Genomic DNA, 55,762 nt, shown 5'->3' with positions numbered 1-55,762 from the left:
CGCCACCATGACCGCGGCCAAGGGCGCGATCTATCCCGTGTTCAGCCTGATGCGGGACATGAACGAGCCGTTCTCGCTCAATGACTACCTTCCTGCGGTCTCCGGCTACTACACCGATGCGGCCGGCAATCTCTTGTCATTCCCGTTCAATTCGTCGACGCCGATCCTCTATTACAACAAGACCATGTTCCGCGACGCAGGGCTCGATCCGGAGGCGCCGCCGAAGACCTGGCCGGAGCTTGGCGCTGCTGCAAAACGCCTGCGCGATCGCGGCGCGGTGTGCGGCTTCACCACATCCTGGCCGTCCTGGATCCATGTCGAGAACTTTTCGGCGTTCCACAACCTGCCGCTGGCGACGCGGACCAACGGCTTCGCCGCGCTCGATGCCGAGCTGACCATCAACAATCCGTCTCTCGTGCGTCATGTCTCCCAGCTCAGCGAGTGGCAGAAGACCAAGGTGTTCGACTATAGCGGCCGCGGCCAGTCGGCCGAGCCGCGCTTCCAGAACGGCGAATGCGGCATCTTCATCGGCTCCTCCGCGACGCGCGCCGACATCAAGGCGAATTCGAAGTTCGAGATCGGCTACGGCATGATGCCGTATTGGCCCGACGTGAAGGGCGCGCCGCAGAACTCGATCATCGGCGGCGCCACGCTATGGGTGCTGCGCGACCGTCCGCGCGAGGAATACAAGGGCGTGGCGCGGTTCTTCGCCTATCTGTCGCAGCCCGGCGTGCAGGCCGCCTGGCACCAGAACACCGGCTATCTGCCTGTGACCCGCGCCGCCTTCGAGCTGACGCGCGCGCAAGGTTTTTACGAGCGCAATTCCGGCTCGGCGATCTCGTTCGAGGAGATCACGCTGCACCCGCCGACGGAGAATTCGAAGGGCATCCGGCTCGGCTCCTTCGTGCTGATCCGCGGCGCCATCGAGGACGAGCTGGAGCAGGCCTTTGCCGGCCGCAAGAGCGCGCAAGCCGCGCTCGATGCCGCGGTCGAGCGCGGCAACAAGATCCTGCGCCAGTTCGAGCGCGCCAGCCCGGATAGGTAGAGTTCTCAGATTGGACCTCTCTTTAACCGCGAAGGAAGTGCGCTCCCTCTCCCGCTTGCGGGAGAGGGGTGGGGAGAGGGTGTCTCCGCAAAGGGATAATCCCCTAGAGGAGAGAACCCCCACCCGGCGCTTCGCGCCGACCTCCCCCGCAAGCGGGAGAGGTGCACCGTCTGCTTGGCTTGCATCGAATCAGCCAAAACCCGCTTGCCTGATCGGGCGTGCATGACCAGCGTTCCATCGCAAATCTTGCCAACTTTCACCGACGCTGCTGCCTTTCGCGCCTTTCGCTGCGACGCGTCGCGATGGCTGCCGATCGCGCTCGACATCGCGCGCAGCCACGGCCTCGATGTCAGCGCGCCGCACGTGTTTGCCACCGGCACCAATCTCGTGGTGGGGCTCGGCGATCACCTGATCCTGAAAATCTTCCCGCCGCTGCTCCGCGCGCAATTCGTTTCCGAGCGCGGCTCGCTGACGCAGCTTGCCGGCCGCCTTCATCTGCCGATTCCCGAGATCGTCGCCGAAGGCGAGCGCGATGGCTGGCCTTATCTCGTCGTCACACGCCTTGCCGGCGCGCTCGGTTCGGAGGTCTGGCCGCAATTGGCGGAAGCGCAGAAGGAGCGCGTGCTGCGCCAGATCGGCGAGACCATTGCGTCCGTGCAGCGCGCCCCGCTCGGCCCGCTCGCACAGATCGAGCCGCGCTGGGACGACTTCATGCGCGCCCAGATGCAGGGCTGCAAGGTGCGGCATACGCGCCTTGGCCTGGCGCCGAAATTCCTCAGAGGCCTCGACGACCTCCTGGTTGATGCGGCCGCGCTCATACCGATGGATGCGCCGCCGGTGATCCTGATCGGCGAGTACATTCCGGAGAACTTCCTGCTCACCTGCCATGACGATCAATGGTTGCTCGCCGGCCTGTTCGACTTCGGCGACGTGCTGGCAGGGTGGCGCGACTACGATCTGCTCGGCCCCAGCGCCTTCATGGCAGCGGGCCGGGCCGGCCGCGTGCGCAACCTGCTCGAAGGCTTTGGCTATGCGAAGCTCGACTTCGCGCTCAAGCGCCGCCTGATGGCACTGATGCTCCTGCATCGCGCCAGCGACCTCAACAGCCACGTCTGCATCGACGGCTGGCAGGACAAGGCCGACGATCTGGTCCAGCTTCAGGAGCTGATCTGGGCGGGATGAGTGCCGGTGATCCCCGCCGTCGTCCTGGACAAGCGAAGCGCAGATCCAGGACCCATTATCCCAGCGAGGGGTTTTGCGAAGACTCGTGGTCGCCAGCTTCGCGCCGCAGTTCGCCCTGGGGGAATGGGTCCTGGCTTTCGCCAGGACGACGGCGGTTCAATAAGCCGCCTGCCAAACAAGCGAGACTTAATTCAGCTTATTTTATGAGCAAATGCGCATCTTTGTATGCAATGCCCAAAGCTTGGCCTCGGATCGGCGGCCCGATCAATAGCTGCTTCCTTTAAATATTTCAGAGGCTTATGGCGCTTTAAACTCTCTTTAAGCCTTGGCACGAACCTTGCGAATCCAGTTCCAACCATAAAACTTGTGTTGGAGCCATTTCATGAAGCGCCGCGATTTCCTCAAGTCCGTTTCCGGATTGGCCGCTGGCGCGGCGCTTCCGGCCATGCCGCCCGTGATCTCGTCGGCCAAGGCCGATGCGCGCTCGGAGACGTTGCTGATCGTCTCGGAAGGCGGCCCCAACAATCTCGATATCCACGGCGTCGGCACCAATGTGCCCGGCTACGAGGTGTCCTGGAATTGCTACGACCGCCTGATCAGCCACGAGATGAAGGCCGGTCCCGGCGGCGTGCCCTATTACGACCGCGACAAGTTCAAGGGCGAACTCGCCGAGAGCTTCAAGATCGACGACATGTCGGTCACCTTCAAGCTGAAGAAGAACGCCAAATTCCACGACGGCGCGCCTGTCACCGCCAAGGATGTGAAGTGGTCGCTCGACCGCGCCGTCAGCGTCGGCGGCTTCCCCACCTTTCAGATGAGCGCGGGCTCGCTGACCAAGCCTGAGCAGTTCGTCGTGATCGACGACTACACGGTGCGCATCGACTTCCTGAAAAAGGACAAGCTGACGATCCCCGATCTCGCGGTGATCGTGCCCTGCATCGTCAACTCCGAGCTTGTGAAGAAAAATGCCAGCGAAAAAGATCCGTGGGGTCTTGAGTACACCAAGCAGCAGACCGCCGGCTCCGGCGCCTACAAGGTGACGAAGTGGACCGCCGGTACCGAAGTCGTGATGGAGCGCAACGACGATTGGGTCGGCGGCCCGCTGCCGAAGATCAAGCGCGTGATCTGGCGCATGGTGCCGCAGGCCGGCAATCGCCGCGCGCTGCTGGAGCGCGGCGACGCCGACATTTCCTATGAGCTGCCGTTCAAGGATTTCCAGGAGATGAAGGCGAGCGGCAAGCTCAACGTGGTGTCGCTGCCGTTCTCCAACGGCATCCAGTATATCGGCATGAACGTGACCAAGCCGCCGTTCGACAATCCCAAGGTCCGTCAGGCGGTCGCCTATGCGATTCCCTATCAGAAGATCATGGACGCGGTGATGTTCGGGCTGGCGAACCCGATGTTCGGCGCGGCCAAGGACAAGCCGACCGAAGTCGCCTGGCCGCAGCCGCACAAATACAACACCGACATGGAGAAGGCGAAGGCGCTGATGGCCGAGGCCGGCTATGCCAACGGCTTCGACACCACGATCTCGTTTGACCTGAATTTCGCCGGCGTCAACGAGCCGCTCTGCGTGCTGGTGCAGGAGAGCCTGGCCCAGATCGGCATCAAGACCACCATCAACAAGGTGCCCGGCGCCAACTGGCGCACCGAATTGAACAAGAAGGAGATGCCGCTCTTCACCAACGTGTTCTCGGGCTGGCTCGATTACCCCGAATACTTCTTCTACTGGTGCTATCACGGCAATAATTCCGTCTTCAACACCATGAGCTACAAGTCGGCGGCGATGGACAAGCTCATCGACGGCGCACGCGCAGCCGCCGCGACCGGCGACACCGCGACCTACGACACCGACGTGAAGGGCTTCGTCGACCTCGCCTACAGCGACATCCCCCGCATCCCGCTGTACCAGCCCTTCGTCAACGTCGCGATGCAGAAGAACATCAGCGGCTACCAATACTGGTTCCACCGGAGGCTGGATTATCGCGCGATGGCGAAGGGGTGAGGGGGGATGGCGGGCGCTGTCCTTCAGAGTGAGGTGGGCACGCTCTTCAGGCTCCCTCCCCCCTTGTGGGGGAGGGTTGGGGAGAGGGGTAGCCACAGGCTCAGATCTCTCCCGGAGCCACCCCCCTCCCTGCCCCTCCCCCACAAGGCGGGAGGGAACGCAGCGGCGCAAGCCGTTCAAGTTTGCTCCCAATTGCAAGGCAGAAGGAGAGCGCCCCCATGCTGACCATGATCGGCAAGCGCCTGATGTTCGCGATTCCCTCGCTGATCGGGGTCGTCATCGTCACCTTCCTGCTGACCCGCGCGCTGCCGGGCGATCCCGCCGCGTATTTCGCGGGACCCGCCGCAACGAAAGAAGCCGTCGAGCAGATCCGCAAGAAGCTTGGCCTCGACAAGCCGCTGATCGAGCAGTTCTTCCGCTACACCAACGATCTCGCCCATGGCGATTTCGGCAACTCGCTCACGACCGGCCAGCCGGTCGCGGCCGAGATCCGCAACCGCCTGCCGGCCTCCGCCGAGCTGACGCTGCTCGGCCTCATCGTCTCGATCGTGATCGCGATTCCGCTCGGCGTACTGGCGGCGACCCGGCCGGGATCGTGGGTCGATCATCTCTGTCGCGTCACGACGACGGCCGGCGTGTCGCTGCCGGTGTTCTTCACCGGTCTCGTGCTGGTCTATGTCTTCTATTTCCAGCTCGGCTGGTCGCCTGCGCCGCTTGGCCGGCTCGATGTGTTCTACAGCGCGCCGCCGACGGTGACAGGCTTCTATCTGATCGACACCCTGATCGCGCGCGACTTCGAGGCGTTCCGTTCGGCCTGCAGCCAGCTCATCCTGCCGGCGACGACGCTTGCGATCTTCTCGCTGGCGCCGATCGCGCGCATGACGCGGGCCTCGATGCTAGCGGTGCTGTCGTCCGAATTCGTGCGCACCGCGCGCGCCAGCGGCCTGTCGCCGGCGACCGTCATCGTCACTTACGCCTTCCGCAATGCGATGCTCCCGGTGATCACCACGCTGAGCATGGTGTTCTCCTTCTTGCTGGGCGCCAACGTGCTGGTCGAGAAAGTGTTCGCCTGGCCCGGCATCGGCTCCTATGCGGTCGAAGCGCTGATCTCGTCGGACTTCGCGCCGGTGCAGGGTTTCGTACTGACCATGGCGGTGATGTACGTGCTGCTCAATCTCGTGATCGACATTCTCTACGGCGTGATCGATCCACGCGTGCGGCTGGAAGGGTAGGGGATCACAATGAGCACCGTTGCGCCTGCTGTTGAACCCGTCGGTCCCGCGCGGACGTCAGGGTTCGTCGCGCTGCTCGACCAGACCCGCTACGTGCTCGGCGAGAACAAGGTCACCGGTTTTGCCTTCGCGCTGCTGGTCGTGATCCTCCTTGCCGCGATCTTCGGCCCCTATGTGGTGCCGTATGATCCGCTGGCGTCCGACACCGCGGCGTCGCTCAAGCCGCCATCGGCCGCGCACTGGTTCGGCACCGATCAATTGGGCCGCGACATCTTCAGCCGGGTCGTGGTGGCGACGCGGCTCGATACGTTCATCGCGGTCGCCTCCGTCGTGCTGGTGTTTTTGATGGGCGGGCTCGCCGGCATCGCCGCCGGCTATTTCGGCGGCTGGACCGATCGCATCGTCGGCCGCATCGCCGACACCATCATGGCGTTCCCGCTGTTCGTGCTGGCGATGGGCATCGTCGCTGCGCTCGGCAACACCGTGCAGAACATCATCCTGGCCACGGCCATCGTGAATTTCCCGCTCTATGCCCGCGTCGCGCGCGCCGAAGCCAACGTGCGCCGCAACGCCGGCTTCGTGCAGGCGGCGCGGCTGTCCGGCAACGGCGAATTCCGCATTCTCCTCGTGCATATCCTGCCGAACATCATGCCGATCATGATCGTGCAGATGTCGCTGACCATGGGCTACGCCATTCTCAATGCCGCAGGTCTGTCCTTCATCGGCCTCGGCGTCCGCCCGCCGACGGCGGAATGGGGCATCATGGTCGCCGAAGGCGCCGGCTTCATGGTGTCAGGCGAATGGTGGATCGCGCTATTCCCGGGCCTCGCTTTGATGATCGCCGTGTTCTGCTTCAACCTCCTCGGCGACGGCCTGCGCGACATCGTCGACCCCCAGCGGAGGACGTGATGGCTGGTTTATGCGCGAATTTCCGCTCAAAATTCTCCAATAAAATCAATCCCGTTCTACTGTGCATGGGGTTGTTTTCGATGTTTTTGTTTGGGAGGCATCCATGACCGCCCAGCCTCTGCTCGACGTCCAGGACCTCACCGTCGAATTCACCACCCGCCGCGGCATCGTGAAAGCGGTGCAGCACGTCAACATTTCCGTCGCCAAGGGCGAGACGCTCGCCATTGTCGGCGAGTCCGGCTCCGGCAAGTCGGTGACCTCCTATGCCGTGATGCGCATCCTCGACCGTGCCGGGCGGATCGCCGAGGGCTCGGTGATGTTCTCGGGCATCGACGTGAAGGCCGCGACCGAGGACCAGATGCGCGATTTGCGCGGTCGCGAAGTCTCGATGATCTTCCAGAACCCGCGCGCCGCGCTCAACCCGATCCGGAAGGTCGGCGACCAGATCGAAGACGTGCTGCGCACCCATGTCCAGCAGGCCATGGTTTCGGACCGCGGCGAGAAGGCGATCGAGGCGCTGGAACAGGTCAAGATCGCCCGCCCGCGCGAGCGCTATCACGCCTATCCGTTCGAATTGTCGGGCGGCATGTGCCAGCGCGTCGTCATCGCGCTCGCGCTCGCCTGCAATCCCCAGCTGCTGATCGCGGACGAGCCGACGACCGGATTGGACGTCACCACGCAGAAGGCGGTGATGGATCTGATCGTCGAGCTGACCAAGCGCAAGGCGATGTCCACCATCCTGATCACGCACGACCTCGGCTTGGCCGCCGCCTATTGCGACCGCGTCGTGGTGATGGAAAAGGGCCGGGTGGTCGAGACCGCGAAAGCCGCCGACATCTTCGCCAACCCGCAGCACCCCTACACGAAGAAGCTGATGCGCGCGACGCCCAGGCTCGGCGTGAGCCTGCGGGATCTGTTGCCGGAGGAGGAGGGCGCAGCTGTCGTGGCCGGGCCTGACCCGGCCATCCATCAGGCTTCGCAAGACGAGGCCAAGAAGAGCGGGCAGCCCCTTCTCCTCATCGACAAGCTGGTCAAGGAATATCCCCGCCAGGGTGCCACCGCCACGCTCGGCAAATTGTTCGGCCGCAAGCCGCCGGTGGAGCCGGACGTGTTCCGCGCGGTCGACGGCATCAGCTTCTCGGTCGGCCATGGCGAGAGCGTTGGCCTGGTCGGCGAGTCCGGCTGCGGCAAATCGACCACGTCGATGATGGTGATGCGGCTGCTGGACCAGACCTCGGGCCTGATCCAGTTCGACGGCGAGGACATCGGCGCCATCGCGCCCGCCGGCTTTGCCCGGCTGCCGCAGCGTAGCCGCATCCAGATGGTGTTCCAGGATCCCACCGACAGCCTCAACCCGCGCTTCACCGCCGTGCGCGCCATCGCCGATCCCATCATGCAGCTCGGCGACATCAGGGGGCGCGACGCGCTCCGCGCCCGCTGCGAGGAACTCGCCACCATGGTGGGCCTGCCGCACAATCTGCTGGATCGCTTCCCGCACCAATTGTCGGGCGGCCAGAAGGCCCGCGTCGGCATCGCCCGCGCCATTGCCCTGCACCCGAAACTCGTCATCCTGGACGAGCCGACCGCCGCGCTCGACGTCTCGGTCCAGGCGGTGGTCCTCAATCTGCTCCAGGACCTCAAGGCGCGGCTAGGTATGAGTTATCTGTTCGTCTCGCATGATTTGAACGTAGTGCGCTTGTTGTGCGATCGTGTCATTGTCATGCGGTCGGGTCGAATCGTCGAGGAAGGATCTTCCGAGAGGGTCTTGAGCGATCCGCAGGACGACTACACCAAGGAGCTGCTGACGGCGATCCCGCACCCGCCGCTGCAGACACTGGGTGCACATTGAGAGCTTGTTTGTGATGGCCGAACCGCTGGACGATTATATCGACGCTGTCACCAAAGCGCTGGCGTTGCCCGTCGAGGAAGCATGGAGGTCGTCCATCCGCGCCAATCTCGAGGTCTCGCTGCGGCTCGGCCGCCTCGTCGACGAATTCGCGCTGCCGGACGAGACCGAGCCGGCGCCCGTGTTCACGGTCTGACGCCGCCATGACGACCAAGCCAGAGATGACGGCCTCCGAGATCGCGAGCGCGGTTGCCGGCCGCAAGATGTCCGCGCTCGACGCGACCGAAGCAGCGCTTGCGCGCATCAAGCAGCACGACACCATCCTCAACGCCTTCACCGACATCACCGCCGATCGCGCCCGTGCCAAAGCGCGCGCGATCGATGCCGATATCGCCGCCGGCAAGGCCGTCGGTCCATTGGCCGGCGTGCCCTTCGCGGTGAAGAATTTGTTCGACGTCGCAGGCCTCGCCACGCGCGCCGGCTCGAAGATCAACCGCGATCGCGCACCCGCCACGCGCGATGCCACGCTGATCGAGCGCATGGAAGCGGCTGGCGCCGTGCTGGTCGGTGCGCTCAACATGGGCGAATACGCCTACGACTTCACCGGCGAGAACGTCCATGACGGTCCCTCGCGCAATCCGCACGACACCACGCGGATGAGCGGCGGCTCCTCCGGCGGTTCGGGCAGTGCCGTCGGTGGCGCGCTGGTGCCGATCGCGCTCGGCTCCGACACCAACGGTTCGATCCGCGTGCCGTCCTCGTTCTGCGGCATCTTCGGCCTGAAGCCCACCTATGGCCGGCTCTCGCGCGCGCGCTCTTTCCCGTTCGTCGCGAGCCTCGATCATCTCGGCCCGTTCGCGCGCTCCGCCACCGATCTCGCGCTGGCCTATGACGCGATGCAGGGACCGGACGCCGACGATGCCGCCTGCACCACCACACGTGGTCTGGAGCCGACGTTGCCGCTACTTGCCAATCCGGTTTCGGACCTGCGCATCGCGATCGCCGGCGGCTACTTCCAGCAGAATCTGTTTCCGGAAGCCGTCGAAGCCGTCAGCCGTGTCGCCAAGGCGCTGGGCGCAACGCGCGTGGTGGATGTGCCCGAAGCCGCGCGCGCCCGTGCGGCGGCCTATGTCATCACCACCACCGAGGGCGCCTCGCTGCATCTCGATCGGCTGCGCAAGCGGCCGAACGATTTCGATCCCGCCGTGCGCGACCGGCTGATCGCGGGCGCCATGGTGCCGGCGCCACTGGTCGACCGCGCGCAGAAATTCCGCCGCTGGTATCGCGCGCAGCTCGCGGAGATTTTCAAATCCGTCGACGTGCTGATCGCGCCCGCGACGCCATGCACGGCGCCAAAACTCGGCCAGGTCAATTTCAATCTTGGCGGCGTCGAGCTGCCGGTGCGCGCCAATATCGGCATCCACACCCAGCCGATCTCGTTCATCGGCTTGCCTGTGGTCGCCGTGCCGGTGCCGCTCGAGCCGCTGCCGATCGGCGTGCAGATCATCGCCGCGCCCTGGCGCGAGGACATCGCGCTGCGCATCGCGTACGCGTTGGAGAAGATGGGCGTCGCCGCCGCGCCCTGCCCAAAAGGATTTTGAGATGGAGATCGATCTCCCCGACGTGATCGCGGACGTCAAAGCCGCGTTCGAGCGCTATGAGCAGGCCCTGATCACCAACGACGTCGCGGTGCTCGGCGAGCTCTTTCGCAACGATCCCCGCACGCTGCGCTATGGCATCGGCGAGAACCTCTACGGCTATGAAGCGATCTCCGGCTTTCGCGCCGGGCGCTCGCCGGTCGGCCTCAACCGCCGCACTGCGAAAACCGTGATCACGAGCTATGGCCGCGACACCGCTGTCGCCTCCACCCTGTTCTATCGCGACACGATGCCGGGCAAGGTCGGCCGGCAGATGCAGACCTGGGTAAAATTCCCGGAGGGCTGGCGCGTCGTCGCCGCCCATGTCAGCATCATCGACGAGTCGAAAGAGACCTGACCGTATGACGCTTGACGATCTTCCGCCCGGAACGCTGCCGGCCGAACCGGCGGTGCCGCGTGTCGACCGGGCGTCGCCATCAGTGCACAAGGTCACGCGCGCCGAGGAATTGCGCCTGCAGCTCGCCGACGAGATCGTGCGCGGAGCTCTGCCGCCCGGCGCGCCGCTTGACGAGACCGACATCGCGCGCCGCTTCAGCGTTTCGCGCACGCCGGTGCGGGAAGCGTTGCGCCAACTCGTGGCAAGCGGCCTCGTCGAAGCGCGCGCCCATCGCGGCGCGGTCGTAGCGCAGCCTTCGTTCGAACGGCTGACGGGCATGTTCGAGGCGATGGCGGAACTGGAAGCACTGTGCGCGGGTCTTGCCGCTGAACGCATGTCGGCTGCCGAGCGCCACGGCCTGGAAGCCATCCACGAAGAGCTGCGGGTGCTGAGCTATGCCGGCAATCCCGACCGCTTCCACGAAGTCAATGAGCGCTTCCACAATGCGATCTATGCGGGATCGCAGAACGGTTACATCGCCGAGATCACGCTGGCGACGCGCGTACGCGTGCAGCCGTTTCGCCGCGCCCAGTTCCGCAACCTCGGCCGCCTCGCCAAGTCGCAAGCCGAGCACGACCGCGTCGTCGTCGCCATCATGCGCGGCGACAAGCAGGGCGCCGCCGCCGCGATGCGTGCGCATATCGAGCTGGTGCGCGGGGAGTACGAGATCTACGCGGTGTCGGTGTGAATCCCTCATCCTGAGAGGGTGAGAATCTTTCGTCTAAACGGGCATTTGCCGTAGCCGCTTTGCTATGATTCGATGACGGGGCGAAGCAGGGGCAGATGATGGCTGACGATCAATTGTTCGAAGACTTGCCCGAGCAGGATAAGCCACTACCCAAGGGACGCGGCGCGGTGCGGTTGCGAGAACCGGAACGCAGCCAGATGAGCATGCAGGTCGCGGCATTGGACGATCTGGTAGGGGATGATCATCCGGTCCGCGCGGTTTGGTCGTTTGTCGAGGGGCTGGATCTGTCGGCGCTGTACGACGTCATCAAGGCGCGGGAGGGCGAGCCCGGACATCCGCCGGCCTCGCCGAAGCTGATGCTGGCGCTTTGGCTCTGGGCCACGATCGATGGAGTGGGCAGCGCTCGCCAACTGGACCGGCTGTGCCGGGATCATCTGATCTATCGTTGGTTGTGCGGCGGAGTGTCGATGAACTATCACAGCCTGTCGAACTTCCGGATCGCCCATATGGCGGTTCTGGAACGGCTGCTGACACAGGGCGTCGCGTCGATGGTGGACGCTGGATTGGTGTCGCTCGACACCTTGGCGCAGGATGGTTTGCGGGTGCGCGCGGCGGCCGGAGCGGGCTCGTTCCGCCGGCGGCCACGGCTTGATGAGTTGAAGACGGCAGCGCAGACGCGGGTGGAGCGCCTGCGCTTTGAAGTCGAGACCGATCCTGCGGCCGATGATCGGCGTCGGCGTGCGGCAAAGGAGCGTGGCGCCCGCGAGCGTGCGGAGCGGATCGCGGCGGCGCAGGAACGCATGAAGGAGCTGGAAGCCGAGCGGGAGCGGCGAGAGAAAACCAACAAGAAAGAGGTGGCCAAGCAGAAGTCGCCGCGCGCTTCCACCACCGATGCCGACGCACGGGTGATGAAGATGGCCGATGGCGGATGGCGCCCGGCCTACAACACACAGATCGTATCGGCTCCGGAACACCAGGTGATCGTTGCGGTCGATATCGATACCAGCGGCTCGGATCGGGGCTTGGCCCAGCCGGGGATCGAGATGGTGCATGCCGAAGGCTACCAACCCTCCAACTATCTGGTCGATGGCGGCTTCACCAAAAACGAAGCCATTGAGTGGGCCCATGCCAACGGTATAAAAGTGTGGTGTCCGCCAGCGCAGACAAAACACGGCACCGACCCTTATGCCCCTAAGAAAGGTGACGGTGTTGGCGTCGCGGACTGGCGTGAACGCATGAAGAGCGACGATGGCAAGGCGTTCTACCGGCTGCGTTGCGAACACGAATGCATCAACGCCCATGCCCGACGCATGGGCCTGCGCCAGTTATCCCTGCGCGGCAAGATCAAGGCCCGCATCCACCTGTTGTGGTTCGCGGTCGCTCACAACATGATGCGCTTCTTCGCCTTACACGCCAAGGCGCAAGCGGCATAAATAGGCGAGCCCGCACCAATAGGCGCCAACAAAGCCCCCATCAGCGGGCCGGTTCAGCTGAAAACCTTGGGGTCACTGCTCTCCAGGCAATGCAAAGCTCTCTCGGCGGGAGCGAAACATTCTCAAGCTCTGAGGAGCGGCCGAAGGCCGCGTCTCAAAGGATGGAAGGCCGAGATGCAGCCGCGGGGGCCTTCATGGTTCGAGACGGCGCTTGCGCGCCTCCTCACCATGAGGAGATGCAGCTACGCCGGCGCGGCCTCCGCCATATACTTCCGCCATCCACCATACGCCGTGATGTCGCGCGCGTCGCTCAGCACTTCGGGCTCGACCAGAAATCCCTTCACGCTGCGGCCATCGGCGAGCCGCACCGTGCCGATCGCCATCGGCGCAGGAATCGCGTTGACGAACTCGCCGAAGGCGGACGACGACAGCGACCAGATCTCCAGCTCGATCGACGCGCCCTTGCCGGCTTCGACGCGCAGCATGCCCGGCTTCGGGGGCGTGGTCTTCAATGCGTAGAGCTTGTAGTCCGCCGCGGTCCTGGTCGCCTCGATCAGCTGGCCGTTCAGCGCTTTCAACTCGCCGTTCAGCGCCATGCCGGACAGATGCGCGCCGACCACGGCGATGGGAATGTCGTCGATGCCGCTTGCGGCAAGCGGCGCCAGCGCGGGTTGCGCCACGCCCTTTGCGCCAAGCGTTAGTTTGGTATCGGCGTGGAACACGCGGCCGATGCTCGCGAGCAGCGCGTCGTGGCCGGTGGGCGCAAGGAGCGTGATGCCGAACGGAATGCCGTCGGCGCGCATCGCCGCCGGTACCGCGAGACCGCAGAGGTCGAGCAGATTGACGAAGTTGGTATAGGTGCCGAGCCGGCTGTTGAGCTCGATCGGATTGGCCAGCACCTGCGCGGTCGTATAGGCCGTCGGCGCCGTCGGCAGCACCAGCGCGTCGATATTTGTGAAGGTGCGTTCGGCGATCTTGCGCAGGCCCTGCAAGCGATAGAGCGCGGAGAAGGTATCCGCCGCCGTCAGCCGCGCACCCGCTACGGTGATCTCGCGCGTCACGGGATGGATCGCATCCGGCGCGGACGCCAGCAGGTCGCGGATCACGAGATAGCGCTCGGCGACCCAGGGTCCTTCATAGAGCAGCCGCGCCGTCTCGTAGAACGGCTCGAGGTCGAATTCGACGAGTGTTGCGCCAATCGCGGTCCAGCGCTTCAAGGCATCGGCGTAAGCCGCTTCCGCCTTCTTGTCGCCGAAGAAGATCAGCTGTCCGCCGCGCGGCACGCCGAGGCGCAGGTTTGCCGGGAGCGGGGTGATCGCGCCAAGCGGCCGGTCGCGCGAGAACGGATCGGCCTGATCGGGACCTGCCATCACCGACAGTGCGAGCGCGGCGTCGTCGACCGTCAAAGCGAACACCGAGATACAGTCGAGCGTCCGGCAGGCCGGCACCAGGCCAGCGGTCGAGATCATGCCGAGGCTCGGCTTGAGACCAACGATGTTGTTGAGCATCGCCGGCACGCGGCCGCTGCCGGCGGTGTCGGTGCCGAGCGACAGCGGCACCAGCCCGGCGCCGACGGCGGTCGCCGATCCCGAGCTCGAGCCGCCGGGAATGAGATCCTCGCGGATCGCGTTTCTGGGGATGCCGTAGGGCGAGCGCACGCCAACAAGGCCGGTCGCGAATTGGTCGAGATTGGTCTTGCCGATGATGATGGCGCCGGCGGCACGCAGCCGCGCAACCGCGGTCGAATCATGTGTCGGGAGGTATGAGAAGGCCGGGCACGCCGCGGTGGTCGGAAATCCCAGCGCGTCGATATTGTCCTTCACCACGACCGGCACGCCGTAGAGCGGCAGGCTGGCTGCATCGGCACGCGTGGCGAGCTTCTCGGCCTCCGTGATCGCGTCCCTTTCGTCGCGCAGGCTGATGAAGACGGCGGGATCGCTGTGGCCGCGGATGCGCTGATAGGTGCGCGCGACCGTCTGCGCCGGTGTGAGCGTGCCCGCGCGATGCGCGGCCACGATCGCGGCGATCGTTTCAGGCTGCTCAGCCCCCATTTCAGCCCTCATGGCGACAAACTCCGGCTACGTCTCTTCACCCGGATCGAAGCAAGCGATGTGCCATTGTGTACAGAATCCGGGCAGGAGAAGTGCTCCGGATATTATCGAGAGATCAGTGGCTTGTGGGATAATTCGAGGATCAACCGGGCTGACACGTCCGCGCCCCGTCGGGGGCATTTGCACAAGTATTAGGCAGCCTGGATCAGGTGAAGTCAGCCAGGATTCGCAGCAGCCGCTCCCGGTTCTGCTTGCCGATCCTCTCCTCGACATGCCGCTCGTGCTCCGCGGCGAGGCGCTTGAATTTTGCCAGCGCCGTCTTGCCCAGCTGCGTGAGGTGAAGGGCGTGGGAGCGCCGGTCCGCCTTCGACTTGACGCGTTCGACCAGATCGCGCTGCTCGAGGCTGTCGAGCAGATGCACCAGCCGCGCGCGCTCGATGCCGAGGCGCTTGGCCACCGCCATCTGCGACAGGCCGGGATTGGCGCCGATCACCGTCAGCACCGAATATTGCGTCGGGCGGATCTCGACATCGCCGAGCGTTTTGACGAAGTCCTGGAAAATCCAGATCTGGAAGCGCCGCACCGCATAGCCGGCGTGCCCGACCAGGGCGTCGAGGCCGATCTCGTCCGCGTCGATCCGCCGCGCGGCGCCGTTGCCGGCGCGTTTGCGTCGAGAAGTCCGGGCTGCAGTGGCTGTCACGTCGCGTCTCCTGCGGGATCATTCTTGTAGCGTCTTCGCCGCGCCAGCGGAAGATTGTTGTTGACGACAACAATTGGCATGCCCAACATTATGGCCAACGCGGTCCGCGACGAGGCCGCGGCCGATCCCGGCTTCCGGGCGAGGAGGAAACCATGACAGCCGCCCCTCGCGGTGATGCTTCGAGCCTGTTCGCGACACCCAGAACCGTTGCCGAGCATCGCGCCGACGGCAGCATCGTGCTGCGCTCGCCCGAGCCCTTGCGCGATGGCGCGCGTTGCGTCGGCGACTGGCTGGAGCAATGGGCGCGGCAGAGGCCCGATGCGATTTTCCTCGCGGAGCGCGGCAGTGCCGAAGCGCCATGGACCACCGTCACCTATGCGCAGGCGCTGCGCCAGGTGCGCGCGGCAGCGTCCTGGATTCTGGCGCAAGGTCTCAGTCCGGAGCGCCCCCTCGCGATCCTCTCCGACAACAGCATCGATCATGCGCTGCTGGCACTTGCGGCCCAGCATGTCGGCGTGCCCTCGGCAGCGATCTCGCCGGCCTATTCGCTGATGTCAAAGGATTTCGACAAGCTCAAAAGCATGATCGCGCTGCTCAAGCCCGCCGCGATCTATGTCTCCGCGACGAGGCCGTTTGCGGCGGCGCTGGCCGCGATCAAGTCGCTGCATAACGCGCGGATCATCAGCGGCAATGCAGACGATGCCGATGCGCTGGCCTTTCGCACCATCGCGGCAACGCCGGAGAGCCCCGACGTCGCAAAGGCCTTCGCCGCGGTGACGCCCGCGACGATCGCAAAGCTCCTGTTCACTTCGGGCTCGACAGGCACGCCGAAAGCCGTGATCAATACCCAGCGCATGCTGACCTCGAGCCAGCAGGCCAAGGCGCAGACCTGGACGTTTCTCGAGCAGACTGGCCGCGATCTCGTCATTCTCGACTGGCTGCCCTGGAGCCACACGTTCGGCGCCAACCACAATTTCAATCTCGTGCTTCGCAATGGCGGCTCGCTCTATATCGACGGCGGCAAGCCGGCGCCCGGTCTGTTTGCGATGTCACTCGCCAATCTCAGAAGTGTGATGCCGACGGTCTATTTCAACGTGCCGCGCGGCTTCGACATGTTGATTGCGGCGTTGCGCGGCGACGAGGAACTGCGCCGCCGCTTCTTCAGCGGGGTGAAATTCGCGTTCTACGCCGGTGCAGCGCTGCCGCAGAATCTGTGGGACGCGCTCGAAGAGCTTTCCGTCAAGACCGTTGGCCGCGCGATGCCGATGGTCTCGGCGTGGGGCTCGACCGAGACGTCGCCGCTGGCCACCGACTGCCATTTCCTCGCGGAGCGCTCGGGCAATATCGGCGTGCCCATACCGGGCACCGAACTGAAGCTCGTCACCTCCGGCGACAAGCTGGAGGTGCGCGTGCGCGGCCCCAACGTCACGCCGGGCTACTGGAAGGCGCCGGAGCTGACCAGGCAGGCTTTTGACGACGAGGGCTTTTATCTCATCGGTGACGCCGTGAAATTCGCCGATGCGAAGCGGCCCGAGCGCGGCCTGTTCTTCGACGGCCGCGTCGCGGAGGATTTCAAGCTCAATTCCGGCACCTGGGTCAGTGTCGGTACGCTGCGCCTCGCCGGCATCGCCGCGCTGGCGCCGCTCGCGCAGGACATCGTCGTCACCGGCCATGGCGGCGACGAGGTGCGCTTTCTGGTGTTTCCGAACATCGCCGCGTGCCGCGCGCATGCCGGCCTGCCCGAGACGGTCGACGTGAATGCCGTGCTCGCGCATGACGATATCAGAGCCGCGATCGCGCAGGGGCTGGCGAAACTGAAGCAACAGGGCCCCAACTCCTCCGGCCATGCCACGCGCGCCCTGCTGCTTGCCGAGCCGCCGTCGGTGGACGGCGGCGAGATCACCGACAAGGGCTACATCAACCAGCGCGCCGTGCTGATGCGGCGGGCGGATGCCCTGGCGCGGTTGGATGACGATGTCTCGGGTGAGTGGATCGGTTGCGGCAGTTAGCACGTCCACGCCCGCGCTAGCTGCTCTCGCGCCCCGGACGTAGCGCAGCACGCAGTGATGCGCTGCAGGGCCGGGGCCCATCTCGCTTAATACGCGCGGTCGCATGGATCCCGGCTCTGCGCAGCAGCGTTTCACGCTGCAGCGCGTCCGGGACACGAGAGTTGGGCAAGCCTAAATACGCCAGCCAACCTGCCGCATTATGCTGCATGATTCTTTTGTTGCCTCGGCAACTAATTTATGCGAACCGTTCCAGACAAGGATGACGGCGGAAGGAACCGCCGCGTCGGATCGGAGGAAGCAATGCTCGGCAGAGAGGGCGCCGCGGGCGAATGCCGGCGCATGCCTGGAAATGACAGAGGTCGGCGCCCGCTGCGTGGCCCGTCAGGTCTCGGTGCTGCCGGTCACTGCGCCGAGATTCTCGTGCAGGCGGCGCAACAGGTCGATCAGCATCTCGCGCTCGTCCTTGTCCAGACAAGACAACAGGCGCCGTTCGCGCTCGAATGCCGCGACGATCACCTTGTCATGGATGGCGCGGCCCTTCGCCGTCAGCGAGATCGAATGTGTGCGCCCGTCGTTGGGATCGGTGCGGATCGAGATCATCGCCCGCTTTTCCAGGCCGGCCAGCGTCCGGCTCACCGGGCCCTTGTCGAAACCGATGACGTGGCAGATGCGCGAGGCGGGAATGCCGGGCTCGATCGCCAGCAGCGACATGATCCGCCATTCCGTGACGTTGACGCCGAACTGCCGCTGATAGAACGCGGTGGCGCTGTTCGAGAGCTTGTTGGCGATGAAGGTGATGAACGCGGGGACGTAGCGGTCGAGATCGAGGGTCGGTCCCGTCTCGGTGGACACGGGCTTTTGGCGGGCTCTGGTCGAAGACGGCGGCATGTCGGGATTCTGTCTCGCGGCGTGTCTGGAGACCTAAGAGTAAGCGCCGCCCTTTCACAAGATCAAAATGAGGGAGGACTTCAATGAACACTTCCAGCTCCCCGGAAATCAGCGGTTCGTCGGCCGTTCCGCATCTCGACGTCGATCCCTTCGACATGAATTTTTTCGCCGATCCCTATCCCACGCATGAGCTGCTGCGGGAGGCGGGACCTGTCGTCTATCTCGACAAGTGGAACGTCTATGGCGTGGCGCGCTATGCCGAGGTTCATGCCGTGCTGAACGACCCCGGGACGTTCTGCTCCAGCCGCGGCGTCGGCCTCTCCGACTTCAAGAAGGAGACGCCGTGGCGGCCGCCGAGCCTGATCCTCGAAGCCGATCCGCCCGCGCACACCCGCACCCGCGCCGTGCTCTCGAAGGTGCTGTCGCCGACGGTGATGAAGGGGCTCCGCGATCGTTTTGCTGCCGCAGCGGAAGAGCGTGTGGACGCGCTGCTGGAGAAGCGCAGCTTCGATGCCATCACGGATCTCGCCGAGGCCTATCCGCTGTCGATCTTCCCGGATGCGCTCGGGCTGAAGCCGGAGGGCCGCGAACATCTGATCCCCTATGCCAGTGTCGTGTTCAATGCCTTCGGCCCGCCGAACGAGCTGCGCCAGGAAGCGATCGCGCGTTCGGCGCCGCACCAGGCTTACGTCACCGATCAGTGCCAGCGGGACAACCTCACGCCCGGCGGCATCGGCGCCTGCATCCACGCCCATGTCGACGAGGGTGCCATCACCGCCACCGAAGCGCCGCTGCTGGTGCGTTCGCTGCTGTCGGCGGGCCTCGACACCACCGTCAACGGCATCGGTGCAGCGGTCTACTGTCTCGCGCGCTTCCCGGAGCAATGGCAGCGCCTGCGCGACGATTTCACGCTGGCGCGCAACGCTTTCGAGGAGGCCGTTCGTTTTGAAAGCCCGGTGCAGACCTTCTTCCGCACGACAACGCGCGAGGTCGAACTGTCAGGCGCGACCATCGGTGAGGGCGAGAAGGTGTTGATGTTTCTGGCGGCTGCCAATCGCGATCCGCGGCGCTGGGACAGGCCGGACAGCTACGACATCACCCGCCGCACGTCCGGCCATGTTGGTTATGGCTCAGGTATTCACATGTGCGTCGGCCAGCTGGTCGCGCGGCTCGAAGGCGAGACAATGCTCGCGGCGCTGGCCCGCCGGATCGCGAAGATCGAGATCACGGGCGAGCCACAGCGCCGCTTCAACAACACGCTACGCGGGCTCGACAGCCTGCCTGTGAGCATCACGCCGGCCTGACGCTGGCGGCATCGAAAGCAATAAATACGACAGGGGAGGGAACAATGAAGAACTTGAAGTGGACGCTTGCGCTGGCCGCGAGCTTGATTGGCGGCGTGGCAAATGCCGAGATCTCGGACAACGTCGTGCGTGTCGGCGTTCTCAACGACATCTCCGGCATCTTCCAGGACACCAACGGCATGGGCTCGGTCGAGGCCGCGCGCATGGCGGCCGAGGATTTCAACGGCGGCGGCAAGGGCATCAAGGTCGAGATCGTCTATGCCGATCACCAGAACAAGGCCGATGTCGGCAATGCCATCGCGCGCAAATGGCTCGATGTCGAAGGCGTCGACGCTATCGTCGACGTGCCGAATTCGGCCGTCGGTCTCTCCATCAACACGCTGCTGCGCGACAGCCGCATGACGTTCCTGGCGTCGTCCACCGCGAGCTCCGATCTCACCGGCAAGGCCTGCTCGCCCAACACCATCCAATGGGTCAACGACGCTTGGGCGACCGGCAACACCACGGCAGCCGCGATGATGTCGCGCGGCGGCAAGGACTGGTATTTCCTCACGGTCGATTACGCGCTCGGCAAGGGCATCGAGGCGGAAGCCCAGAAATACATCGAGGCGCATGGCGGCAAGGTGTTGGGCTCGAGCAAGCATCCGCTCGGCACGTCCGACTTCGCGTCCTTCCTGTTGCAGGCGCAGGGCTCGAAGGCGCAGGTGATCGGGCTCGCCAATGCCGGCGGCGACACCATCAACGCGGTGAAGCAGGCTGCCGAGTTCGGGATCCAGCAGGGCGGACAGAAGCTCGTCGCCTTCCTGCTCTTCATCAACGACGTCCACGGCATGGGCATCAAGGTCGCGCAAGGGCTTCAGCTCATGGAGGCCTTCTACTGGGACATGAACGACGACACCCGCGCCTTCGCCAAGCGGTTCGCCGCGCGGCCCGGGATGAACGGCAAGATGCCGAGCGGCAACCAGGCCGGGGTCTATGCCTCCACACTCGCCTATCTCAACGCGGTCGCCGCGACCGGCAGCGACAATGCCAAGGACGCCGTGCCCGAGATGAAGAAGTTCAAGGGCAAGGACAAGCTGTTCGGCGACACCGCGATCCGCCAGGACGGCCGCGTCGTGCATCCGATGTATCTGTTCGAGGTGAAGAAGCCGGAGGAGTCGAAATATCCCTACGACTATTACAAGCTGGTCTCGACGATCCCGGCGGACCAGGCGTTTCGACCGCTGGCGCAAGGTGGGTGCCAGTTGGTGAAGTAGGGCTAGAGTTTCAGCGGGCGCTGCTGCTCCCTCTCCCCTTGCGGGAGAGGGTGGCTTCGCGAAAGCGAAGCCAGGTGAGGGGTTCTCTCCTCGCGCACAATCTCACGCGCTGAGACAGACCCCTCATCCGGCGCCATAGCCGATGCGAAGCATCGGCGTTTTCAAGAACGGCGGCCGAAGGCCGCCTATGCCACCTTCTCCCGCAAGGGGAGAAGGAAAAGAACTACACCACCTTGCTCGATCCCTGCGTGATCAGCCGGGCTGCGCGCTGGTCGCGGGCGTAGATCCAGAGCCAGCTCAGCGCGACGCTGAGGCGGTGGCGCAAGCCGATCAGGAAGTAGATGTGGGCGATGCCCCAGATCCACCACGCGATGGTGCCGCGCAGCTTGATGCGGCCGAAGTCGATCACCGCGAGCCGTTTGCCGATCTGGGCGAGGCTGCCGGAGTGCTTGTAGCGGAACGGGCCCGTCGGCTCTTTGCGCAGCCGCGCCTTGATGGTCTCGGCGACGTAACGGCCCTGCTGCTTGGCGGCCGGCGCGATGCCTGGCACGGGCTTGCCGTCCCAGGCGTTGATCAGAACGGTGTCGCCGATCGCAAAGATTTCGGGATGACCGGGGATCGTAAGATCGTTTTCGACCTGCACCCGTCCGGCACGATCGGCCGGGGCGCCCAGCCACTCGGCCGCGGGCGAGGCGCGCACGCCGGCGGCCCAGATTCGTGTCTTGGCTTCGAGCAGCTTGCCGCCGAACACCACGCCCTCGCGATTGATCTCGGTGACGGCCTGTCCGAGCACGACCTCGACGCCGATCTTCTCCAGCGAGGCCTGCGCGTAGGCCGAGAGGTCGTCGGGAAAGCCTGCCAGCACGCGAGGACCCGCCTCGATCAGCACCACGCGCGCCTTGTTGGTGTCGATGTTGCGGAAGTCGGCTGGCAAGGTGTGGTGCGCCATCTCGGCGATTGTCCCCGCGAGCTCCACGCCGGTGGGGCCGGCGCCGACGATGACGAAGGTCAGCCGCGCCGCGCGCTTGGCCGGATCGGTCTCGCGCTCGGCGTGCTCGAACGCCACCAGGATGTGACGCCGCAGCGTCGTCGCGTCCTCCAGGGTCTTCAGGCCGGGCGCGAACTGCTCCCATTCGTCGTGGCCGAAATAGGCGTGCCGCGCGCCGGTGGCGAGCACCAGCGTGTCGTAAGGCACCTCGCTGCCGTCGTCGATCAGCACGCAGCGCCTGTCGGCATCGACGCCGCTGACGGTCGCAAACAGCGTCGTCACATCGCGCCGGTCGCGCATCAGGTGCCGGACCGGCCAGGCGATCTCGCTGGTGGCGAGCGAGGCGGTCGCGACCTGGTAGAGCAGCGGCTGGAACAAATGATGGTTGCGGCGGTCGATCAGCGTGATCTCGACCGGGCTGCCGGCGAGCCGGTAGGTCGTCTCCAGCCCGCCGAAACCGGCTCCGACGATGACGACGCGATGCGGTGTCGTGGTCATGATGCGCCCCTCCAAATCTCGCGGTACTATCCTCATCTAAACGCTGATCAGGCGCGGCGGTCCAATAGCCGTCATCAATCGCTGCATAGGCCAAGGGCATCGAGTGTATCGCTGTCCCGCGAAAAAGCGCCGCAGCCTCCGTCTAAGTAAGTAGAATTATATTTCTTGCTATCGCCGTTCTGGGCGAAATATGGTGCAGGGCGGGCGCTGAGCCATTGGCGGCGCGACAGATTTTGCGTTCAATAGAGATGACCCGGGGCGGCAATCACCCCGCTTGCGGGCATAATAATATGGAGGGGAGTGGTTATGAGAACGGCATTCTGGCTGGCGGGCGCGGCTGCGCTGGTGCTGGCAGGCCCGGCATCCGCCGGCGACACCATCAAGATCGGCTTCGTTTCGACCTTCAGCGGCCCGACCGCCGTGATCGGCAACGACATGCGCAACTCCTTCGAGCTCGCGCTGGATCACATCGGCCGCAAGATGGACGGCAAGCCGGTCGAGGTGATCTACGAGGACGACGGGCAGAAGCCCGACGTCGGCAAGCAGAAGACCGAGAAGCTGGTGCAGTCCGACAAGGTCGACTTCATCGTCGGCTACATCTGGTCGAACGTGCTGCTGGCCTCGCTCAAGACCGCCGTGGATTCGCAGACCTTCCTGATCTCGGCCAATGCCGGTCCGTCGCAGCTCGCGGGCGAGCTCTGCTCGCCCTACGTGTTCTCGACCTCGTGGCAGAACGACCAGACGCCGGCCGCGATGGGTCTCTACATGAACCAGAAGGGCGTCAAGAGCGTGTTCCTGATCGGCCCGAACTACGCCGCCGGCAAGGACATGCTCGCGGGCGTGAAGAGCACGTTCAAGGGCGAGGTCAAGGGCGAGGAATACACGGTCTGGCCGAGCCAGCTCGACTTCTCCGCCGAGCTCTCCAAGGCGCGGGCCTCGGGCGCCGAGTCGATCTTCGTGTTCTATCCGGGTGCAGCCGGCGTGCAGTTCCTCAACCAATATGCGCAGGCCGGGCTGAAGAGCACGATGCCGCTCTACACGGCCTTCACCGTCGACGAGCTGTCGCTGCCGCTGCAAAAGGAGAACGCGCTCGGCGTTCCCGGCGCGCAGGAATGGGTGAATGATCTGCCCAATGAGCAGAACAAGCGCTTCGTCGCCGACTATCGCAAGAAGTACCCCGGGCTGCGCCCGACCTATTACGGCGCGCAAGCCTATGACGCGGCCCAGCTCGTCAACAGCGCCGTGGTCGCGGTGAAGGGCGACACCAGCAAGAAGGAAGCGATGAAGGCCGAGATGGAGAAGGCCAACTTCAAATCGCTGCGCGGCCCCTTCAAGTACGGCAAGAATCACATCCCGGTGCAGAACTTCTACCTCCAGGACGTGGTCAAGGACGGCGAAGGCCAGCTCTCCCTGAAGACGGTCGCCACCATCGTCGAGAACGACCAGGATCGCTTCCACGACAAATGCGCGATGAAGTGAGGGCGGTGTAGCCGCAAGCGTTGCTGCACCTTCTCCCCTTGTGGGAGAAGGTGGCGCGAAGCGCCGGATGAGGGGTTGTTTCCGCAAAGCAAAGTCTATCGAGTTAGCGGAGAGAACCCCTCACCCGTCTCGCCGCTTGCGGCGATCCACCCTCTCCCACAAGGGGAGAGGGAAAAAGAGAGCTTACACCCGCGGCATGCTCGCAGGCCGCACTTCGCGCGCCTGCGCCGCAAGCCGAATCCCGGCATTGGCCGCGCCGAAGCCCTGATAATCCCGTCGCTCCACGATCTCGAAGAAGAACCGCTCGTCGAAGATGTGGGTATAGACCTGGAAGAACTCCCCGTCGCCTTCGCGGTCGTAGAGAATGTGGTTGGCGCGCAGCTGCGTCATCAGCTCGGGTGCGAGGTCGTATTTGGCTTCGATGTCGTCGTAGTAATTATCCGGGATATCCAGGAAATCCGCGCCGCGCTTGCGCATCTCCGCGACCGCCGCGAAAATGTCCCGGCACGTGAATGCGACGTGCTGCACGCCCGAGCCGAAAAATTCCGAGATGAAGCGGGCCGGCAGCGTGCGGTTGGCGGATGAGCCGTTGAGCACGAAGCGCAGGCTCTGGTCGCCGTTGATGACGGCCTGACTCTGCACGAGCCCTCTGGGATCAGCGATCTCCATCTGCGGCAGCCGCTCGAGGTCGAGGATGCCGGTGTAGAACAGCAGCCACGACAGCATCTCGTCATAGGGCATCGATTGCGCGATGTGATCGACGGCCAACAGGGCGTCCGCGCGAGCGTCGCTCGGGACTTGTTCGAAATCCGTGTCCCAGTTCTTGCCGGCCTGATCGAGGAAATACAGCAGGCTGCCGCCAACGCCGTGAATTGCGGGAATCTCGAGCTCGCCCGGTCCGACCGGCTGGTAGAAGGTGTGCGCTTTCAGTGTTTCGGCGCGCTGCATAACGAGGCCGGCATTGTCGACGTCGAGCGCGATGGCGCAGACGCCGGGGCCATGCGTCACGTAGTGCGAATGCGCAAAGCCGTCGGTCTCGGAGTTGACGACGAGCTCGACCTTGCCCTGCGACCAGCGCTCCACCGCCTTGCTGCGATGCTTGCCGGTCTTGCGGAAACCGAGCTGCGCAAGCAGGCGGGCGAGTTCGCCGGCCTTGGTCTCGTTGACGGCAAACTCGATGAATCCCGTGCCTCCACTTTTGGGCTTGGGCGCCAAGGGCTCGCTGACGAGCTTTGGCCAATCCGGTGCAAGCTGGTCCTCCAGCAGGATCAGCGAACGCAGGCCGTCGACCGCGGTCTGCACGGCCGAGCCGGCGCGAAACTGGTCGTTGAAGATCTCCAGCGACAGCGGCCCGGCATAGCCGGTCGCCGCGATCGCCGCCATGAACTCGCCGACCGGCAGATCGCCCTGGCCAGGGAAGGAGCGGAAGTGCCGGCTCCAGGAGAGGATGTCCAGCTCGAGCTTCGGCGCATCCGCAAGCTGGACCAGGAAGATCTTGTCGCCGGGGATCGAGGCCATCGCGCGGACCGGAAAGCCGGGGGCCAGCGCATGAAAGCTGTCGAGAATGATTCCGATCGCGGGGTGATCGGCGCGCCGCACGATTTCCCATGCATCGCGGTAATCGTTGACGTGGCGTCCCCAGGCCAACGCCTCGTAGCCGACGCGCAAAGACCGCTTGGCGGCGCGCTCGCCGAGCTCGCGAAAATCATCCGCGGCGCGGTCGATGCCGCCGAGCGCGGCCGGCGACACGTTGGAGCAGATCAGCAGCAGATCGGTGCCGAGCTCCTGCATCAGATCGAACTTGCGTTCGGCGCGGGCAAAGTTGCGCGAACGCTGCGGCTCCGGCATGCCCTCGAAATCGCGGAACGGCTGAAACGCGCAGATTTCTAGGTCGAGGTCACGGCAGAGCTTTGCGATGTCGCGCGGGCCGGCGCCGAACGACAGCAGATCGTTCTCGAAAATCTCGACCGCGTCGAATCCGGCGGATGCGATGGCGCGGAGCTTTTCGTCGAGAGCGCCAGAGAGAGAGACCGTTGCGATCGAGCGTTTGGTCATGCTGCGTTGTCCTCCATCGCGCCGCCGAGAAACAATTGTCCGATGCGGGGATCATTCAAAATGCGCTTCGCACCGTCGACGATGCGGGTCTGGCCGAGTTCGAGCACGATGCCGATGTCGGAAATCTCCAGCGCCGAGCGTGCGTTCTGCTCGATCATCAGAATGGTGACGCCGCGGTCGCGCAAGCTCTTCAGGATGTCGAAAGTCTGCTGCACCATCAGCGGCGACAGGCCGATCGAGGGCTCGTCGATCAGCACGAGCTTCGGTTCGAGCAGCAGCGAGCGCGCAATTTCGAGCTGCTTCTGCTCGCCGCCGGACAGTGTGGAGGCCTGCTGCGGTGATTTCCGCCGCAGCGCCGGGAACAGGTCGAGCGCAGCCTCGATCCGGCTCTGTAGGTCGATGCCCTTGCCCGCGGAAACGCCGCCAAGCTCGATGTTGTGTCGCACCGACAACTCGGGAAAGATGTTGCGGCCCTGCGGCACGTAGCAGATGCCGGCATTAAGCAGCGCGCGCTGGCTCAAATTGGTGACGTCGCGGCCGGCGAAATTGATCTTGCCCTCGCGCAGCTTGAGCAGGCCGAAGATCGCCTTGAACACGGTCGACTTGCCGGCGCCGTTCGGGCCGATGATGGTGGTGATGGTCGCCTGCGGCACGGCAAAGGTGGTGCCGTTCAGGATCGTCATCTTGCCGTAGCCGCCGACGAGATTGTGAACCGAGAGGATCGGATCGCTCATGGTTGGCTCTCCCTAATGTCCGAGATAGGCTTCGATCACGGCGGGGTTCTTTCGCACCTCGTCCGGTCGTCCCATCGCCAGCACCTTGCCCTCGGCCATCACCATCACGCGCGAGCACAGCGACATCACGAATTCCATGTTGTGCTCGATCACGACGAAGGTGGCGTTCTTCTCGCGGTTGATCGCCACCAGCCGCTCCTTCAGGTCCGTCAACATCGACGGGTTCACGCCGCCGGCGGGCTCGTCGAGCAGCACCAGGCGCGGCCCGCCCATGAAGGCCATTGCGGCGTCGAGCAGTTTTTGCTGGCCGTAGGAAAGTCCGCCGGCCGGCTCGTCGGCGAGATGATCGAGCTTGAAAAAGCCGATCATCTGGTTGGCGGCCTCCGTCAGGCCGGCATCGGAGCGGCCGACCAGGCGCGAGGCCATGCTGCCCTGGTGCTCCTGTCCCGCGAGGATCAGGTTCTCGCGCACCGAGAGTTTTGGGAACACCTGCAGGAGCTGGAAGGTGCGGCTGACCCCGAGCTTGTTGAGCTCGGCGGGTCGCAACCCCGTGACGACCTTGCCGTCGAGCTTGACCTCGCCGCCGCTCGGCGTGAGCTGGCCGAGGATGCAGTTGAACAGGGTCGACTTGCCGCAGCCGTTCGGTCCGATCAGGCCGAGGATCTCGCCCTCGCGGACGTCGAAAGAGACGCCGCCGACGGCGCTGATGCCGCCAAAATTCTTCCTGATGTCGGTGACTTCGAGGACCGCGCTCATTGCACCGTCTCCAGCCGGGACTTTGCGACGGCGCGCTGGGCGGAGGCCGCCTTGGTTCGCCGCTCGGCGAGATAGCGGTCGAGGATTCCCAAAATGCCGGTCGGCGACCAGATCAGCAGCCCCATCACCGCGATCGCGTAGAGCATCAGATAATAGCCCTCGGTGAAGCGCAGCCATTCCGGCAACAGCACGGCGATCATCGCGCCCAGGAACGGACCCAGGAAGAACCCGGCGCCGCCGACGATCACCATCATCAGGAGGTCGAGCGAGAGCGACAGGTTGAACGGCACGGGATCGATATATTGCGTCAGCGGCGCATAGAGCGCGCCGGCGACGCCACCGAGCGCGGAGCCGATCGCGAACGCCATCAGCGTATAGCGTCGCGTGTCGACGCCCAGCGACTGCGCCCGCAGCGGGTTTTCGCGCAGCGCCATGAAGGCGCGGCCCCAGGGCGAGCGGATCAGCCACCACACCGCGAGCGACACGATCGCGAGCGAGCCGAGACAGACATAGTAGAACGGCAGCGGCTTGTTGGTGGCGATGCCGAAGATGTGCGGACGCGGAATGTTGGAGATGCCGTAGATGCCGCCGGTGAGCCAGCTCTCGTTGCGAAATACCAGGAAGGCCAGCGTGGAGAAGGCAAGCGTGACGAAGGCGAGGTAGTGGTGCTGCACCCGCAGCGCGGGATAGCCGAGCACCCAGCCGACCGCGAAGCTCAAGGCGATCGCGACGACGATCGCCGCCGGCAGCGGCCAGCCATGCGTGGTCATGATCGCCGCGGCGTAAGCGCCGATGCCGACGAAGGCGCCCTGCGCCAGCGAGACCTGGCCGGCATAGCCGAGCGTGAGGTTGAGGCCCATTGCGGCGATGGCCATCACCGCCCACTGGCTCAGGATGAACAGGCCATAGCGGTTGAAGTTCATGGGGACGACGATCAGCGCAGCGACGACGGTGAGGCCGAACGCGATCTTGAGAGGTTTGGCGAAGCCGCTCATACGGTGCGCTCCTCGGCGCGGCCGAGCAGGCCCTGCGGCCGGAACAGGATGACGGCGATCAGGAAGATCATAGGCACGGCGGCGCGGTACTGCGTCGAGACATAGGCGGCCGCGAGATTGTCGAGCACGCCGATCAGGAGGCCGCCTGCGATCGCGCCGCGCACCTGGTTGAACCCGCCGACGATCGCGGCGATGAAGGCGGCCTGGCCCAGCACCTCGCCGGACGTGAATTTCGCGAGGTAGATCGGCGTGATCAACAGCGACGCGAGAGCGACCAGGAACGCGTTGATCAGGAAGGTCAGGAGAATCATGCGCTCGACAGGGACGCCGATGATGCGCGCCACCGTCGGGTTCTGCGCCGCCGCCTGCATCTGGTGGCCGAGCGAGGTGCGGTTGAGAAGCGCAGTCAAGCCGAAGACGGCAAGGATGGCGAGGACGAGGACGCCGATGCTTTGCAGCGAGACGGCATGGCCGAGGATAGAGACGTCGCCGGTCGGCACGATCGAGGGGAAGGGTGAGGCTTCGGCGCTGAAGAACTGTTTTACAGCCTCCTTGAGGCCGATCGCGAGCGCCATGGTCGCGATCGCGAGCGGCAGCACGCCGTGGCGCATCATCGGATCCACCAGCAGCATCTTGAAGGCGAGGCCGAGCAGGAGCATCGAGAGCAGGATGCCGAGGATGATCGCGAGCCAGAACGGCGCGCCGGCATGCATCGCCGCGAGCATCAGGAACGCCGGCAGCATCACGAACTCGCCCTGCGCGAAGTTGATGGTCTGCGAGGTCTGCCACAGCAGCGTGAACCCGACCGCGACCAGCGCATAGATCGCGCCGGTGGCAAGTCCAGCGACCAGAAGATCGAACAGATTGGACATTTTCCCCTCTCTCTCTTCTCCCTCTCCCCGCTTGCGGGGAGAGGGTCGGGGTGAGGGGGAGCCTCCGCGAGGTCGCTGAGAGTTGGACTCGTGGAGCTCCCCCTCACCCGGAATTTGCTTGCGCAAATTCCGACCTCTCCCCGCACGCGGGGAGAGGCGAAGAACACCTCACTTCGCCTTCGGCAGCACCTGCTTCACCACTTGCTTGCCTTCGACCACCTCGACCAAGAAGCTCTGGCGGTCGATGTCGCCGGTGTCGCTGAAGGTGACGTCCATCAGGATGCCCGGCTCGTCCGCGGCTTTGATGGTCAGGCCGTGCAGCGTGTCGGCGAACGCCTTGGAGTCCACCTTGCCCATCTTTTCGGTCGTGGCCTTCACCATGTAGACCGCGAGATAGCCTTTCAGCCCGTTATGGTCGGGCACGTAATTGTACTTCTTCGCGAACTTGTCGCGAAACGCCTTGATCAGGTCGACCGGCGCATCGGTGGTGAGGCCGACATGGCCGCGCGCGCCGTTGGCGGCATCGCCCGCGAGCTCGATCACCTTCTGCCCGATCAGCGTGGTCTCGCCCATCAGCGGCGCGGTGACGCCCTGGCGCTTCAGCTCCTTGAGGATGCGTGCGCTCTCTTCCTCGTTCAAATAGACGAACACGGCGTCGGGATTGGCGGCCTTGATCTTGCCGACGTCGGCGGCGAAATCGGCCTGGCCCGCCTCGGTGGAGAGATCGGCGACGACCTTGGAGCCGAGACGGTCGAGCTCCTTGACGACGACATCGCGACCGCCGCGGCCAAAGTCATTGTTGACCCAGACCACCGCGACTGACTTCGCCTTCATGTCGTCGTGAATGTATTTGGCGACCTTCGGCATCGACGATTGCTGGCCGAACGAGGTGCGGAACAGGAATTTGTTTCCGCCTTGCGTCAGCTCGGCGGCTTCGCCGCCCATGATCTGCGCGATGCCGGCCTCGGCCGCCAGCGGCGCGGTCACCTTCACGGAGCCGGAATAGCCGGGTCCGAGCAGCACATAGGGCTCGGCGTCGAGCGCCTTTTGCACCTGCGCGCGCGCGACGCCCGGGTTGGACTGCGAGTCGGCATGAGTGACTTCGAGCTTGCGGCCGAGTACGCCGCCCTTGGCGTTGATCTCCTCGATCGCGAGGTCGATGCCGTTCTTCCAGTTGGTGCCGACGGTGGCGCCGCCGCCGGACAGCTCGGCGACGTCGGCGAGCTTGATCGCCTGGGCGTGGACACTGGTTGCAGTCGCGAAGGCAAGCAGGGCGCCCGCCAGCAAAGTCGATTTCATGGTCTCTCCTCCTGTTAGTTTCGTGATTGTGTCCGCGGCCTTGTGTCCGGCCGCTTGGTTTACGCTGCGTGATAGGCTGAGCTTCGGGCCGCCATCACCTCGTCAAAAGCCTCTCCCATGATCTCGGTCGATGGGGCAAGGCCCGTGAACAGCTCGAAAGCGTCGGCGGCCTGGTAGATCGCAAGCTCCCGGCCGGTCATGATCCGCGCGCCCTTGGCTTGGGCAGCCGCCAGCAGCGGCGTGATGAGCGGCGAATAGACGGCGTCGGCGACCCACAGGCTTTGACGCAGCAGCGTCGGCGCGATCGGCGTTTCCCGGTTCGGCAGCATGCCGACCGGCGTGCCGTTGACGAGGCCCGTTGCGCCGTCGAGCGCGGCCTCGACGCTCGCGGCGACCCTGGCGCCACCCTGCTTGACGAGCAGCGCGGCGAGTTTTTCGGCGCGTGCCGGCTCGCTGTCGAAGATGCGGATGTCGGTCACGTCAAGGCTTGCCAGCGCAAAGGCGATCGCCTTGCCGACGCCGCCGGTGCCGATCACGGCGACCGCGTTTCCAGAGGGTGCCAGCAGCGGCGCGACGGCGCGCGCAAAGCCCGTCGTGTCGGTGTTGTGGCCGATCAGCCGGCCGTTCCTGACAACGACGGTGTTGACCGCCCCCATGGCGGCCGCCCCCGGTGCCAGTTCATCGAGCAGCGGGACCACCGCCTCCTTGTAGGGAAAAGTGACGTTGACGCCGGCAAAGCCGAGCCGCCGCACGCCTTCCAGCATCATGGCGAGCTCGGCCGAGCCGGCGCCGGCCACTTCGATAAGCTGATAATGTCCGCGCAGGCCAAGCCCCTCCGCGGCGCGCTCATGCATGGCAGGGGAGGCGGAATGCGCGATGGGTGCGCCGATCAGGCCGGTCAGGAGCTTTTTGGATGCGGCGGGTCCGCGCTTTGACATGGTTCGCTATCGTCTCGTTGGGAGCGTTTGATCCCGGCCATTAGCGGGGAGATCCGCCCAATTCCAAGGGGCTTCCCCTAGGAACGATAGTCTTTCCTCGGCCTAACACAATTACCCTTTTGTCCTCCAAACCTAACATAATGTTATCTCTGCCGCCCCCGTGGCGGCGCGGCCCTGCCTTTGCCCCGCGACGGCTCGACCGCGCGCATCTCCGCGCGCAGGGACTCGATGAAATACTCGACATGAAGCGACAGCGGCGCGCCGCGCTTCACCGCGATATAGGTGTCGAATCGCGTCGGCTCGGTGATCTTGATCAGCTCGATCCCGGGATAGCCCCCATGGGCCACCGTGAACTGGTCGATGATGGCGATGCCGAGCCCCGCCTTCACCAGCGCGCAGACCGTGGTGCCGAAGCGGGCGCGGATGGTGATGTTGTACGCGAGCCGGTGGCGCGCGAAGATCTCGGCCATGATCCGGCCGTAGGGGTCGTTGGGATCGATGCCGATCAGCGGATAGCGCGTGATCTCGGCGGCGGAGACCTGCTTGCGGCCGGCGAGCTCGTGGCCCGGCGGCACGATGCAATAGAGTTCGCCGGAGGCGAGCGGCAAGAAATCGAGCCCGGAATGTTCGAGCCGGTAGCTCATCGCAACGCACTCGCCGCGGCCGAGCAGGAGATAGTCGATGGCTTCCTCGAGCTTGAGGATGTTGATGTCGATGCCGAGATCCGGATAGCGCCGCCGGACCCGTTCGATCGCGCGCGGCACCATGACTTGCGAAATGCTCGGCACCGAGCCGATGCGCAATTCCGACAATCCGCCGCGTCCGATCTTGGAAATGATCTCGGAGAGGTCGTCGACCTTCTTGTAGACGCCGTTGATCTGCTCGAAGATGTTCTCGGCTTCCGGGGTGGGGAAATAGCGTCCGTTCTGGCGCTGGAAGAAGCGGATGCCGAGCGAGCGCTCGGTGTATTTGACGAGGCGGCTGATGCCCGGCGCCGAAACGTTCAGCAGCTTCGCCGCGCCGCCAATGGTGCCCGTCACCATCACGGCCCGGATCACTTCAACCTGGCGCAGCGTCATCATGTCCTGAACATCCCGAAAGAGGATCGCGGCGGCGATCATCTCACGGGAGGCGTGACATCATCCAGCGGCAAGTGAGCGTTGATGTGCACGGGAGCGGCAAACTACTCTCGTGTCTCGGACACGCCGCAACGCGTTTAGCGTTGCGGTGCAGAGCCGGGGCGAGAAAGCCAAAGGGTAAGTTGCGGCTGCGTGAGCCCGGCTCTGCAGCGTACGGCCGAAGAGACGCTGCGCTGCGTCCGGGGCAAGAGACCGTGGCTGATTCACCAACCTGCTTACAAGGAAAAAGGAAAGCCAACTTCGCTGTGCGCGTGTTTCGACTAAAATCTGCGCGTTCAAATGGCAGGGCGCCGTCGGCGCACGAGCTGTCGCAGCGGCGTCGGTTGCAGCAATTGCGTGCTAACTCGCCGGTCCGTCCGGCGTGGCGCTCTCTGCCGGCTTGCCGCGCTCGCTTTGCAGCACCCCGCGTGCGAACTCGATGATCTTCTGCTTGTTTGCCGTTTCGCGGACGGCGAAAAATACGCGGTTGAGTTCCAGGCCGAGCACGCTGTTGAGGGCGATGTCCTCGTCTTCCATCGTGGTTCCCCGCTTCAGACATTGTAGGTGTATCTTGACGTCACTTCTTCCACAAGTAGATCAAGCCTTCGGGGTCAATGGGATACCGGGAAACTACGGAAACCATGAATTGAGGCAGTGCCCAAAGACGTGCTATATCGCACAGCGAGGGTCAGGAAACGCACCGATGTCCGCCGTGGATTATGGCCGGGAAGCGCTCGACTTCATTGAGGGGCTTGGAGCCTATACCAAGGTTCCGGACGCCATGGATGCGCTTGCGACCGCGTTCGGGCGCTACGGCTTCGAGCACATCATCGTCACCGGCTTGCCGAATCCCGATCAGCGCTTTTCCCAGATGGTGCTCGCCAAGAAGTGGCCGGCGGAGTGGTTCAGCCTCTATACCCAAAAAGGCTACGACCGCGTCGATCCCGTGATCCGCAAATGCCGACAGACGGTGAATCCTTTCGAGTGGTCTGAGGCGCCGTACGATCCGGAGCTGGAGCCGGGCGCTGTGGAGGTGATGCGGCGCGCTGCCGATTTCCGCATGTCGCGCGGCTTCGTCGTGCCGATCCATGGATTGACCGGCTACGAGGCCGGCGTCTCGCTCGGTGGCGTTCACCTCGATCTCAATGCGCGCAGCAAGCCGGCGCTGCACCTGATCGGGATGTACGGCTTCGATCACATTCGCCGCCTCCTCAATCCGGCGCCGCATCGATCGATGCGTCTTACCCCGCGCGAGCGGGAGGTGCTTGCCTGGGCCTCGCAGGGCAAGTCGGCCTGGGAGATCGGCGAGATCCTGCATATCACGCAGCGCACCGCCGAAGAGCATCTTGCAACTGCCGCGCGCAAGCTTGGTGCCGTCAACCGGACGCATGCGGTCGCGATCGCAATCCGCCACAGAATCATCACCCCCTGAAATCCACGCCTACTGGGAAATTTCCCAGTAGTCGGTTTGGCCGTTTTCCGTGAGGATTCCCCATTATTTCGAAAAATGGGGGAATAAATGATTCATGTGATTTCTGCCGTCAACCGGCACCTCTACGAGGACGTTCTCGAGCAACATTTCAGGTTGCGTCACGAGATTTTTGTCGAGGAGCGGAAATGGGAGGCGCTGCGCAAGCCCGATGGCCGCGAGGTCGACGCCTACGACAATGAGGACGCGGTCTACCTGCTGGCTCTCGAAAATCGCCGGGTGCTCGGCGGCTCCCGTCTTTATCCTACCACCAGGCCGACGATGATGAGCGAGGTTTTCCCGCATCTCGCCGCGGTGCGCGGCTGCCCCTCGAACCCGCTGGTATGGGAATGGTCACGCTTCTTCGTTTCGCGCGAGCGCCGCGACGGCGCGTTCAATTGGCAATTGATGGCGGCGGCGCAGGAGTTCTGTCTCGATCAGGGCATCGAGCGTCTCTGTCTTGTCATGGAGACCTGGTGGCTGCCGCGCTTCCACGAGATCGGATTCGTCGTCACGCCGCTGGGATTGCCGGCGCTGGTCGAGAATTCCTGGACGATGGCGGCCACGATCGAGGTCCGTCAAGAGTCGCTCGATGTCGTGTGTGACCGTCTCGGGATGACAAGCGTCGTGCAACAGGACGGCCCGCGTCTGGACGCCGTCGCCCGTGCTAACCTCTGCGGCCTCGCTGCCGCGCAACGAAAGAGCGCCTGAGATGTCGAACATGATGCGGGACAGCCAGATCATGGCGCAGATCAAGGACGAAAATCTCGGCTACATGTCCGACATGGCGCTCGAGCTCGCGCAAATGGCGGAAGACACCGGATTGGCGACGCTCGCCTATCTGTTCCGGATGGCGGCGCTGGAGGCCTCGACGGCCGACAGCGTGCTCGCCGAGCCGGATGACTTTCCCCGGCAGATGACATCGCACTAGGCGTAGCCTTCTCAAAGTTGCGACGAACTCACACCCTCTCTCCGGCAACGGAGGGAGGGTGATCCGCTTTGGGTGCGGCAGGTTGACCCATCCTGCGCGGCAGTCTTCTTGCAAGGCCGATTGCAGGGCCGAGATCGATCGGATGCATCGGCATGCAACAAAGTGCAGGTTGGGTGTCGAATCGCTCTTGCCTCGGAACGATACTGCCATTACCCATTTTTCCGCCTTGTACAGGCAGGGGGAGCTCTTTCACTGATGGCGACCGTGTTCGAACATCGGCGCGAACCTGCGTGCGCCTGAAAGAGTTTTGATGCTGCTCGTCGTCGAACAGTTCTTGAACGGATTGCAGTTCGGCCTGCTGCTGTTCCTGCTCGCCGCCGGCCTGACGCTGGTGTTCGGGATCATGGATCTCGTCAACCTCGCGCACGGCTCGCTCTACATGATGGGCGCCTATTTCGCCGCGACCTTCGCAGCCTGGACCGGCAGCTTCCTGCTCGGCGCGCTGCTGGCGCTCGGCGCAACCCTCGTGCTCGGCATCGTGCTCGAGATGACCGCGCTGCGGCATCTCTACGGACGCGACCATCTCGACCACGTACTCGCGACCTTCGGCCTGATCCTGTTCTTCAACGAAGCCGTGCGGCTGATCTGGGGCCCGGCCGGGCTTGCGCTGCCGCTGCCGGCCTGGCTCACGGTGCCAGTGCCGATCCTGCCGGGCATCCACTATCCCGCTTATCGCCTCGCAATCATCGTCGTGGCGCTGCTGGTTGCGTTGCTGCTCTATCTCGGCGTGATGCGCACCCGCATCGGCATGTTGATCCGCGCCGGCGCCTCCAATCGCGAGATGATCGGCGCGCTCGGCATCAACATCAAGCTGCTCTACACCCTGGTGTTCGGCCTCGGTGCCGCGCTCGCCGGTCTTGCCGGGTTGATGCAGGCGCCGATCCTCACCGTGCAGATCGGCATGGGCGAGAACATCCTGATCCTCGCCTTCGTCATCATCGTGATCGGCGGCATCGGTTCGATCCGCGGCGCGTTCCTGGCCGCGATCTTCGTCGGTATGATCGACACGCTCGGCCGCGCCTTCCTGCCCAATCTGTTGCGGCAGGTGCTGAGCGGCGCCGCGGCCTCCACCGCCGCGCCCGCGCTGTCGTCCATGCTGATCTATCTGCTGATGGCGATCGTGCTGGTGGTGCGGCCGGAGGGGCTGTTTCCGGCCAACCGTCGATGAAGACTTTTACTGTAGCTAAGGCCGTCACGGCCCTGATGCTGGCGGGCCTCGTGCTGCTGCCGCTCTATTCGCAACTCTCAGGCAACATCTTCATCCTGACGCTGTTCACGCGCATCGTCATCCTGGCACTGGCGGCCGCGAGCCTCAACCTCATCATGGGTTTTGGCGGCATGATGAGTTTTGGCCACGCCGCCTATCTCGGCATCGGAGGCTACGCGGTCGGCATGCTGGCGCAGGAAGGCGTGGGAAGCGGCTTCATCCAGTTTCCGGTCGCGCTTGCGGCTTCCGCGACTTACGCCGTCGTGATCGGCGCGCTCTCGCTTCGCACGCGTGGCGTTTACTTCATCATGATCACGCTCGCCTTCGCGCAGATGGCCTATTACGTCGCCTCGGGGCTGGCGCGCTATGGCGGCGATGACGGCCTCACCGTCTACAAGCGCAGCGACTTCTCCGGATTGATCAATCTGTCGAACCGCACGCAGTTCTATTATCTTTGCCTCGCCTGCCTGTTCGGCGTGGTTTTCCTGATCTGGCGCATCGCCAATTCGCGCTTCGGCCTCGTCCTGCAGGGCCTGCGCTCCAACGAGCAGCGCATGCAGGCGATCGGCTTTCCCTCGAAACGCTACCAGCTGGTCTGCTTCGTCATCTCGGGCATGATGTGCGGCCTCGCCGGCGCGCTGCTCGCCAACAACACCGATTTCGTCAGCCCGGCCGCGATGTACTGGACCCGTTCCGGCGACCTCATGGTGATGGTGATCCTCGGGGGCATGGGCACGCTGTTCGGTCCGGTCCTCGGCGCGGTGGTGTATTTGCTGCTGGAAGAGTTCTTGTCGCAGCTCACCGAATACTGGGCGCTGATCATGGGCCCAATGCTGCTGCTGATCGTGCTGTTCGGCCGCGGCGGCATCATGGGCCTGCTCGGGAGGTTCAACCGTGGCTGAACCGCTGCTCCGCGTCGACAGGCTGGTGCGTCGCTTCGGCGGCATCATTGCGACCGACAACGTCTCGCTCGACGTCGCGGCGGGCGAGCTGCACGCCATCATCGGCCCGAACGGCGCCGGCAAGACCACGCTGATCAGCCAGCTCACCGGACATCTGGAGCCGCATTCCGGCAGCGTCTCGCTGGCGGGGCGCGACATCACCTATCTGCCGGCCTATCGCCGCTGCGCGCTGGGCTTGGCACGTTCGTTCCAGATCACCTCGCTGCTGCTCGATTTCACCGCCGCCGACAATGTCGCGCTCGCGGCGCAGGCGCATGCCGGCACCTCGTTCCGGTTCTTCGCCGATGCACGCAAGGAGAAGGGCCTGCGCGATGCCGCGCATGCCGCGCTCGACCGCGTCGGTCTCGCTCATCGTGCCGATGTGCTGGTGTCCAGGCTCAGTCATGGCGAGCGTCGCCAGATCGAGCTGGCGGTTGCGCTGGCAAGCAAGCCGAAGCTTTTGCTGCTCGACGAGCCGATGGCGGGCCTCGGCGTCACCGAGTCCCAGCGCATGGTGCAGCTGCTGCAGGAGCTGCGCAAAGAGGTCTCGATCGTACTGGTCGAGCACGACATGCCGGCGGTGTTTGCGCTCGCCGACCGCATCTCGGTGCTGGTCTACGGCCGCGTCATCGCCTCCGGCGATCCGGCCGCGATCCGGGCGAACGAGGACGTCAAGCGCGCCTATCTCGGCGAGGCGCATGTGGTGACGCACCATGGCTGAAAAAGTGGTGGGTGACACGCTGCTCGAGGTCGACGGCATCGAGACCTGCTACGGCCTGTCCCAGGTGCTGTTCGGCTTGTCGCTGTCGGTCAAATCAGGCGAGATGGTCTCGCTGATGGGCCGCAACGGCATGGGCAAGACCACGACCATCCGCTCCATCATGGGCCTGACGCCGGCGCGTGCAGGCAGCATCCGCTTTGCGGGCTCGGAAGTTCGGACGCAACCATCCTACAGGATTGCGCAACTCGGTGTCGGCCTCGTCCCCGAGGGGCGGCAGATCTTCCCGAACCTCACCGTGCGCGAGAACCTTGTCGCGGCCGCCGCCGATCGTTTCGACAGCCGCAATCCCTGGACGCTGGCGGCGATCTACGTGATGTTTCCGCGTCTCGCCGAGCGCGCCTCCAACATGGGCAACCAGCTCTCCGGCGGTGAGCAGCAAATGCTCGCCATCGGCCGCGCGCTGATGACCAACCCGAAGCTCCTCATCCTGGATGAAGCGACCGAAGGCCTGGCGCCCCTGATCCGCGAAGAGATCTGGAGCTGCCTGTCGCTGCTCAAGAGCCGGGGACAATCGATCCTGGTCGTCGACAAGAACGTCGACCACCTTGCCCGCATCTGCGACCGCCACACCATCATCGAGCGCGGCAAGACGGTGTGGAGCGGCACCTCGGACGAGCTGTTGGCTGAGCCGGATCTGCAGCACAAATATCTGGGAATTTGAGGCTGGGCGGTGAGGTGAGGTACGCCGTGGCCGCTTCCCGTCCTGGCGAAAGCCAGGACCCATACCGCGAGGTCTATCTATTGTGGGCAGTATAAGTACCGAACGGCAGTCTTCGCCAAACGCCTTGTTGGGGTGATGGGTCCTGGCTTTCGCCAGGACGACGTTGGCAATCACCAATAAATCCCGTGCCGATGCAGTTCGCGGATCACGCGGGCCTCGGTGGATGGCTGGCGACGTTTGGGCTTGGTCGTTTCTCTCGTGCTGGCAACCGGCGCGGCACTGGACTGGGTTGCGGCCGGAGCGATCGCGGTTGTCGTCGCAGTCGCCGCCGGTGGCGTTGAAGTTGGGGCTGTGGTCGCCGTCTGGACATTGGAGGGCGCTGCCGCCGGACCTTGTGGCGGCGTGGCTGCTGTCGTTGCCGGCTGCTCGGCGGTCTGCGGGCTCGCATTTGTCGCCGCAAGGCTAAGGCTTCGTGGTCCGTCGGCATAGGCCTGGCTTGCCAGCAGCGACATTGCCGCGATCAGGATCAGCTTTCGCATGACACCCTCCGTTACCTGGTCAATCCGTCTTACCTAATTCGCCGGGCCTCTATCGCGACGAGCGTCCCATCCCGATTTCGATCAGGGTGGCACGGCAGGACAGGCGATAAATCAAGCTGAACAGATTATCCCACATGATCGAACTCCGTTGTTGATCAATCCCGTCATCTTCACCCTCCATCGTTTCCGGCCATCTTCGCGGGGGCGGAAAAATGACTTCGTCGGCAAGGTCAAAGGTTTCGTCGGAAGCACCGGCGCGAAACCGGCTCACGCCGGCGTGAGGGCCTGTCGGAGTAACGGTCGTTGGCTCGGCGCCCCGGCGATCCTAATCGTGGACCAACATCAGCCGGCCATCCTCGAGGCCGAACACGAGTGCGGGACGATCGCGGTATTTCACGCCGCCGATATTCGTCGCGATCCTTGCCGGAAGCCTGATGCGCGCGATGTCATGCGGGCCTGCGACGAACCCGATGAGCCGCAGCGTTCGCCGTTCGAGGTCCGGTACCGCGAGATCTGGATGGCCGTCGCCATCAAAATCGGCCGTAAAGCTCATGTGCAGCGATCGCGAGCCGATGAAATGGTTCGATACGTCGGAAATTTCCGCCGATTTTTCCAAACGATCATGCCGCCACGACCACATTTCGAGAATCCCGACCACATGAGGCTGGCGGACAAGCACGATATCCGTGGTGCCATCGCCGTCGAAATCGGCGATGCCGGCCGGGTTGAGCCAGGCATAAGCGTGGCCGATCGGAGGCGTCTCCGCAACGATGGCCGTCGAGACGGGATCGATGACAACCAGCGCGGAGCCGCGCTTCAGATAGGATTTGACCAGCACAATTCTTTCGCGGCCACCGATCGCAGCGACGCGCGGCTCCAAGTCTTCGAACACGGCGTCACCATCCAGGCGCAGCGTGCGTTGTCCGCCCTCGCGCGGCTCGATCACCAGGCTGCCGGCCTCGATGGCATCGCCGAGGACGCCGTGGCGATAGCGTTCGGTCGGCTCGGCGAGCCAAGCACGCGCGACGGTGTCGCGGCCTGTCGCGATGCGCCCATCCGCAAGCGCCCCGGTCGGCGGCGCCGGATGTTCGAGCGCTGCGGCGGGCACCATGCGCATCGCTTTCGCGTCGAACTGGTACCAATTCGTGCCGACTGCAATTCGGAGGTCGCTATCCGCCAAATCAATTTCGCTGACGCGGCCGGGGGTGCGTACGGTGCTCGCCTGCCAGTCGGCCAGGGCTGATGCGGACAGGGCTGGCGCGAACAGGAACAGGGCAAATAGCAGGGCCGCCGGGCGCAACCGCATCATGGTACTCCTGGAAAATCCGGCTGCGTTGCGGGGATCGGCGGCCGGTTGGCGGCGGCTCAAAATATCTCGAAATATTCGCGGTGCTCCCAGTCGGTCACCTCGGACAGGAAGCGGTCGATCTCGGCATTCTTGATGTGGGTGTAATAATCGACGAACTCGGCGCCGAGCTTTTCGCGGAAGAACGGATCGTCCTTCAGCGCGCTGACCGCATCGCGCAGCGACTTCGGCAAGAGCGGCGCCTTGGTTTCGTAGGGCGCATCGGCCGACGGGCCGGGATCGAGCTTGCGGTCGACGCCGTCGAGGCCGGAGAGGATCTGCGAGGCCATGTAGAGATAGGGATTGGCGGCGGGCTCGCCGATGCGGTTTTCCAGGCGCGTGGCGGCGTCGCCGGCCGCGCCGAGCACGCGGATCATCACGCCGCGATTGTCGCGGCCCCAGATGGCGCGGTCCGGCGCCAGCGAATAGGAGCGGTAGCGCTTGTAGCCGTTGATGGTCGGCGTGGTGAACACGGTCGAGGCGCGGGCGTGGTCGAGCAGGCCGGCAAGCCAGGCGCGGCCGAACGCGCTGAGCGGCTCGCCGCCGTCTTTGGCCATGAATAAATTGTCGCCGCTCGCGCGTGAGACGACCGATTGGTGCAGATGCCAGCCGCTCGCGAACAAGTTCGGCAGCTTCGGCCGGCACATGAAGGTGGCGTGATAGCCGTGGCGGTGCGCGATCTGCTTCACGGCGCAGCGAAACAGCACCATGTTGTCGGCGGGCTCCAGCCCCTTCTTCGGCGCGAACGTGAACTCGCACTGGCTCGGCCCGAATTCGACCTCGACCGAGCGCAAAGGCAATCCGAGCGCGACGATGTCACGCCGCAAGATCTCCAGCACCGGCTCCATCTGATCGAAGCGCTGCTCGGTGAGATATTGATAGCCGTGGCTGAGCAGGCTCACCGAGGGCGGCGTGCCGGGCTGTCCAGCGTCCTCGGGCCGCATATGCGGATCGTCGAGCTTGAAGATGTGGAATTCGACCTCGAGGCCCGCCACGAAATCATGGCCGCGACTTGCGAGCTCGTCGAGCACCTTGCGATAGAGCCCGCGCGTCGCGAACGGCACGGGACGGCCGTCGTTGAAATAGAGGTCGCAGAGAACCCAGCCCGTGGTCGGCGCCCATGGCAAAACGCGAAAACTGGTGGGATCGGCGACCATCAGCACGTCTGCCGCGCCTTCCATTTCCTTCATGCCGAAGCCGCCGCCTGACGTGAACACCGGAAACACCGTGCGGTGCGAGGTGTCCTTGGCGAGCATGGTGGTGGTGATGGAGCAGCCGCTCTCCAGCGAGGCGATCGCCTCGGCCGCGACGATGGTCTTGCCGCGCAAAATGCCGTGCTGGTCCGGGAAGGCGAGGCGGATGACCTCGAGGTTCTTCTCCTCGACGATGCGGCGCATGCGCGATGCAGCATCCTTCTGCTCATCCGACCACAGCGCATGACGCGCGACGAAAGTCACTTTGCGACTCCCCTACTCGTTGGACGCGAAGTTGTTTTCATATACTCCGTCATTGCGAGCGCAGCGAAGCAATCCTGACTATCTCCGCGATGGGATTCTGGATTGCTTCGCTTCGCTCGCAATGACGAAGGAGGGACTTGCATTCTGCGCTACTCCGCCGCCGTCAACCGGTGCACGTTGTCCGCGATCTCCTTCGGCACCGGCGCGGTCCACGGCGCGCTGCGGCGGCGCTTGACGTCGACTTCCATCCAGTAGATCTCCCAGCCTCGGGTCGGTCCGATGCCGTCCATGGTCGCCGGGCCCTGGATCGAACGTGCGGTGGCCTCGTCGAGATGCAGCATCGGCTTCTCGCCGCCTGCGACCTTCTCGATTTCCTGCCGCAGCAGGCGGCGGTACTGCACGATCGCCTTGTCGCTCGTGCCGAGGTGCTCCCTGGTGCGATCCTGGATCGCGCCCATCGATTCCACCGCCCACTGGTCGTGGACGTTGATGTCGGTGCCCATGCCGGTATAGGTCGCCGTCTGCTGCTCGTGCGGGTCGAAGCCGTAATCGTTGGTCCTGTTCTTGCGAGATTTGTAGTCCGGCAGCTCATAGAGCTCGAGCCGCTGGTCGCGCATCTTCTGCTTGTCGACGGGTTTCGCGTAGCTGGTGAAGATCGCGTACCAGTAGCAGTTCTCGTCGTCGACCGGCACGTGCCATTGCGTGATCGTCATCTCCGTGCTCATGGGGATGACGAAACCGTGCGGGAAGAGCTGGTTGGTGACGCGCACATGGGTGCGCTCCTCGTCGATCTCGCGCAGTGCGATCAGCCGCAGGCCGTATTCGGTGTGCTCGACATTGATGATCGGGCGGTCGTACTCGCGCAAAATCTTCGTCATCGGCAAGTCGGAGCCTGCCGATGCGCCGCGGAACTGCTTGCCGTAAGCCGTCGAGGTGTCCTCGTCCTCGAAGAAGCGATGCAGATAGGAGGCGTGCGCGGGATCGATGCCGACTTCGAGCGCCTGGAGCCAGTTGCAGGCCATGTGCCCCTTAAACGCAAAGGTGTGGGTATCAGGCGCAACGAAACAGTCGAGCTCCGGAAATGCCGGCGGCTCGCCCTCGCCGAGATAAGCCCAGAGGATGCCGCTCTTCTCCACCAAGGGATAAGAGCGCTGGCGGACGTTCTGGCAGAGTTTTGAATCCTTCGGCTCGGCCGGGGTTTCGATGCATTGGCCAGTGGCGTCGAACAGCCAGCCATGGAAGGCGCAGCGCAGGCCGCCATGCTCGAGCCGTCCGAAGGCGAGATCGGCGCCGCGATGCGCGCAGTGGCGATCGATCAGGCCGTAGCGCCCTCGCTCGTCGCGGAACAGGACCAGATTTTCGCCGAGCAATCTGACGGGGCGGATCGGTCGACCGCCGTCGAGCTCGTCCACCAGCGCCGCCGGCTGCCAGTAGCTCCGCATCAGCTTCCCGCAGGGGTCCTTCGCACCGGTGCGGGTGATCAGGTCGTTCTGCTCCTGGCTCATCATGGCGAGTGCATCCTTTGTGGAGCGGCGTTTGTTCGCCTATTGAACGAATGGGCGAATTATGACATGCCTTGGACACGCGGCAAGCACTATTTTGCAGGATCGTCCCGAGACCATGCCCAAGCTGAAGCGGAACGAGAACGACGAGCGCGCGACCGATTTCGTCGAAAGCCTCGATCGCGGCCTGCGGCTGCTGCAGTGCTTCGGAGCGACGGCGGGTCCGATGACACTCAGCGATCTCGCCCGTGCCGCGGACCTGCCGCGCGCGACCGCGCGACGCATGCTGTTCACGCTTCAGCGCGGCGGTTTTGTCAGCGGCGACGGGAAGCTGTTCTCGCTGACGCCACATGTGCTGACGCTGGCGGCGTCCTATCTGCGGTCCAGCCAGCTCGTCACGGTCCTGCAACCGGTGCTCGATCGCGTTGCGATAGCGGCCAACGAAATCTCCTCGCTCGCGGTGCTCGACGGCGATGAGGTCGTGTTCATCGCGCGCAGTAGTCCCGCGCGCATGTTTTCAGGTGGGCTGGACATCGGCTACCGCCTGCCGGCCTTCTGCACCTCGGTCGGCCGCACCATGCTCGGCCAACTCACCGATGCCGAACTGGCTGCACGGCTGAAAGCGATGAAGCGCGAGGCGTTGACGCCGCAGACGGTGACCGATCCCAAGGCGCTGCTCGCGCGCATCGTCGCCGATCGCGCGCAGGGTTACGCGCTGGTCGATCGCGAGGCCGAGCCGCATTTCCGCTCGATCTCAGTCCCGGTGCGTCGTTATGACGATGTCATCGTCGCCGCCATCAACATGGGCGCCCATGTCGACCGGGTGCCGGCTCAGGAGTTGATCGAGCGATTTTTGCCGCTGCTGCATGAGGGCGCGGAAGCCGTGCGGTCGCAACTCTTGTAGCCCGGGTGAGCGAAGCGATACCCCGGGAAAGTCATCGTGAAGCCCCGGATGTCGCTTCGCTCATCCGGGCTGCGCGCCTGTGCAAAAATCGCTACCGGTTGCGCATCCAGTCGGCGAGGCCGGACAGCGCCTTGTCGAGGTCCTGCCGCGCGGCAACGTCCACAACCGTTTCCTCAAGCGCGCCGCGCATGCAGAGCATCCACGCGTCCCGCTCGGCATCGCCGATGGCAAAGCCGATGTGGCGTTGGCGCAGCCGTGGGTGGCCCTTCTCGGGCGAGTAGAGTTTCGGGCCGCCGGTCCATTCGGTGAGATAGCGCTTCAGCACGTCCCTGATGTGGCCGAGATCAGCGGCGTGCATCGCCCGAATCATTTGAGCCTCCGGCAGCGTATCCATCCGCTCGTAGAAGCGATCGACCAGTCGATTGATCGTGGCGCTGCCGCCGATCCGCTCGAATATGGAGATTGCGACGTCGCTATCGGTCATGGGAGTTCGGACCTACAGCGCCACGCTGCGCAGCCCGAAGCTGCGCGCTTCGTTCTGCAGCACCGGCCGCACCGCATCAACCAGGCGCGCCGCGGCGGCATCGACAGACAGTCCCGCCGTGTCCACCACCGCCGTCGCGCGCGCATATAGCGGCTCGCGGCTCAAGAGGATGTTGCGCAGCTCGGCCATTGCGGAGCGGTCGTCGGCCATCGGGCGCAGATCGCCCTGTCGGCGGACGCGGGCCATGTGCTCCTCGGGCTCGGCCTTCAGCCAGATCGTGTAGAACGACGACAGGATCTGGTCGAAGGTCAGGGGCTCCGAGACGATGCCGCCGCCGGTCGCCAGCACCATCAGCTCGTTGCGCGCGAGCAGCTGTTGCAGCGCCGCCTGCTCCATGCGGCGAAAGCCTTCCTGGCCGTAGAGCGCGATGATCTCGGCGACCGAGAGGCCGTTCTGCTGCTCGACTTCCTTGTTGAGCTCGACAAAACTCCAGCCGACCTTCTTGGCTAGCATCCGCCCAAGCGTGGATTTGCCGGCGCCGCGCAGGCCGATCAGCGCGATGCCGCAGAACGGCGCGCGCCGTGGCGCGGAGGCGCTGCCGCCCGCGAGCAGGTCCTTGGCTTGCGCGATCTGCGCCGGTGTCGCCTTGCGCAGGAGATCGCGAAACATCTGCCAGTCCGGGGTCGGATCGGCCGAGGGAAGCAGGTCTTCGAGATGCGCGCCCATCGCGTCGGAGACGCGGCGGAGCAGCACGATGGAGACGTTGCCCTTGCCGCTTTCGAGCTGCGCGATGTAGCGCTCCGATATTCCTGATACCTTGGCGAGCACCTTGCGCGACATGCCGCGCAGCGCGCGCATGGTGCGCACGCGCTGGCCGAGCTGTTCGAGAAATCGGGATTCGGCGTCGGGACTGTCGGTCATGGACTTTTCTTTAGCGGATGTCCTGCGGCGCATTTAAATGAAACATAATGCCTGATAGCATTGACAGCAAGCCGATGCAGTGTCTTTCTATGAATTATAATTCTAAATTCAGGGGAGAAGTCCGTGAGCGAGGGATCCTATAACGCGGTGACCTGGCTGCTCGACCGGAACGTCGAGGAGGGACGCGGCAACAAGCTCGCCTTCGACGACACCGTCTCACGGCTCACCTATGGCGAGCTCCAGCGCGCAACGCGGCGCGCCGCCAACATGCTGCGCCGGCTCGGCGTCCGCCGCGAAGAGCGCGTGGCGATGATCATGCTGGATACTGTCGACTTCCCGATCGTGTTTCTGGGCGCGATCCGCGCCGGCATCGTGCCGGTGCCGCTCAACACGCTGCTGACATCGGATCAATACGCCTACATCCTCGCCGACTGCCGCGCGCGCGTGCTGTTCGTCTCGGAAGCGCTCTATCCCGTCATCAAGGACGTTGTTGGCCGCATGCCGGATCTCGAGCATGTCGTGGTCTCCGGCGCCAAGCAGAACGGTCACAAGCAGCTCGCCGAGGAGATTGCGGACGAGAGCGACCGGTTCACCACCGCTGCGACGCATCCGGATGAGCCGGCGTTCTGGCTCTATTCGTCAGGCTCGACGGGCATGCCCAAGGGCGTGCGCCACATCCATTCCAACATGCAGGCGACCGCGGACACTTATGCGAAGCAGGTGCTCGGCATCCGCGAGAACGACGTTTGTCTTTCTGCGGCAAAGCTGTTCTTCGCCTATGGTCTCGGCAATGCATTGACCTTTCCGATGTCGGTCGGCGCCGCCGTGGTGCTCAACAGCGAACGGCCAACGCCGGCGCGCATGTTCGACCTGATGAACCGCTATAGTCCCTCGATCTTCTACGGCGTGCCGACCCTGTTCGCGGCGATGCTCAACGACGAGGCGATGAAGAGCGAGCGCGGCGGCAAGTCTTTGCGCATCTGCACCTCGGCCGGCGAGGCGCTGCCGGAATCCGTCGGCAACAGCTGGAAGGCGCGCTTCGGCATCGACATTCTCGACGGCGTCGGCTCGACCGAGCTGTTGCACATCTTCCTGTCGAACGCGCCCGGCGATATCAAGTACGGCTCCTCCGGCAAGCCGGTGCCGGGTTATGCGGTGCGGCTCGTCAACGAGGCCGGCCAGGATGTCGCCGACGGCGAGGTCGGCGAACTGCTGGTCGATGCGCCCTCCGCCGGCGAGGGCTACTGGAATCAGCGCCATAAGAGCCGCCGCACGTTCGAGGGACCGTGGACCCGCACCGGCGACAAATATGTCAGGGATGCCGAGGGCCGCTACACCTTCTGCGGCCGTGCCGACGACATGTTCAAGGTCTCCGGCATCTGGGTCTCGCCTTTCGAGGTCGAGAGCGCGCTGATCACGCATCCCGCCGTGCTGGAAGCTGCCGTCGTGCCGGAAGCCGATCCGGAAGGTCTGCTGAAGCCGAAGGCCTTCGTCGTGCTGCGCCCCGGCGCGACGACGACGGGCCTGCAGGAGATGCTCAAGGACCACGTCAAGCAGAAGATCGGCCCGTGGAAATATCCCCGCTGGATCGATGTGGTGGACTCGCTGCCGAAGACGGCGACGGGCAAGATCCAGCGGTTCAAGCTGCGGGACGGGACGAATTGAGCGGCTCCGTCATTCCGGGGCGCGCAAAGCGCGAACCCGGATTCTCGAGCCGTGGACTGCAATCTCGAGATTCCGGATCAACTCGCTTCGCGAGTTGTCCGGAATGACGGAATGAACGGAAACGGCAGCATGACCAACCTCGCCCCCACCGGCTTCCTCAGCATCGGCAACGCCAGCCTCGAATACAAATGGCTGGCGCCGCAATCCGCCGATGCACCCACCATCGTCATGCTGCATGAAGGCCTCGGCTCGGTCGGCCTCTGGGGCGACTTCCCCGAGAAGCTGCAGCAGGCAACCTCCGCCGGCATCTTCGCCTATTCGCGTGCAGGCTATGGCCAATCGAGTCCGGTGACGTTGCCACGGCCAATTGACTACATGCACCGCGAGGCACTGGACGTGCTGCCGAAGATCCTCGACGCGATCCGCTTCAAGCGCGGCCTGCTGCTCGGCCATTCCGACGGCGCCTCGATCGCGACGATCTATGCCGGCGCGCATCAGGATCATCGCCTCAGCGGCCTCGTGCTGATCGCGCCGCATTTCATCGTCGAGGACATCTCGGTGAAATCCATCGCCGCGATCAAAACGACCTTCGAGACCACGGACCTGAAGTCAAAGCTCGCGCGCTGGCACAAAGACGTCGACAATGCTTTCTACGGCTGGAACGACGCCTGGCTCGACCCAAAGTTCCGCGATTGGGATATTTCCGAATCTCTCGCTTACATCCGCGTCCCCGTCATGATGCTGCAGGGCGTGGACGACCAATATGGGACATTGCGTCAGGCCGAAATCGCCCAGGAGGAGTGTTACTGCCCGGTCGATTTGAAAGTCATTTCAGGCGCGGGACATTCCCCGCATCGTGAAGCGCCGGGGGCGACGCTTGACGCGATCGGGCAATTTGCAAAGGCGGCCTTGCGCGACGATCAGGGACTCCAGGGGCGCGCCGCATGATGGATCGCGCTCGGCGCCATTGTGCACCCCTGAATCCCGTGCATGAAACAAAATGCATGTTCGTTCGCCTAAGGGGTAGACGCGCCCGAAAATGTGCACTATTGTGCATCTAGCACGACAGCCGAAACGCATAATCAAGCTCAAGGGTGGCCCATGGCCGGGGAAGATCGGCGCCTCGCAGGTGGCGCGACATTCATCGATTTCCAGACCGAGCCGTCCCGCTACCGGCACTGGAAGCTCGCGGTCGACGGTGACGTCGCCACCCTGACCATGGACGTCGACGAGAATGGCGGCCTGTTCGAGGGCTATCTGCTCAAGCTCAATTCCTACGATCTCGGCGTCGACATCGAGCTTGCCGACGCGGTCCAGCGCCTGCGCTTCGAGCACCCCGAGGTGAAGGTCGTGGTGATGCGCTCGGCCAAGAACCGCGTGTTCTGCGCCGGCGCCAACATCCGCATGCTGGCGGGCTCGACGCACGCCCACAAGGTCAATTTCTGCAAGTTCACCAACGAGACCCGCAACGGCATGGAAGACTCGTCGGAGAACTCCGGCCAGCGCTTCATCACCGTCGTGAACGGCTCGGCCGCCGGCGGCGGCTATGAGCTCGCGCTCGCCACCGACTACATCATGCTCGCCGATGACGGCGCGTCCGCCGTCGCCTTGCCCGAAGTGCCGCTGCTCGCGGTGCTGCCGGGCACCGGCGGCCTCACCCGTGTGGTCGACAAGCGCAAGGTGCGCCGCGATCACGCCGATTTCTTCTGCACCATCGAAGAAGGCGTGAAGGGCAAGCGCGCCGTGCAATGGCGCCTGGTCGACGAGATCGCGCCGAACAGCAAGCTCGAAGGCAAGGTCGCCGAGCGCGCGAGGGAATTCGCCCAGGCCTCGAAGCGCAAGGGCAGCGGCAAGGGCATCGCGCTGATGCCGCTCAAGCGCATCATCGATGAGACCAGCATCCGCTACGGCTTTGTCACCGTCGACATCGATCGCACCGCGCGCATCGCCACGATCTCGATCAAGGCGCCTGAAGCCGCGCCGCCCGCAGACATCGACGGCATGATGGCGCAGGGTGTCGCGTTCTGGCCGCTCCAGGTCGCGCGCGAACTCGACGACGCGATCCTGCATCTGCGCATCAACGAGCTCGAGACCGCCATGCTGGTGTTCAAGAGCCACGGCGACCGCGCCCATGTGCTCGCCTGCGACGCATTCCTCGAAGCCAACAAGGCGCACTGGCTGGTCAACGAAATCAGGCACTATTGGAAGCGCGTCTTGAAGCGCATCGACGTCACCTCGCGCACGCTGGTGGCGCTGGTCGAGCCCGGCTCCTGCTTCGCCGGCACGCTCGCCGAGCTCGTCTTCGCCGCCGACCGCTCCTACATGCTGATCGGCACGCGACAGGGTGACAACCGCCCGCCGCCGTCGATCGAACTGTCAGCGATGAATTTTGGCCCTTATCCGATGAGCCATGGCCTGACGCGGCTTCAGTCGCGCTTCCAGGCCGATCCGGCCGATGTGGAACGCGCGGAAGCCACGATGGGCACCGCGCTGGACGCCGAGCAGGCCGAAGAGCTCGGTCTCGTCACCTTCGCGCTCGACGACATCGACTGGGACGACGAGGTCCGCGTGTTCCTGGAGGAGCGCGCCAGCTTCTCGCCCGACAGCCTCACCGGCATGGAAGCGAGCCTCCGCTTCGTCGGCCCCGAGACGATGGAATCGAAAATCTTCTCGCGCCTCACCGCGTGGCAGAACTGGATCTTCCAGCGCCCGAACGCGGTCGGCGAGGAAGGCGCGCTGCGCCGCTACGGCAGCGGCCAGAAGCCGAAATTCGATATGACGCGGGTGTAGAGATTTTCTTGTCCCGGGCGCGCTGCGGCACGAAGTGACGCTGCGCAGAACCGGGACCCAGACGACCGAACGATGGGTCCCGGCTCTGCAGCCACCGCTTCGCGCTGCGCAGCGTCCGGGACACGGGACAGACCAAGGAGCACGGCCATGAACATGAACATCATGAACGTCGACTACTCGACCAAGATTCCGAACAACGTCAATCTCGCCGAAGACCGCCAGGTGCTCAAGGCGCTGGAAGGCTGGCATCCCGGCTACATGGACTGGTGGAAAGACATGGGGCCGGAAGGCTTCCAGGAATCGCTGGTGTACTTGCGCACCGCCTATTCGGTCGATCCGCGCGGCTGGGCCAAGTTCGACTACGTGCGGATGCCCGACTATCGCTGGGGCATTCTCCTTGCTCCCCAGGAAGAGAACCGCGTCGTGCCGTTCGGCGAGCATTTTGGCGAGCCGGCCTGGCAGGAAGTCCCGGGCGAGTATCGCGCCATGCTGCGCCGTCTGATCGTGATCCAGGGCGACACCGAGCCCGCCTCGGTCGAGCAGCAGCGCCACCTCGGCAAGACCGCGCCCTCGCTGTACGACATGCGCAATCTGTTTCAGGTCAATGTCGAGGAAGGCCGTCACCTCTGGGCGATGGTGTACCTGCTGCAAAAATATTTTGGGCGCGACGGACGTGAAGAGGCTGACGATTTGTTGCGCCGCCGTTCGGGTGACGCCGACTCGCCACGCATGCTGGGCGCCTTCAACGAGGCGACGCCGGACTGGCTGTCCTTCTTCATGTTCACCTATTTCACCGACCGCGACGGCAAGATGCAGCTGCACTCGCTGGCGCAGTCGGGCTTCGATCCCCTGTCGCGCACCTGCCGCTTCATGCTGACGGAAGAAGCGCACCACATGTTCGTCGGCGAGACCGGCATCACCCGCGTCGTGCAGCGCACCTGCGACGCGATGCGCGAAGCCGGCATCACCGATCCCACCGACATCGCGAAGGTCCGCGCGCTCGGTGTGATCGACCTGCCGACCATCCAGAAGAAGTTGAACCTGCACTATACGCTGTCGCTCGATCTCTTTGGTTCGGAAGTCTCGACCAACGCGGCGAACGCCTTCAACACCGGCATCAAGGGCCGCTATCACGAGACCCAGATCGACGACGATCATCAGCTCAAGAACGCCACCTATCCGGTGCTGAAGTTCATCGACGGCGAGATCAAGCTGGTCGACGAGCCGGCGCTGACCGCGCTCAACATGCGCCTGCGCGACGATTACAGCCAGGATTGCGTCAAGGGCATGCTGCGCTGGAACAAGGTGATCTCGACCTCCGGCTACCAGTTTCAGCTCAAGCTGCCCAACGTCGCCTTCCACCGCCACATCGGCGAGTTCAAGGGCATCCACGCGACGCCGGATGGTCTCTTGATCGACGACGCAACCTGGGCCCGGCGCAAGGACGAATGGCTGCCCTCGACCGCCGACGGCGACTTCATCACCTCGCTGATGCAGCCCGTCACCGAGACCGGCCAGTTCGCCTCATGGATCTCGCCGCCGAAAGTCGGCATCGACAACAAGCCGGGCGATTTCGAGTATGTGAGGATCGAGTCGTAACTTCTTTACCTCTCCCCGCTTGCGGGGAGAGGTCGGATCGCCCTTGCGATCCGGGTGAGGGGGTACAGGTGCGGCGACAATCTCACGTGTGGAGAGAAGCCCCTCACCCCAACCCTCTCCCCGCAAGAGCGGGGCGAGGGAGCGCTCCGTTCGCGCCGCGAGCAGCGCGATGCCTCAACTATCCCACCCGCTCCCCTTGATCCCCGGGTTCGCGTAGACAATGCCGCCGTCCACCGCGATGGTCGCGCCCACCACATAATCTCCCGCGCGCGAGGCGAGATAGATCGCCGCGCCCGCCATGTCCTCGTCGGTGCCGATGCGGCCCGCGGGCACGCGGGTCGAGACCTCGTCGGCATGATCGCGTGCGGCGCGGTTCATGTCCGATTTGAACGGGCCCGGTGCGATCGCGGTGACCACGACATGGTCGCCGATCAGCTTCACGGCCATGCGCCGCGTCAAATGGATCAGCCCCGCCTTGCTCGCCGCGTAGGAATAGGTCTCGCCCGGATTGACGAAGATGCCGTCGATCGAGGCGATGTTGATCACTTTCGCCGGCCGCTCTACTGATGCCGCCGCGCGCAGCGTAGGCGCCAGCGCCTTGGTCAGGAAGAACGGCGCCTTGACGTTGAGGTTCATCACCTTGTCCCAGCCGCTCTCCGGAAACTCGTCGAACTCCGCGCCCCAGGCCGCGCCCGCATTGTTGACGAGGATGTCGAGTTTTGGCTCGCGCTTGGCGAATTCGCTCGCGAGCAACTCGGCGCCGGCCAGCGTCGAGATGTCGATCGGGAGCGCGATGCACTCGCCATCATATTGGCCTGACAGCTCTTTCGCCGTGGCTTCGCAAGGTCCGGCCTTGCGCGCGGTGATGTAGACCTTCGCGGCCCCTGCGCTGAGAAATCCCGCCGCGATCATCTTGCCGATGCCGCGCGAACCGCCGGTCACCAGCGCGACGCGGCCTTTGAGCGAGAACAGATCGTTGAACATGGTGCCTCCCTTGGTGTTTGGCGACGTTTTGAGCGGGGAGCAGAGGGGAGTCAAGGAAGGCGCCGCATCGTCGTCCTGGCGAAAGCCAGGATCCATTACCCCAGGATAGAGTTGTTTGAATGAGCTGTGGCCCGAGCGCGTCGCAAAATGGACAGCGGTGGTAATGGGTCCTGGCTTTCGCCAGGACGACGTCAGAGTTCGGGCAGCGAAGACGGAGAGATTTAAGCCGCCGCGATCCTGCGGAAGCCGTTCCACATCGCGGTCGCGGCGCCCGAGGTCAGCACCGGCAGAATCCGCGTGTCCTGGTAATTGCCGTTGAGCGAGACGCGTGGCAGCGCGGTCATGTGGCCGGCGTTTTCGGCGAACAGCATGCCGGGCCGCGTCGTCACCGCGGTCTTGAAGCCGGCGGATGCAGCGAGCGCGAATTCACGCTCACCCGCCGCCTCGCGATCGCCATAGGGATAGGCAAGATGTTGAACGTTGCGGCCGAGCGCCTGCTCGATCCGCGCGCGGCTCACGGCCATCTCCTGCGTGGCGATCTCTTCGCTTTGCTTGGCGAGATTGCAATGGCTGACGGAATGCGCGCCGATCGTGACCAGGGGATCGGCGGCAAATGTCTTCACCTCGTCCCAGGACAGGCAGAGGCTGCGGCACAGCGCGGCCATGTCGACGCCGTACTTCGTGCAAAGCGCCTCGATCTCGCGCTTGAGATCGTGCTCGCCGGGCAGTGCGCGCAACCAGCCATGCAGGCGGTCGAACGCCGCCTGCTTTGCGGCTGGTGTCGTCGCATCGAGCCGCAGCGCGGCATTGCCGATCGTCACCTCGATCTGCTCGGTCTTGGCGATCACGGCCTCCAGCGCCTCCCACCACAGCCGGCCCGTGCCCTCTGCGAAATCGCTGGCGACATAGACCGCCAGAGGCGCGTCAAATTCGTGCAGAACCGGCAGCGCAAAATCGAGATTGTCGCGATAGCCATCGTCGAGCGTGAAGGCGGCGAAGCGGCGGTCGAACCGGCGTCGCACCAGCCGCTCATGCAGTTCGTCCATGCTGACGATGTCGATCTCGCGCGAGCGCAGATGACACAGAGTCGCGCGCAGGAATTCAGGAGTGACTTCGAGATGCCGGTTCGGCTGGAATGCCGCGGCGCGGGCCGGCCGCACGTGATGCAGCATGAAAATGGCGCCGACGCCCGACAAAAGCGGGCGCAACAGGTGGTGGGCGCCGCTGAAATAGAGTGCTTCCAGTCCGGCGCGGATGACGTTGTTACGCAGTTGTTTCATGACCCGCTGGCGGACTTTGGCATTCCACCTTCAACTTACGGAAGAACCCTTGAAGAAAAAGTTATTCCAATTGTCAGGCCCGGCCTTCGGAAGGGCGTCATTTCCGGTTTGACAGCCTGCCAAGGGTTTGTTTTGTCTCCGGTTCCAGAGTTCGGGTCGTCGAATGCACAAGCTTTTCAGGTGGGCCAGCAAATGGTGGCCGGGGCTCATCCCCCTGGCCGTCATGTGGGGATTTGCGGCCTGGAATAACACTTTGCCGGTCGAGGCGGACCTTTCCGCCCGCAGCTCGGCGGCGCTAAAGGATACCGTTCTGGACAAGACCCGGATCGCGGTGGACGGCCGCGATGTCAGCCTGGCTGCGGACGCCTTTTCCGAGGAGGGGCGTCGCGACGCGGTTGTGGCGGTCGAGACCGTCCCCGGCGTGCGCCTGGTCGACGACCGGACCCGCCTCGTTCCCGAGGCAAAGCCCTTCGTCTGGAACGCCGAACGCGACGTGGTGCGGGTGACGCTGTCAGGCTCCGCGCCCTTGCCGTCGATGAAGGGCCGCCTGACCGAGGCGGCCCGCAAGGAGGTCGCCGGTACCGAGGTGGCCGATCAGATGGGTTTGGCGCGCGGCGCACCGCCGCGGTTCGAGGCGGCTGCGATGCTGCTGCTCGACCAGATCGGCAAGCTCAAGGACGGCAAGATCACGATCACAGACACCAAAGTCACCCTGTCGGGGATGGCGCGCGATCTCGGCGGCCGCGAAGCGGTCGCAGCGGCGCTGAAAAACCTGCCCGAGGGCTTTTCGATCGCTGCCAACGACGTCAAGGCGCCGCCTTACGTCTTCCAGGCCTACAAGGATCCGGTGGCTGCGAAGGTGACGCTGACCGGCTACGTTCCCGACAACAATGTCCACGCGGCCATCGCTACCAGCGCGTCGCGGAAATTCTTCAACGAAAAGGTCGTCGACAATCTCAAGGCCAGCGTCGGCGCGCCCGGTTCCTTCAGCCTCGCCGTGGTCGCAGCGCTCGGCGCGCTGTCGCGACTGTCGACCGGCACGCTGGTCGTGTCCGACCGCGAGGTGAAGCTGTCGGGCGATGCGCTCTATGAAAGTGCCGCCAACGACATCCGCACAGGCCTTGGCAAGGATTTTCCGAAAAACTGGCAGTACAAGCCGGAAATCACGGTGAAACCCGCGGCCGGCCCGGTCGACGGCACCGTGTGCCAGCAATTGTTCTCCGAGCTCTTGGCCAAGGCCAAGATTCGCTTCGCGGCGAAGCGCGCCGACATCGATCCGGATTCCGCCGGCATTCTCGATCATCTGATCGAGACGGCATTGCGATGTCCCACCACCAATATCGAGGTCGCCGGGCATACCGATGCCGACGGCGAGGATTCCTTCAACCAGGCACTCTCGGAGAAGCGCGCGCAGGCGGTGATCGACTATCTGGTCAAGGCCGGCCTGCCTGCCAGCCGCTTCACCGCGGTCGGCTACGGCAGCACGCAGCCGGTCGCCGGCAATGACAGCGAAGACGCCAAGGCGCAGAATCGCCGCATCGAATTTCTGGTGAGGTGACGATGCCTTATCTCGTCTCGTTCCATCTGGGCTGGCTGATAGGCTCGCTGCTGCTCGGCTTCTGCATGGGCTGGATCTCGGTGGTCCAGCGCGGCAACGGCACTTCGAAGGTGACCGCGCGCTGGCTCGCCGTGCTTGCTGCCGGCCTGGTCGCGGCCTCGTTCGCGCGTGTCGTCCCCGGCCGCTTCGGCTACTGGCTCGACCTCGGCCTGATCATGTTCGCCTGCTACCTCGTCGGCGGCGCCATCGGCGCCTGGCTGCGCGACCGGGTGGTCGCGCGCACCGCGCCTCCTGCCGCTCTGTGATGTTGCCCTGCACCCTGACTGCGGAAGTCAGGAGCGCGGCTGCGCGGCCGTCCCGGCACATCGAAA

Annotated in this window: 51 protein-coding genes (1 of these 51 only partly in view); 29 read left to right on the top strand and 22 right to left on the bottom strand. The window is 64.5% G+C overall.

Annotation, left to right across the window (positions count from 1 at the left end):
* From ugpB to BRA471DRAFT_RS34640, 11 genes are all read left to right on the top strand, one after another.
* On the top strand, nt 1–1,045 hold the 3' portion of the coding sequence (gene ugpB, locus BRA471DRAFT_RS34690) for a sn-glycerol-3-phosphate ABC transporter substrate-binding protein UgpB (protein WP_007615810.1). The gene continues 296 nt to the left of window position 1, outside the view; only the last 1,045 of its 1,341 coding nucleotides appear in the window; the start codon falls outside the window, past its left edge; the stop codon is at nt 1,043–1,045.
* Between the two features lie 222 nt (nt 1,046–1,267).
* Nucleotides 1,268–2,227, top strand: a complete 960-nt coding sequence (locus BRA471DRAFT_RS34685; protein ID WP_007615808.1) for a phosphotransferase — start codon at nt 1,268–1,270, stop codon at nt 2,225–2,227.
* A gap of 382 nt (nt 2,228–2,609) precedes the next feature.
* Nucleotides 2,610–4,232, top strand: a complete 1,623-nt coding sequence (locus BRA471DRAFT_RS34680; RefSeq protein WP_007615806.1) for an ABC transporter substrate-binding protein — start codon at nt 2,610–2,612, stop codon at nt 4,230–4,232.
* 218 nt (nt 4,233–4,450) lie between these two features.
* Nucleotides 4,451–5,464 carry an ABC transporter permease gene (locus tag BRA471DRAFT_RS34675; protein WP_007615803.1) on the top strand — a complete coding sequence of 338 codons (1,014 nt, stop codon included), beginning with the start codon at nt 4,451–4,453 and terminating at the stop codon, nt 5,462–5,464.
* 9 nt (nt 5,465–5,473) lie between these two features.
* Nucleotides 5,474–6,373, top strand: coding sequence for an ABC transporter permease (locus BRA471DRAFT_RS34670; protein WP_007615801.1), 900 nt, complete (start codon nt 5,474–5,476; stop codon nt 6,371–6,373).
* Between the two features lie 103 nt (nt 6,374–6,476).
* Nucleotides 6,477–8,222, top strand: a complete 1,746-nt coding sequence (locus BRA471DRAFT_RS34665; RefSeq protein ID WP_007615799.1) for an ABC transporter ATP-binding protein — start codon at nt 6,477–6,479, stop codon at nt 8,220–8,222.
* A 13-nt stretch (nt 8,223–8,235) separates the two neighbouring features.
* Nucleotides 8,236–8,415: a DUF4089 domain-containing protein gene (locus BRA471DRAFT_RS34660; protein WP_007615797.1), complete on the top strand. Its 180-nt coding sequence runs from the start codon at nt 8,236–8,238 to the stop codon at nt 8,413–8,415.
* 7 nt (nt 8,416–8,422) lie between these two features.
* Nucleotides 8,423–9,820, top strand: coding sequence for an AtzE family amidohydrolase (locus BRA471DRAFT_RS34655; RefSeq protein WP_007615795.1), 1,398 nt, complete (start codon nt 8,423–8,425; stop codon nt 9,818–9,820).
* Between the two features lies 1 nt (nt 9,821).
* The gene (hpxZ, locus tag BRA471DRAFT_RS34650; protein ID WP_007615793.1) at nt 9,822–10,214 is read left to right on the top strand and encodes an oxalurate catabolism protein HpxZ; all 393 of its coding nucleotides are present in this window, start codon (nt 9,822–9,824) and stop codon (nt 10,212–10,214) included.
* Between the two features lie 4 nt (nt 10,215–10,218).
* Nucleotides 10,219–10,941, top strand: coding sequence for a GntR family transcriptional regulator (locus BRA471DRAFT_RS34645; RefSeq protein WP_007615791.1), 723 nt, complete (start codon nt 10,219–10,221; stop codon nt 10,939–10,941).
* 95 nt (nt 10,942–11,036) lie between these two features.
* Nucleotides 11,037–12,374, top strand: coding sequence for an IS1182-like element ISBrsp10 family transposase (locus BRA471DRAFT_RS34640; RefSeq protein ID WP_007610752.1), 1,338 nt, complete (start codon nt 11,037–11,039; stop codon nt 12,372–12,374).
* Between the two features lie 242 nt (nt 12,375–12,616).
* On the opposite strand, the gene atzF is transcribed toward BRA471DRAFT_RS34640, so the two are convergent.
* Both atzF and BRA471DRAFT_RS34630 read right to left on the bottom strand, forming a co-directional pair.
* Nucleotides 12,617–14,437, bottom strand: a complete 1,821-nt coding sequence (gene atzF, locus BRA471DRAFT_RS34635; RefSeq protein WP_007615788.1) for an allophanate hydrolase — start codon at nt 14,435–14,437, stop codon at nt 12,617–12,619.
* Nucleotides 14,438–14,630: 193 nt separating this feature from the next.
* On the bottom strand, nt 14,631–15,125 hold the full coding sequence (locus tag BRA471DRAFT_RS34630) for a MarR family winged helix-turn-helix transcriptional regulator (protein ID WP_007615786.1): 495 nt from the start codon (nt 15,123–15,125) through the stop codon (nt 14,631–14,633).
* A gap of 152 nt (nt 15,126–15,277) precedes the next feature.
* On the opposite strand from BRA471DRAFT_RS34630, the gene BRA471DRAFT_RS34625 reads away from it, so the two are divergent.
* A complete protein-coding gene (locus BRA471DRAFT_RS34625) occupies nt 15,278–17,134 on the top strand; it encodes a feruloyl-CoA synthase (protein WP_007615781.1) in 1,857 nt (618 codons plus the stop codon).
* 381 nt (nt 17,135–17,515) lie between these two features.
* Here BRA471DRAFT_RS34625 and BRA471DRAFT_RS34620 read toward each other — a convergent pair whose 3' ends face one another.
* Complete coding sequence (locus BRA471DRAFT_RS34620) at nt 17,516–18,022, bottom strand: MarR family winged helix-turn-helix transcriptional regulator (RefSeq protein WP_007615779.1); 507 nt, start codon at nt 18,020–18,022, stop codon at nt 17,516–17,518.
* An 83-nt stretch (nt 18,023–18,105) separates the two neighbouring features.
* Here BRA471DRAFT_RS34620 and BRA471DRAFT_RS34615 point away from each other — a divergent pair, with 83 nt between their 5' ends.
* Nucleotides 18,106–19,326 carry a cytochrome P450 gene (locus BRA471DRAFT_RS34615; RefSeq protein ID WP_007615777.1) on the top strand — a complete coding sequence of 407 codons (1,221 nt, stop codon included), beginning with the start codon at nt 18,106–18,108 and terminating at the stop codon, nt 19,324–19,326.
* A gap of 44 nt (nt 19,327–19,370) precedes the next feature.
* On the top strand, nt 19,371–20,582 hold the full coding sequence (locus BRA471DRAFT_RS34610; RefSeq protein ID WP_007615775.1) for an ABC transporter substrate-binding protein: 1,212 nt from the start codon (nt 19,371–19,373) through the stop codon (nt 20,580–20,582).
* A gap of 223 nt (nt 20,583–20,805) precedes the next feature.
* Here the strand turns inward: BRA471DRAFT_RS34610 and BRA471DRAFT_RS34605 are convergent, their stop codons facing one another.
* Nucleotides 20,806–22,068: an NAD(P)/FAD-dependent oxidoreductase gene (locus BRA471DRAFT_RS34605; protein WP_007615773.1), complete on the bottom strand. Its 1,263-nt coding sequence runs from the start codon at nt 22,066–22,068 to the stop codon at nt 20,806–20,808.
* Between the two features lie 306 nt (nt 22,069–22,374).
* Here BRA471DRAFT_RS34605 and BRA471DRAFT_RS34600 point away from each other — a divergent pair, with 306 nt between their 5' ends.
* Complete coding sequence (locus BRA471DRAFT_RS34600; protein ID WP_007615771.1) at nt 22,375–23,547, top strand: ABC transporter substrate-binding protein; 1,173 nt, start codon at nt 22,375–22,377, stop codon at nt 23,545–23,547.
* Between the two features lie 183 nt (nt 23,548–23,730).
* Here the strand turns inward: BRA471DRAFT_RS34600 and BRA471DRAFT_RS34595 are convergent, their stop codons facing one another.
* The 9 genes from BRA471DRAFT_RS34595 to BRA471DRAFT_RS37735 all read right to left on the bottom strand — a co-directional run bounded on the left by BRA471DRAFT_RS34595 (nt 23,731) and on the right by BRA471DRAFT_RS37735 (nt 32,851).
* The gene (locus BRA471DRAFT_RS34595) at nt 23,731–25,602 is read right to left on the bottom strand and encodes a bifunctional sugar phosphate isomerase/epimerase/4-hydroxyphenylpyruvate dioxygenase family protein (RefSeq protein ID WP_007615769.1); all 1,872 of its coding nucleotides are present in this window, start codon (nt 25,600–25,602) and stop codon (nt 23,731–23,733) included.
* On the bottom strand, nt 25,599–26,336 hold the full coding sequence (locus BRA471DRAFT_RS34590; protein ID WP_007615767.1) for an ABC transporter ATP-binding protein: 738 nt from the start codon (nt 26,334–26,336) through the stop codon (nt 25,599–25,601). Before BRA471DRAFT_RS34590 ends, BRA471DRAFT_RS34595 begins: the two co-directional genes overlap by 4 nt.
* A gap of 12 nt (nt 26,337–26,348) precedes the next feature.
* The gene (locus BRA471DRAFT_RS34585; RefSeq protein ID WP_007615764.1) at nt 26,349–27,092 is read right to left on the bottom strand and encodes an ABC transporter ATP-binding protein; all 744 of its coding nucleotides are present in this window, start codon (nt 27,090–27,092) and stop codon (nt 26,349–26,351) included.
* Nucleotides 27,089–28,087, bottom strand: coding sequence for a branched-chain amino acid ABC transporter permease (locus tag BRA471DRAFT_RS34580; RefSeq protein WP_007615762.1), 999 nt, complete (start codon nt 28,085–28,087; stop codon nt 27,089–27,091). The genes BRA471DRAFT_RS34585 and BRA471DRAFT_RS34580 overlap by 4 nt, the downstream gene beginning before the upstream one ends.
* Nucleotides 28,084–28,959: a branched-chain amino acid ABC transporter permease gene (locus BRA471DRAFT_RS34575; protein WP_007615760.1), complete on the bottom strand. Its 876-nt coding sequence runs from the start codon at nt 28,957–28,959 to the stop codon at nt 28,084–28,086. The genes BRA471DRAFT_RS34580 and BRA471DRAFT_RS34575 overlap by 4 nt, the downstream gene beginning before the upstream one ends.
* Before the next feature lie 168 nt (nt 28,960–29,127).
* Nucleotides 29,128–30,258, bottom strand: a complete 1,131-nt coding sequence (locus tag BRA471DRAFT_RS34570) for an ABC transporter substrate-binding protein (protein WP_007615758.1) — start codon at nt 30,256–30,258, stop codon at nt 29,128–29,130.
* 59 nt (nt 30,259–30,317) lie between these two features.
* Nucleotides 30,318–31,196, bottom strand: a complete 879-nt coding sequence (locus BRA471DRAFT_RS34565) for a shikimate dehydrogenase (RefSeq protein WP_007615756.1) — start codon at nt 31,194–31,196, stop codon at nt 30,318–30,320.
* A gap of 143 nt (nt 31,197–31,339) precedes the next feature.
* The gene (locus BRA471DRAFT_RS34560; protein ID WP_035975285.1) at nt 31,340–32,278 is read right to left on the bottom strand and encodes a LysR family transcriptional regulator; all 939 of its coding nucleotides are present in this window, start codon (nt 32,276–32,278) and stop codon (nt 31,340–31,342) included.
* Between the two features lie 396 nt (nt 32,279–32,674).
* Nucleotides 32,675–32,851, bottom strand: a complete 177-nt coding sequence (locus tag BRA471DRAFT_RS37735) for a hypothetical protein (RefSeq protein WP_007615752.1) — start codon at nt 32,849–32,851, stop codon at nt 32,675–32,677.
* A 166-nt stretch (nt 32,852–33,017) separates the two neighbouring features.
* On the opposite strand from BRA471DRAFT_RS37735, the gene BRA471DRAFT_RS34555 reads away from it, so the two are divergent.
* The 7 genes from BRA471DRAFT_RS34555 to BRA471DRAFT_RS34525 all read left to right on the top strand — a co-directional run bounded on the left by BRA471DRAFT_RS34555 (nt 33,018) and on the right by BRA471DRAFT_RS34525 (nt 38,363).
* A complete protein-coding gene (locus tag BRA471DRAFT_RS34555) occupies nt 33,018–33,746 on the top strand; it encodes a LuxR family transcriptional regulator (protein WP_007615751.1) in 729 nt (242 codons plus the stop codon).
* Nucleotides 33,747–33,833: 87 nt separating this feature from the next.
* A complete protein-coding gene (locus BRA471DRAFT_RS34550; RefSeq protein WP_007615749.1) occupies nt 33,834–34,493 on the top strand; it encodes an acyl-homoserine-lactone synthase in 660 nt (219 codons plus the stop codon).
* A gap of 1 nt (nt 34,494) precedes the next feature.
* Nucleotides 34,495–34,713, top strand: coding sequence for a hypothetical protein (locus BRA471DRAFT_RS34545; protein WP_007615747.1), 219 nt, complete (start codon nt 34,495–34,497; stop codon nt 34,711–34,713).
* A gap of 310 nt (nt 34,714–35,023) precedes the next feature.
* A complete protein-coding gene (locus tag BRA471DRAFT_RS34540) occupies nt 35,024–35,941 on the top strand; it encodes a branched-chain amino acid ABC transporter permease (protein ID WP_007615745.1) in 918 nt (305 codons plus the stop codon).
* Nucleotides 35,938–36,882, top strand: coding sequence for a branched-chain amino acid ABC transporter permease (locus tag BRA471DRAFT_RS34535; protein WP_007615743.1), 945 nt, complete (start codon nt 35,938–35,940; stop codon nt 36,880–36,882). Before BRA471DRAFT_RS34540 ends, BRA471DRAFT_RS34535 begins: the two co-directional genes overlap by 4 nt.
* Nucleotides 36,875–37,642, top strand: a complete 768-nt coding sequence (locus BRA471DRAFT_RS34530; protein ID WP_007615741.1) for an ABC transporter ATP-binding protein — start codon at nt 36,875–36,877, stop codon at nt 37,640–37,642. The genes BRA471DRAFT_RS34535 and BRA471DRAFT_RS34530 overlap by 8 nt, the downstream gene beginning before the upstream one ends.
* Nucleotides 37,635–38,363 (top strand): ABC transporter ATP-binding protein, encoded by a 729-nt coding sequence (locus BRA471DRAFT_RS34525; RefSeq protein ID WP_007615739.1) that lies wholly within the window; start codon nt 37,635–37,637, stop codon nt 38,361–38,363. The genes BRA471DRAFT_RS34530 and BRA471DRAFT_RS34525 overlap by 8 nt, the downstream gene beginning before the upstream one ends.
* A gap of 170 nt (nt 38,364–38,533) precedes the next feature.
* Here the strand turns inward: BRA471DRAFT_RS34525 and BRA471DRAFT_RS37275 are convergent, their stop codons facing one another.
* From BRA471DRAFT_RS37275 to BRA471DRAFT_RS34510, 5 genes are all read right to left on the bottom strand, one after another.
* Nucleotides 38,534–38,902 (bottom strand): hypothetical protein, encoded by a 369-nt coding sequence (locus tag BRA471DRAFT_RS37275; protein WP_007615737.1) that lies wholly within the window; start codon nt 38,900–38,902, stop codon nt 38,534–38,536.
* 49 nt (nt 38,903–38,951) lie between these two features.
* Complete coding sequence (locus BRA471DRAFT_RS38595; RefSeq protein ID WP_157234113.1) at nt 38,952–39,173, bottom strand: hypothetical protein; 222 nt, start codon at nt 39,171–39,173, stop codon at nt 38,952–38,954.
* A gap of 54 nt (nt 39,174–39,227) precedes the next feature.
* Entirely contained in the window at nt 39,228–40,211 is a 984-nt protein-coding gene (locus BRA471DRAFT_RS35855) for a VCBS repeat-containing protein (RefSeq protein WP_050992681.1), read from the bottom strand.
* A 56-nt stretch (nt 40,212–40,267) separates the two neighbouring features.
* Nucleotides 40,268–41,704 carry a glutamine synthetase family protein gene (locus tag BRA471DRAFT_RS34515; RefSeq protein WP_007615733.1) on the bottom strand — a complete coding sequence of 479 codons (1,437 nt, stop codon included), beginning with the start codon at nt 41,702–41,704 and terminating at the stop codon, nt 40,268–40,270.
* A gap of 149 nt (nt 41,705–41,853) precedes the next feature.
* Nucleotides 41,854–43,212 (bottom strand): aromatic ring-hydroxylating dioxygenase subunit alpha, encoded by a 1,359-nt coding sequence (locus tag BRA471DRAFT_RS34510; protein WP_007615725.1) that lies wholly within the window; start codon nt 43,210–43,212, stop codon nt 41,854–41,856.
* Nucleotides 43,213–43,324: 112 nt separating this feature from the next.
* Here BRA471DRAFT_RS34510 and BRA471DRAFT_RS34505 point away from each other — a divergent pair, with 112 nt between their 5' ends.
* Nucleotides 43,325–44,110 carry an IclR family transcriptional regulator C-terminal domain-containing protein gene (locus BRA471DRAFT_RS34505; RefSeq protein ID WP_007615723.1) on the top strand — a complete coding sequence of 262 codons (786 nt, stop codon included), beginning with the start codon at nt 43,325–43,327 and terminating at the stop codon, nt 44,108–44,110.
* Nucleotides 44,111–44,201: 91 nt separating this feature from the next.
* On the opposite strand, the gene BRA471DRAFT_RS34500 is transcribed toward BRA471DRAFT_RS34505, so the two are convergent.
* Both BRA471DRAFT_RS34500 and BRA471DRAFT_RS34495 read right to left on the bottom strand, forming a co-directional pair.
* Nucleotides 44,202–44,594, bottom strand: coding sequence for a group II truncated hemoglobin (locus BRA471DRAFT_RS34500; protein ID WP_007615722.1), 393 nt, complete (start codon nt 44,592–44,594; stop codon nt 44,202–44,204).
* A 12-nt stretch (nt 44,595–44,606) separates the two neighbouring features.
* On the bottom strand, nt 44,607–45,548 hold the full coding sequence (locus BRA471DRAFT_RS34495; RefSeq protein WP_083843292.1) for a helix-turn-helix transcriptional regulator: 942 nt from the start codon (nt 45,546–45,548) through the stop codon (nt 44,607–44,609).
* A gap of 90 nt (nt 45,549–45,638) precedes the next feature.
* Between BRA471DRAFT_RS34495 and BRA471DRAFT_RS34490 the strand changes: the two genes are divergently transcribed.
* From BRA471DRAFT_RS34490 to boxB, 4 genes are all read left to right on the top strand, one after another.
* Complete coding sequence (locus BRA471DRAFT_RS34490; protein ID WP_007615720.1) at nt 45,639–47,180, top strand: benzoate-CoA ligase family protein; 1,542 nt, start codon at nt 45,639–45,641, stop codon at nt 47,178–47,180.
* 129 nt (nt 47,181–47,309) lie between these two features.
* Nucleotides 47,310–48,128 (top strand): alpha/beta fold hydrolase, encoded by an 819-nt coding sequence (locus BRA471DRAFT_RS34485; RefSeq protein ID WP_198287848.1) that lies wholly within the window; start codon nt 47,310–47,312, stop codon nt 48,126–48,128.
* 153 nt (nt 48,129–48,281) lie between these two features.
* Nucleotides 48,282–49,970 carry a 2,3-epoxybenzoyl-CoA dihydrolase gene (boxC, locus tag BRA471DRAFT_RS34480; RefSeq protein WP_007615716.1) on the top strand — a complete coding sequence of 563 codons (1,689 nt, stop codon included), beginning with the start codon at nt 48,282–48,284 and terminating at the stop codon, nt 49,968–49,970.
* A 147-nt stretch (nt 49,971–50,117) separates the two neighbouring features.
* Nucleotides 50,118–51,569 (top strand): benzoyl-CoA 2,3-epoxidase subunit BoxB, encoded by a 1,452-nt coding sequence (gene boxB, locus BRA471DRAFT_RS34475; RefSeq protein ID WP_007615713.1) that lies wholly within the window; start codon nt 50,118–50,120, stop codon nt 51,567–51,569.
* A 174-nt stretch (nt 51,570–51,743) separates the two neighbouring features.
* On the opposite strand, the gene BRA471DRAFT_RS34470 is transcribed toward boxB, so the two are convergent.
* Together BRA471DRAFT_RS34470 and BRA471DRAFT_RS34465 are read right to left on the bottom strand one after the other, a co-directional pair.
* A complete protein-coding gene (locus BRA471DRAFT_RS34470) occupies nt 51,744–52,553 on the bottom strand; it encodes an SDR family oxidoreductase (protein ID WP_007615711.1) in 810 nt (269 codons plus the stop codon).
* 221 nt (nt 52,554–52,774) lie between these two features.
* Nucleotides 52,775–53,833 (bottom strand): polysaccharide deacetylase family protein, encoded by a 1,059-nt coding sequence (locus BRA471DRAFT_RS34465; protein WP_007615709.1) that lies wholly within the window; start codon nt 53,831–53,833, stop codon nt 52,775–52,777.
* Nucleotides 53,834–53,996: 163 nt separating this feature from the next.
* Here BRA471DRAFT_RS34465 and BRA471DRAFT_RS34460 point away from each other — a divergent pair, with 163 nt between their 5' ends.
* The gene (locus tag BRA471DRAFT_RS34460; RefSeq protein ID WP_007615706.1) at nt 53,997–55,391 is read left to right on the top strand and encodes an OmpA family protein; all 1,395 of its coding nucleotides are present in this window, start codon (nt 53,997–53,999) and stop codon (nt 55,389–55,391) included.
* A 2-nt stretch (nt 55,392–55,393) separates the two neighbouring features.
* Nucleotides 55,394–55,696 (top strand): hypothetical protein, encoded by a 303-nt coding sequence (locus tag BRA471DRAFT_RS34455; RefSeq protein WP_007615705.1) that lies wholly within the window; start codon nt 55,394–55,396, stop codon nt 55,694–55,696.
* Nucleotides 55,697–55,762 lie beyond the last annotated feature (66 nt).

Source organism: Bradyrhizobium sp. WSM471, assembly GCF_000244915.1.
Taxonomy (GTDB): Bacteria; Pseudomonadota; Alphaproteobacteria; order Rhizobiales; family Xanthobacteraceae; genus Bradyrhizobium.
Note: the sequence above shows the minus strand (reverse complement) of the source record. Positions and strands in the feature narration are given on the sequence as shown.

What these genes read in the sequence shown, in the direction of transcription:
- BRA471DRAFT_RS34505 (WP_007615723.1), top strand. Translation starts at nt 43,325, where the DNA reads ATGCCCAAGCTGAAGCGGAACGAGAACGACGAGCGCGCGACCGATTTC.
- BRA471DRAFT_RS34645 (WP_007615791.1), top strand. Translation starts at nt 10,219, where the DNA reads ATGACGCTTGACGATCTTCCGCCCGGAACGCTGCCGGCCGAACCGGCG.
- BRA471DRAFT_RS34675 (WP_007615803.1), top strand. Translation starts at nt 4,451, where the DNA reads ATGCTGACCATGATCGGCAAGCGCCTGATGTTCGCGATTCCCTCGCTG.
- BRA471DRAFT_RS34625 (WP_007615781.1), top strand. Translation starts at nt 15,278, where the DNA reads ATGACAGCCGCCCCTCGCGGTGATGCTTCGAGCCTGTTCGCGACACCC.
- BRA471DRAFT_RS35855 (WP_050992681.1), bottom strand. Translation starts at nt 40,211, where the DNA reads ATGATGCGGTTGCGCCCGGCGGCCCTGCTATTTGCCCTGTTCCTGTTC.
- BRA471DRAFT_RS34605 (WP_007615773.1), bottom strand. Translation starts at nt 22,068, where the DNA reads ATGACCACGACACCGCATCGCGTCGTCATCGTCGGAGCCGGTTTCGGC.
- BRA471DRAFT_RS34665 (WP_007615799.1), top strand. Translation starts at nt 6,477, where the DNA reads ATGACCGCCCAGCCTCTGCTCGACGTCCAGGACCTCACCGTCGAATTC.
- BRA471DRAFT_RS34620 (WP_007615779.1), bottom strand. Translation starts at nt 18,022, where the DNA reads ATGCCGCCGTCTTCGACCAGAGCCCGCCAAAAGCCCGTGTCCACCGAG.
- BRA471DRAFT_RS34590 (WP_007615767.1), bottom strand. Translation starts at nt 26,336, where the DNA reads ATGAGCGATCCGATCCTCTCGGTTCACAATCTCGTCGGCGGCTACGGC.
- hpxZ (WP_007615793.1), top strand. Translation starts at nt 9,822, where the DNA reads ATGGAGATCGATCTCCCCGACGTGATCGCGGACGTCAAAGCCGCGTTC.
- BRA471DRAFT_RS34655 (WP_007615795.1), top strand. Translation starts at nt 8,423, where the DNA reads ATGACGACCAAGCCAGAGATGACGGCCTCCGAGATCGCGAGCGCGGTT.
- BRA471DRAFT_RS34600 (WP_007615771.1), top strand. Translation starts at nt 22,375, where the DNA reads ATGAGAACGGCATTCTGGCTGGCGGGCGCGGCTGCGCTGGTGCTGGCA.
- BRA471DRAFT_RS34610 (WP_007615775.1), top strand. Translation starts at nt 19,371, where the DNA reads ATGAAGAACTTGAAGTGGACGCTTGCGCTGGCCGCGAGCTTGATTGGC.
- BRA471DRAFT_RS34575 (WP_007615760.1), bottom strand. Translation starts at nt 28,959, where the DNA reads ATGTCCAATCTGTTCGATCTTCTGGTCGCTGGACTTGCCACCGGCGCG.
- BRA471DRAFT_RS34485 (WP_198287848.1), top strand. Translation starts at nt 47,310, where the DNA reads ATGACCAACCTCGCCCCCACCGGCTTCCTCAGCATCGGCAACGCCAGC.
- BRA471DRAFT_RS34495 (WP_083843292.1), bottom strand. Translation starts at nt 45,548, where the DNA reads ATGCGCCGCAGGACATCCGCTAAAGAAAAGTCCATGACCGACAGTCCC.
- BRA471DRAFT_RS34470 (WP_007615711.1), bottom strand. Translation starts at nt 52,553, where the DNA reads ATGTTCAACGATCTGTTCTCGCTCAAAGGCCGCGTCGCGCTGGTGACC.
- BRA471DRAFT_RS34670 (WP_007615801.1), top strand. Translation starts at nt 5,474, where the DNA reads ATGAGCACCGTTGCGCCTGCTGTTGAACCCGTCGGTCCCGCGCGGACG.
- BRA471DRAFT_RS34585 (WP_007615764.1), bottom strand. Translation starts at nt 27,092, where the DNA reads ATGAGCGCGGTCCTCGAAGTCACCGACATCAGGAAGAATTTTGGCGGC.
- BRA471DRAFT_RS34545 (WP_007615747.1), top strand. Translation starts at nt 34,495, where the DNA reads ATGTCGAACATGATGCGGGACAGCCAGATCATGGCGCAGATCAAGGAC.
- BRA471DRAFT_RS34565 (WP_007615756.1), bottom strand. Translation starts at nt 31,196, where the DNA reads ATGTCAAAGCGCGGACCCGCCGCATCCAAAAAGCTCCTGACCGGCCTG.
- BRA471DRAFT_RS34570 (WP_007615758.1), bottom strand. Translation starts at nt 30,258, where the DNA reads ATGAAATCGACTTTGCTGGCGGGCGCCCTGCTTGCCTTCGCGACTGCA.
- BRA471DRAFT_RS34615 (WP_007615777.1), top strand. Translation starts at nt 18,106, where the DNA reads ATGAACACTTCCAGCTCCCCGGAAATCAGCGGTTCGTCGGCCGTTCCG.
- BRA471DRAFT_RS34535 (WP_007615743.1), top strand. Translation starts at nt 35,938, where the DNA reads ATGAAGACTTTTACTGTAGCTAAGGCCGTCACGGCCCTGATGCTGGCG.
- atzF (WP_007615788.1), bottom strand. Translation starts at nt 14,437, where the DNA reads ATGAGGGCTGAAATGGGGGCTGAGCAGCCTGAAACGATCGCCGCGATC.
- BRA471DRAFT_RS37735 (WP_007615752.1), bottom strand. Translation starts at nt 32,851, where the DNA reads ATGGAAGACGAGGACATCGCCCTCAACAGCGTGCTCGGCCTGGAACTC.
- BRA471DRAFT_RS34540 (WP_007615745.1), top strand. Translation starts at nt 35,024, where the DNA reads ATGCTGCTCGTCGTCGAACAGTTCTTGAACGGATTGCAGTTCGGCCTG.
- BRA471DRAFT_RS34580 (WP_007615762.1), bottom strand. Translation starts at nt 28,087, where the DNA reads ATGAGCGGCTTCGCCAAACCTCTCAAGATCGCGTTCGGCCTCACCGTC.
- BRA471DRAFT_RS34560 (WP_035975285.1), bottom strand. Translation starts at nt 32,278, where the DNA reads ATGATGACGCTGCGCCAGGTTGAAGTGATCCGGGCCGTGATGGTGACG.
- BRA471DRAFT_RS34555 (WP_007615751.1), top strand. Translation starts at nt 33,018, where the DNA reads ATGTCCGCCGTGGATTATGGCCGGGAAGCGCTCGACTTCATTGAGGGG.
- BRA471DRAFT_RS34640 (WP_007610752.1), top strand. Translation starts at nt 11,037, where the DNA reads ATGATGGCTGACGATCAATTGTTCGAAGACTTGCCCGAGCAGGATAAG.
- BRA471DRAFT_RS34685 (WP_007615808.1), top strand. Translation starts at nt 1,268, where the DNA reads ATGACCAGCGTTCCATCGCAAATCTTGCCAACTTTCACCGACGCTGCT.
- boxB (WP_007615713.1), top strand. Translation starts at nt 50,118, where the DNA reads ATGAACATGAACATCATGAACGTCGACTACTCGACCAAGATTCCGAAC.
- BRA471DRAFT_RS34660 (WP_007615797.1), top strand. Translation starts at nt 8,236, where the DNA reads ATGGCCGAACCGCTGGACGATTATATCGACGCTGTCACCAAAGCGCTG.
- BRA471DRAFT_RS34455 (WP_007615705.1), top strand. Translation starts at nt 55,394, where the DNA reads ATGCCTTATCTCGTCTCGTTCCATCTGGGCTGGCTGATAGGCTCGCTG.
- BRA471DRAFT_RS34550 (WP_007615749.1), top strand. Translation starts at nt 33,834, where the DNA reads ATGATTCATGTGATTTCTGCCGTCAACCGGCACCTCTACGAGGACGTT.
- BRA471DRAFT_RS34595 (WP_007615769.1), bottom strand. Translation starts at nt 25,602, where the DNA reads ATGACCAAACGCTCGATCGCAACGGTCTCTCTCTCTGGCGCTCTCGAC.
- BRA471DRAFT_RS37275 (WP_007615737.1), bottom strand. Translation starts at nt 38,902, where the DNA reads ATGCGAAAGCTGATCCTGATCGCGGCAATGTCGCTGCTGGCAAGCCAG.
- BRA471DRAFT_RS34460 (WP_007615706.1), top strand. Translation starts at nt 53,997, where the DNA reads ATGCACAAGCTTTTCAGGTGGGCCAGCAAATGGTGGCCGGGGCTCATC.
- BRA471DRAFT_RS34680 (WP_007615806.1), top strand. Translation starts at nt 2,610, where the DNA reads ATGAAGCGCCGCGATTTCCTCAAGTCCGTTTCCGGATTGGCCGCTGGC.
- BRA471DRAFT_RS34465 (WP_007615709.1), bottom strand. Translation starts at nt 53,833, where the DNA reads ATGAAACAACTGCGTAACAACGTCATCCGCGCCGGACTGGAAGCACTC.
- BRA471DRAFT_RS34500 (WP_007615722.1), bottom strand. Translation starts at nt 44,594, where the DNA reads ATGACCGATAGCGACGTCGCAATCTCCATATTCGAGCGGATCGGCGGC.
- BRA471DRAFT_RS34525 (WP_007615739.1), top strand. Translation starts at nt 37,635, where the DNA reads ATGGCTGAAAAAGTGGTGGGTGACACGCTGCTCGAGGTCGACGGCATC.
- boxC (WP_007615716.1), top strand. Translation starts at nt 48,282, where the DNA reads ATGGCCGGGGAAGATCGGCGCCTCGCAGGTGGCGCGACATTCATCGAT.
- BRA471DRAFT_RS34510 (WP_007615725.1), bottom strand. Translation starts at nt 43,212, where the DNA reads ATGATGAGCCAGGAGCAGAACGACCTGATCACCCGCACCGGTGCGAAG.